The sequence below is a fragment of the Stenotrophomonas sp. Marseille-Q4652 genome, assembly GCF_916618915.1.
In the GTDB taxonomy this organism is placed as follows: Bacteria; Pseudomonadota; Gammaproteobacteria; order Xanthomonadales; family Xanthomonadaceae; genus Stenotrophomonas.
On sequence record NZ_CAKAKE010000001.1, the window covers coordinates 2,272,672 to 2,326,960 of the forward strand.

Genomic DNA, 54,289 nt, shown 5'->3' on the forward strand with positions numbered 1-54,289 from the left:
TTGCTTGAACGCAGCGCGGGTGAAGCGTGTTCCTGGATCAAGGCCTTCATCGACCGCTCGATGGCGGCAAGTGCCCGGGTCAGTGCGGCCACGGTCCGTGCAACCAGCTTGCGGACCTCCGGTGGGGCCATGGCCGCCTGTTGCTTCTGCGCCTGAAGCAGCACGACCACCTGGCCACGGCGCCGAAGCCAGTCGCGGAGCTCCCGCTGCCATGCGGGCGGTGCCACATGGCGGCGCAGGCGATCACCGAACATTCCGGCCATCAGCGCCAGGAGCCTGGCATCGATGGCGTCGGTCTTGGCCAGCTCACCGGTGGCCCGGGCGAAATCCCGCGCCTGACGCGGGTTGACCCGCGCAATCCAGAGCCCGGCATCGCAACAGGCCTCAAGTAGCGGCTCTTCGTAACCGCCGGTGGCCTCGACCACGATCCGCTGCACGTCCATTGCCTCCAGGCGCTTGATCAGCTTGGTGATCCCCGCCCGGTTGTTGGCGAAGCGGTCCACGCCCGGCTGCCCATCTACGGCCAGATCCAGATTGGCCTTGCCCACGTCGATCCCTGCTGCCCGCATGCCCGTTCTCCGCTAGAGTTGGCCGGTCGAGAGCATCGCGCCCGAGGCCCACGCTTATCAGTTCGAGGGCAACCTCGATCAACTGTTCGGGCGCAGGGCGCGAGATCCGGCGTGCGGCCCCTGCTGAATTACGGTGGTGCTGACACCGAGGCGTTATCGGGCGCGCACGCCGGGCTCTCGGCTCTTAGGCTAGGGGAAACTCAAGACATAAGGCGTTAGGCGTCACATGGAGACTTCAAATGACTGAAGGAACAACAGGCGCCAAGACAATTTGGCTGACGCTTTTGCACGTTGTCGTCGGGACTGCCCTTCTGTTTGGCACTCTCTGGCCGTACGAGTTCACCGCACTGCTGCCACACGCGTACCAATTCGCGAACTGGCCCTTCGCCTTCAAAGTTGCTGTGGGCGTAGCAGCTGCGATCTGCGTCATCGGTGATGTCTGGTTCTTTGCGTTGCGACCCAGCCTCGAAATGCCTCAAACGAGACATGGGCGCCGTAGCGGTGGCGCCTAACAAATCATTCAAGCCGAACCCGCTTCGCGGGTCGGCTTAATTCCGGTGTTAGATTGCACAGGGGGTTACGTGGCAACTGTTTGGATTAGCTATGCATGGGCCGATAATCAACATAACGATGTTGACTTTATTGCTCAGGAGCTCGAGAGAGCTGGTCTGACTGTAAAGCTTGATAGATGGAACATCTCTGCAGGACGTCGTCTGTGGGATCAGATCGAGGGCTTCATCACTGATCCGCAGCAGAGTGGCGCATGGGTTCTTATAGCCACAAACAATAGCTTGTCGAGTGAGCCGTGCAAAGAAGAGTTCGCCTACGCGCTTGACAGAGCACTGCGTAGTAGAAATGCAGCCTTTCCGGTAATGGCTCTTTTCTTAACACATACCGACGCATCGCTGATTCCTGCTGGGATCCGAACTCGGCTGCACGTAAGCATCACCGATCCTGATTGGAAAGAGAGAATCGTGGCGGCTGCAGAGGGACGGGAGCATGCCTCTTCAAAACAGGATGTTCTTCCCTTCCATCTGCGAGTTCACTTCAATCAGCCCGGCGAAAAGACCATTGCAATTGAGGTAAGGCCCAGGGCCGGAGTCTGGGCGCCTTTCATTGCAGGCATACCGGCACAGGATAAGGACCGGGTACAACCAAATATTATGATTGGCCCCAGGGATGTACCAACTGGTTCTGGCATGCTTTTCAACTGCGGGGAGCAGATGTCACAAGATGGCTCCACCTGGCTGATGGCCGCTGGCAACCAGAGCACTCCTACGGAAAGCTATTACATCTGGTGCAAAGCTATGCCATCTAAGCTTGTGTTTGGTGTAAATGGCGGCGCACAGCATACGGTGACCCTTAATACGTCGGGTGCAATCTAACAATTCATTCAAGCCGAAGCCACTTCGTGGCTCGGCTTAATTCTAGCGTTAGGCACCGCTCAGACATTTCGTCAATCCCAGCAAGGAGCACTTCATGAATCTCAGACAACTTTGCACATTAGCCCTGCTGATTGCCCCTCTCACCTCCTTTGCAAAAGGCCCAGTGGGTATTGGCCAGCTTGAAATTGGCATGCCGCGCGCCGCAGTGGAGGGGCTTAGGGTGGATGGTGGAGTCCATCTCAGCTCCCCATTGACGCCCTATCAAAACAAATACTATGAACCGAAACCTGGTGAAGACAGGTTTGATGCAATGCTAATGACTCCCTTCAGCAAGGAGCCGCTCAAGTCTGTTCTCACATTCTCAGACGGCAACCTTAAATCAATCTACATTGATCTCGGCGATTCGTCACGTATCGTCGATCAAGTCAAAGAGCTGATCACCGCAAAATATGGTGAACCCAAGATTGAGAACTCCATGAAGGAAGAGCAATGCATCTATAAAGGGGGCGCAAATTTTAAAGTAAGCTCCGGCTCTATTCGGAACCTGTGGAGTCAAGATCGAGCGAATGCAGAGCCTATTTCAACCAGCCTATCGGACACAATCATTGACACCTGCCCATCCAACCTTCGGTATGCGATGGGCGCAATAAAATCGCGGAGTCTAACCATTGGCGTTGCTCAGCCGGTAAAGCCTGTCGTCAATCCTTTCTGACGGGGCGGTGCCTAACAATTCATTCAAGCCGACGCCGCTTCGCCGCGCGGCTTAATTCAGCAACTGTCTTGAAGCGCGCCGCTCAAGCCAGCGCCAAGCCTTCCATCCTGAGCTCGTCACGTCGCTTGGCGTTGACGATGCCAAGCAGCTTGCGCATGCACGCCACCAACGCAACCTTGCCCAACTTCCCGCGTGCCCTGAGCTGCTGGTAGTGCGCCTTCATCAGCGGATCCCAACGCACCGCCGAGAGCGTGGCCATGTACAGCGCGACGCGGACCGGAGCGCGCCCACCCCGGATCCGGCGTTTGCCTTGTCCTTGGCCGCTGTCCCGGTTCATCGGCGCCACGCCGGTGAGTTTGGCGATCTGACGACGGTCGAGGTGGCCAAGCTCCGGCAGTAGCGCAAGGACGGTGGCCTGGAACACCGGCCCGAGACCTTTGCTTGAACGCAGCGCGGGTGAAGCGTGTTCCTGGATCAAGGCCTTCATCGACCGCTCGATGGCGGCAAGTTCCCGGGTCAGTGCGGCCACGGTCCGTGCAACCAGCTTGCGGACCTCCGGTGGGGCCATGGCCGCCTGTTGCTTCTGCGCCTGAAGCAGCACGACCACCTGGCCACGGCGCCGAAGCCAGTCGCGGAGCTCCCGCTGCCATGCGGGCGGTGCCACATGGCGGCGCAGGCGATCACCGAACATTCCGGCCATCAGCGCCAGGAGCCTGGCATCGATGGCGTCGGTCTTGGCCAGCTCACCGGTGGCCCGGGCGAAATCCCGCGCCTGACGCGGGTTGACCCGCGCAATCCAGAGCCCGGCATCGCAACAGGCCTCAAGTAGCGGCTCTTCGTAACCGCCGGTGGCCTCGACCACGATCCGCTGCACGTCCATTGCCTCCAGGCGCTTGATCAGCTTGGTGATCCCCGCCCGGTTGTTGGCGAAGCGGTCCACGCCCGGCTGCCCATCTACGGCCAGATCCAGATTGGCCTTGCCCACGTCGATCCCTGCTGCCCGCATGCCCGTTCTCCGCTAGAGTTGGCCGGTCGAGAGCATCGCGCCCGAGGCCCACGCTTATCAGTTCGAGGGCAACCTCGATCAACTGTTCGGGCGCAGGGCGCGAGATCCGGCGTGCGGCCCCTGCTGAATTACGGTGGTGCTGACACCGAGGCGTTATCGGGCGCGCACGCCGGGCTCTCGGCTCTTAGGCTAGGGGAAACTCAAGACATAAGGCGTTAGGCGGACGTGAGGCAAAGTATGTCGTTGAATTTGGATGCCGAAATTGCGAGGGACTACAAGAAGCAGGCTTTTTTACGCGATCAAGGATTTTGTAAGTATTGCGGACTGGACTTCATGCAATCGCTTTCACACTTCTGGTCGTACACGGTCGACCATGTCGAGGCCAGATCGGTTGGCGGAAAAAATGTCGCAACCAATGTGGTGCTTTGCTGCAAGGCCTGTAATGAGGCGCTTAGCCGCTCGGGACACCTTCGCACTTTCGAAGAGCGCAAGAGCTACATTCAGTCTCAAGAGGAAGGCCGCCTTCCTATCTACAAAGCTTGGCGCGAACGCCTGAGGCGCGGTGCATGACAACTCAATCTAACTGGGGAGAATGTTATTAATATCAAGAAATGCGGTGGGCTATTGGCACTGTTTCTGGTCTATGCACCATCGGGCGTCGCCGGGGAACTTCAACAAAGGCTGGCTAGCCACGTTGCCACCATCGTGAGCGCCGTTGGCGTTCCTACGAGGGGCTATACAACAGAGAAATGCGCCTCCATGAAGAGTTTGGTGGAGGCTTCTGTCGAACGGTATCAGGACCCGGTGTGCGGGGGTGTGCGTCCGTACACAAAGGAGTGTGACAATGTCAAATTTCTGAAGGCAAAGACTGGCGCTGACGGTTACTGGGCCGACATCGTCAATCGAGAGGTTGGTGTCTACCTGCTGCATGGAGGCAACATCATGGTCATGCCGAACCTCGTATATGCGGAGTGCGGGAAGAAGATTGGCGAAAGCAATATCACAACGCTCAAGTAGGACGAGTCAACAAACAGGGGTCAGAGTCGGGTTTCCCGGGCAGCAGCCACCTGTGCGTGCTGGAATCAGAAGCTGGTGGCTCTGTCGAAGGATCGCTTGAAGGACGCAAATGACGACGCCCGGGCCTTGCGTGCAAGGCTCCAGGGGTTGCGCGCAAGCCAGAAGACTCCGGGAGCCGGGCTGCGGAGCTTGCGTTCAAGCTCCTAGGCTCGCGCGCAAGGCTGAAAGGCTTGCCGGTGCAAGGCTGCGGGCTCCGTGTGCAAGGCTTTTTGCCTTGCGCACAAAGCAAAAAGGCTTGCGCGCAAGCTTCCGGGCTTGGCCGCAACGGTGAAAGGCTTGAAGTTGCAAGGCTCCGCGCCTTGCGCGCAAGCCAAAACGCCTTGCGGTTGGAGCTTTTTGCCTTGCGGGCAGACGCCGCCTGCCGGCAACAGGCGCCAGGACGAGCCTGATGGCCGGTTGCAGGGCTGGGCGGCACGCCCCCGGGATACCGGCCTGCCGTTAGCTGGCGCTGGAGGGACCTGGATCAGTGACGCTTGATCGCCGCGGTGCGGCTGGTGTCCTTCTCGCGGGCCACGGTCTTGCTGTCGTCGTTTTCGGCCGCTTCTTCCTTGCCGTGGATGTCGTGCTGGGCCTTGTCGTCGGCCTGGTTGCCGCCGGTCTCGCTGCCGCGGTCGGCCCGGTCCACCGCGTCCTTGTCGCGGGGGCTGGAAGGCTGGTCACCATGCTTGCCGGTGTTGTTGCTGGACATGGGGGTCTCCGTCGTTGCTGGTTGCCCCTTGGTACCGTCCTGCCCGTCCACACGGGGTGAGATCGGCCGCCTGCCATCGCTGTCGGGCCGGTGCCGTGGTCCTCACGGGGCCGTGTCGTCACCAGTTGCGCGGGCCAGCGGGATCATCCAGCCTCCCGTTACCGATCGGAGGACCCCCATGCAGATCAACAGCGCCGGGCTGAAGGAACCGCGCGGTGCCCGCGAGTGGTCGCAGGAACAGATGGCCAGCCTCAGCGGCCTGAACCAGCGCGAACGGCGCGGATACCTATTCCTGCCAGCTCGGCGAACCGGATAATCAGCAGTTGCCCACGGCAAGCTCCCTGCGACGAACCACGGACAGGCTATGCGCATCCTATCGATCTACCCGGCCATCGCGCTGTTTGCCTGCGGGCTGGCGGCTCCGACTGCGATGGCGCGCGCCCCGGAAACCTGCCTGGCGCCAACCGAGCGCGAGCGCCTGCTCGCCCTGGACAAAAACGCCTTCGACCTGCGCGGTGGCTGGCGCATGCTGGCCGATACGCCCGGCTGCGAGGCGGGCCGCCGACCTGATCCGTGACTGGCGCGACCGGCACCAGCGCACCGACACCATCCTGTTCTGGCACGAAGGCCAGATCCGCGCCCAACTGGAGGCCGCCGTCGCGCTCTTCAAACAGTCGCTCAAGCTGGACGCGCCCGGCAACCACGCCTGGAACCTCTACGCACAGGCGACCATCGCCTTCATCACGAAGGACAGGCCCGCCCCGCAGCGCGCGCATGAGGAACTGCTGCAGATCGCGCTCCCCGATCACATCGAAGTCATCGATGGTCACTACGACGCGGCATTCGTCGATGGCTCCAAGGCGCGGCTGCGCTGGCCACCGAACATCGACGTGGTCGAGGGGCTGGTCCACTCGGGGCGAGCTACCAGGAGGCCTACGGCAAGGCCTGCCGCGACGGGACGCAACCCGGCCCGTAGCCCGGCGCTGGTTCTGGATCGACACCGTAACCCGCGACGCATCGGCCGATGCGTCTTCCACCAAAGATGTTCTTGCTCAAGGAAGAAGAAACATGCGCGTTGAAGAACAGCAAAAGTTGCAGGCGACACCTTTAACCAGCTTGACCGGATCGCCCAGAGGATCGAGAGTGGCGAGCTGTCGGTCGACGAGGGCAGCCGCTTGGCTACGCATTGACGGAGGATTCCCGGCGCCGGGAGACGGAACTGCGTGAGGCCGGGCGCCTGGAGAAGCGCCGTATCAAGATGTTGGTCATCGGGATGTTCACCCTTGGCTTCGCCTGCGCCATTGCCTACCAGTTCCTGACGGCGGCCTGATTCACCCGTGAGAAAGCCGCTTGAAACGCGCTGCGTTGCCGACCGGCACCTATCGGTGCTCCGCCAGTACCGGCCACTGGAGCACAAGAGGGTAGGCCCGCTCGAGCAAGTGAGTGACTCATTCGCGGGCGGCGGTCATTGGCAGTCCATCTGCTGCCAATGACCGCGTGCCCACGCTAGATCCCGTGGCTTTGCGCGTGCTGTCGCTGCTGCGCCTCAACCTGCTGCTGGACCCCGGCATTGAGTCTTTCAGCCTCGCGTGTACTGTCTTCGACGGTGTGCGCCTGCGCTTGTCGGTGCTCAACGAATACGCGGTGAGCGGCGGGATTGCCTGGCGTTCCCTGCACCGCGAACACACCGGTGCCATCAAGACGTGCGACAACAGTGTCGACGCGCTGCAGGCCGGAAGACCTGCTTGCGACTACAAGCTGGGCCGCAACACGCTCGGCCAGCACCCCATCAGGGTAAAGCGGATCCATGCCCCCCTGTAGCCGCTGCTGCTCCAGCAGCTGCAGCTTTTCCATCGCCTGGGTGAAGCGCGCATTGTCGGGATGGCCTGCATCCCGCATGTCCGATGCCTTGCTCTCCGGCGTATTGGCCCGGCTTGCAGCTGCCTCGAGTTTTTCCAGCGTACGCGGACCGGCTTTGCCGTCCTCCTTGAGACCATGATGACGCTGGAACTCCCTCACGGCGTACTCGGTGTTGGCTCCGAAATACCGGTCCACGACCAAGGGCTGTCCGTTCCTGCCGTGATGGCCCAGCGCGGCCAGTTTTTCCTGGAGAGCGCCAACAGCAGCACCGCGCTCCCCGTGGGTGAGCATTCCATCGTCCATCGCCGTGCGCCCGGTGGCATTCCGGCTGGAAACGTCCTGTCCGCAGGTCGGGCCAGCGAGCGTGATCCGGTCATTGAGTATGTCGCCCATGTAGCGACGAAACTGCTCCGGCTCAAGCTCGATGTGGGCGTGTACCGCGCCAGGCGTTCCGGCATCGGACTGCCGGATCAGCGGCGCACCGTACTCGATGAAGTCCCCGCTGCGGTATGTCGTGGTCCCCCGCTTGCCATGCAGCACCTGCCCGATCAACTCACGCTCGGGGTGGCCTGCAGGATGGCTGTAGATGCTGATGGAATTCCACTTGTCCTGGTTCACCTGCACGTAGCCGGCTACGGGGTTGGGGATCATCAGGTCCCGGTCACCGCGCGAATTGGCCAGGATAAGGTCCTTGTGCACCAGCGGAATGCCGTTACGGTCCCCTCGGGTACGGACCGTTTCCAGCTCCCCCTTGATGAATGTGGACGGTCGATCCGCCTTGCTGGCATCGCCCGTGCGCACGGCCTCCGCGTTGGTGTTCGGGTGGTGGATCTTCAGCTCACGGTATGCGTCCTCTCCGGATGTGCCGTGCTCGATGGTCCGGTTGGACCGTCCGTTGCCAAACGGCTCCATCAAGACTATGCGTTGGCTGACGCCCGCGGCTGCCGCCGACGCTGGCGCTGCACGCTGAGCCTGTTGCACGTCAGAAACGGCCGAGGAGCCAGCGGCGCGTGCTTCTGCGATCCTCTCCAGTTGACTGAGGGTATGACGCCCCACCTTTCCATCGACAGCTAAGCCATTGGCCTGCTGAAATGCCCTCACGGCGTACTCCGTGTTGGGCCCAAAGTGCCGGTCAGCTATCAAGGGCTGACCATCCTTGCCGGTATAGCCTCCCCGGATAAGCTTTTTCTGCAAAGCTTCCACTTCGGCGCCACGCTCGCCGACAGTCAACATGCCGTCGGCCATTGGCGCAGGCATCGAAGGTGGGCGAGCCCGACGGATGGGCTCGGGCTCACCGAAGACCTGCGGGTAGGACAAGCCTTGGTAACGCTCCGGATGGCGATTTACCTGGTCGTACCGTGCCAAGCCGATCAACGCGTCCTTCTCCTCCAGAGTCCGGTTGCGCAACCACTCCCATTGTCTTGGCGAGCTTTCGAAATGCCTGTGGACCTTGGCATGCTTGTAGTCCTGCACCGCCCTCACGATCTGCTCGTCGGTCAGGTCGGATAGCCTGTAGTCCTTGCCATGGGCTTCTTCGAGCCCCTTCCGGAACACCGAACGGGTGAGGCCCCGGTACTGCACCGAAGTGCTCCATAGCGCGTCCTGCACTGCAGGCCCGCGACCAGAAAGATCGATCCCGACGTCCTTAAGGCGACCCAATTGGACGTCGTAATACTTAGCCTGGATGAAGTCGTGCTGGTCCTTGGCAAAGCCCTGAGGATCAGCGGCCGCCACTTCCCGCCACCGTTCGCTGAAAGCCGGGGTACCTGGCTCAAGGCCAGTAAACCGGGCGCCGTAGGCAGAGCGCGCGACATATTCCGAAGCGCCGCCCACATTGGTCGCGAACTGATAGGTCCCGTAAGAGACACCGCCATGGTCGCCACGCCCGGTCGACACCGTGCCCGGACCGCGACCGCCGGTTTCATGGTGTTCGGAGGTCTGGCCCCGGCGCCATTCTCCAATCCGTTGTTTCGCCTTGGTTACAACGTCCATTCCTGCACTCCTTTGCGGGAAGATTTACTTGAGCTCAAGTGCCTGCAGTGCTTCGACACGATTTGCGACGCGGTTGATACGGCAGGACAGGGCGTCAAGCAGTTGCCCCTGGCCATCCTGTTCGGGGTGCGGCGCGCAATGACGGTTGGTGTCATGCATGTACGCTGCCTGGGCATCCAGGAGCGCGTCCTTTTCCTCGCTGTCCGGCATTGCCAGCATCCTTGCGAAAGCTTCCTCGAGTCTCTTTTCCTGATACTCCAGTTCTTCCTGACCACAGACCAGCAACTCTGGGGTGACCGCATCTGCGGCCTCGATGCACCGATCGTATTCCGGGCGCAGATTGGCCATGCGGTACGAGTCGTCCGGCCGCTTCGGAACCAGGTCGTCCTCGTCCTCTTCGGCTTCCGCGACAGTAGTCCCGCCAATCGGGGATTCGGGTGCACTGGCAGTGGCCGCGGTGGCGTCTTCGGGTGAGGTCGCTGCCGCGCCAGTGCCCTGCCCGTCCGCCGGGGCATGGCATGCCAACAGCACGGCACTCAACAGCAGGGCTACCACACCCTTGCCCAAGGAAGCGCCTTTGTTCGCGCTGGTATCGATATACATTGCAGTCATTGCCTGTTTCTCCTTGCGTCCGTTCGTGCCGGCCAACAGCTTTACACTGATGGTTGAGCCTTGATGGTTGAGCCTTGCGATTCATTCGCCACACGCGGAGGAAATCCGCTGCCGGCATCGGCGTGATTGTAGGGATCCTGGAGCCAGAGCGCTGGGATCGCTTCACACCAGGAACAATGGCGACTGGTCCGGTTCCTGCCCTGCCTCGGCTTTGACCGTCCTGGTGCTGGCGGCCTTTGCGGTGCAGTGTGTTTCCGTAGGTTTTCCACGGTAGTTGCTTCCGGAGATAGCTCGATGAACCAGACCAGGCACGGGGACAACAGCTGGTTTTCGCTGGCGGCAATCCCTTGGGTGATTCTTGGCATCTTCCTCAACCCGATGTTCATTGGCGTTGCCGGGATGATGCTGGCGGCGTCACACCAACGGAACAGGTTGTTGAGCGGACTATTGGTGGGCTTCGGCGTGCTTTTCCTGCTGTTCGTGCTGGGCTACGGCATCGGCAAGGACCTGGCGTACCGGGATGCCGCCGTTGCAAAAGGCGCGGTGAGCGTCTCCCGCTGACAGCCGGCAGCTGAGGATCTGAAACCGGATTTCCCGGGAGGGCCGACGGCCCTCTTTCCTGGTGTCGCCGAAGGCCCGAACGCCATATACCCGCGAAGGACTGGCCCCGTTTATGGCAAAGTTGCGCACGGCGCGCCGAGGGAGCGCGCCCGGTTCAGGGATGCCTCGCGGCCAATGCCCTGTTTCCGCAGACTTCTTCCAGGGGGAAAACCAGTGGTAACCAACGTCATCGAACCCAGGCACTCGGGCCTGGGCATCTCCTCGTTTGTCCTGAGCGTCATCATCGGCGTGCTGATGTTCTGCCTGTTCGTCATCGCCGGGGTGATCGAGCAGACCACGCCCGGCGGCATGGACGAGGAAGCCGTCAGCACGATGCTGGTGGGGCTGTTCCTGATCGGCTTCATGGTGCTGGACGTGGTGGCGATCGGCCTCGGCATCGCCGGCCTGTTCCAGGCCAATCGCAGGAAGCTGTTTGCGATCCTGGGCGTGGTGTTCGCCTCGATCACGCTGCTGCTCACCGGCCTGCTGATGGTGATCGGCCTGATGGCGTGACGGCCTGATGGCGTGATCCACCACGCGGCGGTGGGCTGGACGTACTGATCCAACAGGGGGATGTGGTCGTGAACCTCAACCAGGTAACGCTTCCTGTGCTGGACGTGGAAGCTGCGGTTTCGTTCTACCAGGGCATCGGCCTGAACCTGATCGTGCACTCGCCGCACTACGCCCGCTTTGAATGTCCCGAAGGCGATGCCACGTTCTCGGTCCACATTGCCGACACGGCGCCTGCCACCGGCTGCGTCGTGTACTTCGAGTGTGAGGACCTGGACGAGCGCGTCGAGCAGTTGCGCGGCAAGGGCTTCGTGTTCTCCCGGCTGCCGACCGACGAACACTGGCTGTGGCGCGAGGCGCGGCTGCAGGATCCGTCGGGCAACGAGATCTGCCTGTTCCACGCCGGCAGCAACCGGAAGAACCCGCCGTGGCGCGTGGGCGGCCAGCGATGAGGCTGCGCCCGCTCCCCACGCGTGCCGCGAAGTGTGGCGTGCTGATTGCCCTGCTGTCGCTTGCCGGCATGGCGATGGCGCATCCGGGCGGACTCAACAAACAGGGCTGCCACAACAACCGCCAGACCGGGGACTACCACTGCCACCGCGCACCTGCCGCCCCGTCGGCACCGATGAGGCTGGCACCGCCATCCGGACCATCCAATCCCGCCGACCGGCCCGGCACGTCCTATCCCAACTGCGCTGCCGCGCGTGCGGCAGGCGCTGCACCGGTACGGCGTGGCGATCCGGGTTACGGTCCGCATCTGGACCGCGACGGTGACGGCATCGGCTGCGAATGACCATGATCGAAGTGCGTGACGAGCGTGCGGATGACGCCGCGACGATCTCGGACGTCACCCGCGAGGCATTTGCCAGCGCACCGCACAGCAGCGGTACCGAGCCGGCGATCGTCGAGGCACTGCGCTCAGCGGGCCAGTTGACGGTATCGCTCGTCGCCGTGATCGACGGCGGCATCGTCGGCCATGTGGCGGTATCGCCGGTATCGATCAGTGACGGCACGGCCGGCTGGCATGGCCTGGGCCCGGTCTCGGTGCTGCCTGCGCACCAGCGGCAGGGCATCGGCGCAACACTGGTCCGCGAAGCCCTGCGGCGCCTGCAGGCACTGGGCGCACGCGGCTGCGTGGTGCTGGGTGAGCCCGGCTACTACGGCCGCTTCGGTTTCGTCGTCGTGCCGGGGCTGGTGCTGCCGGGCGTGCCGCCAGCCTACTTCCAGACGCTGTACTTCGGCGGCCCCTGTCCCCGGGGCGAAGTGCGCTACGCCGCGGCCTTCGACGCCGCCGGCTGACGCCACCCACCAGTGACAGCTCCATCAACCGATGGAGCCGTCAGCCGGATGCTCACTCGTCAGTGGATGCAGCCGAATCCACCAGGCCCTGGGCCAGCCGCATAAGCTGCACGGCCTGTGCGCGTTCGCCGTTGGGATCGGTGCCGCGTGCGCCCTGCGCGGTGGCGATGACCTTGTCCCAGCTCCAGCCGGGCATGCGCTCGCCGCCCCGCAACTGGTCGGCAAAGCCGGCGATGGCGGCCGCCCAGCGCAGGGATTCGCCCGGCGACTTCCTTGCGTCACTGGCCAGCACCGGCCGGCTCAGCAGCTTGCTGGTGTCCTGCCCGGGCAGCTTGTAGCGCAGGCGCAGCTCGGCGATCTCGCCGGCCACGCTGGCTGGCACCTGCGGCTTGCTGCTGGCGTAGCGCCGCGCCGGCAGTTGTTCGGCACCGCTGCCGACCGGGGTGATCTCGTACAGCGCGGTGACCTCGTGGCCGACGCCGATGTCACCGGCATCGACCTTGTCGTTGGCGAAGTCCTGGTTGGCCAGCACGCGGTTCTCGTAGCCGATCAGGCGGTACTCGCTGACCTGGGCCGGGTTGAATTTGACCTGGATCTTCACGTCGTTGGCGATGGTGTGCAGCGTGCCGCCCATCTGCTCGACCAGCACCTTGCGCGCCTGGCTGAGGCTGTCGATGTAGGCGTGGTTGCCGTTGCCGATATTGGCCAGCTTCTCGGCCAGCGCATCGTTGTAGTTGCCACGGCCAAAGCCGAGCGTGGTCAGGGCAATGCCGCTGGCGCGCTGGTCGGCGACCAGGGTTTCCAGTGCGGCCTGGTCGACGGTGCCGACGTTGAAGTCGCCATCCGTGGCCAGGATCACGCGGTTGGCGCCGTTGCGGATGAAGGACTGTTTGGCCAGCGCATAGGCGAGCTGGATGCCGGCGCCGCCGTTGGTGCTGCCACCGGCCTCGAGCTTCTCCAGCGCAGCGAGGATGGCCGCGTGCCGGTCGCCCGGCGTGGGAGCCAGCACCTCGCCCGCACTTCCCGCGTAGGCAACGATGGCGACGCGGTCACGCGCGCGCAACTGCGGCACCAGCTGGGCGAAGGCTTTCTTCAGCAGCGGCAGCTTGTCGGGCGAATACATCGAGCCGGATGTGTCGACCAGGAACACCAGGTTCATCGGCGGCAATGCATCGCGCGGCAGCTCGTAACCCTTGATGCCGATCATGAGCAGTTGCCGGCGCGCATCCCACGGCGCCGGCGCCAGCTCGGTGTGGAACGCGAACGGCACCTTGCGGCTGGCTGGCGCCGGGTGGCCGTAGCGGAAGCTGTTGATGAACTCCTCGGTGCGCACCGCATCGCGTGGCGGACGCTTGCCCGCCTCCAGCAGCTTGCGCACGTTGCTCCAGCTGCCGGTGTCCACGTCCACCGAGAACGTGGAGACCGGCTCGTCGGCCGTGGCCTTGACCGGGTTGTCGTCCGGGCGCTGGTACTTTTCGCGATCCACTGCAGCCGGCTGCATCCACCCCGGCGGTGGCGGCGGAAGCAGAGATGGGCGCGGGCCGGGTGCAACGCGGGCCATCGCGGCTGCTTCGTACGCATGGCGTGCCTGCGGAGGTGCCGGCGGACTGGGCGGTGTGACGATTTCGGAGGGACGCGTCTCCGGCATGTCGACGCTCGGTCCGGCGACGGGCTGCGCGGCGCAGCCGGCCAGGGCGATCAATACGGCGGTAGTGAGTACGACGCGATTCGTGTACATCGGCACTTCCCCTGTGGCGGAAGTGCCGACACTACCTGCGCACGGCCGGTGGCAACAGCACCGGCCGGGTGCGGGTTCAGCGATCAGGCAGCCAGCGCGTCCAGCGAGGCCTGCTCGATGCCGGCGTACAGCGCAAAGCCATCGGCCACTGGCGCGCCGAGTGCCTGTTCGAACGCACGCTGGTTGGCCTGTGCGGCGTAGGCACGCTGCTCGGCCCCGCCGAGGTTGGACTGGAAGATGCCCGCCGCGCTGACCGGCAGGAAGTCCTCGTAGACGATCGGGCTGGCGCTGGCCAGGCCACGCTCGACCAGGACTTCGGCCGGCAGCTGGCGCTGGTCGGCCGGCAGCGCGCGACCAGCCTCGGTCAACTCGTAGCGGTAGTAGCCCAGCCCTTCGCGGCGCAGCGTGTCGTGGTCGTCCGGGAACGCGGCAAACGCGGCCTGCAGGCGCTGCATGTAGTCACCACCGGCGCTGCCCTCGGCGGCACGGGCCTGGGCCAGCAGCGTGTCGTACAGCGCACGGCCCTTGGGCGTCAGCGCAAGGCCGCGCTGCTCGATCTCGCCAAAGCGCGCGGTGTGGGTGCCGGCGGCGCTGTCGTCGCCATCGGGGAAGTGCACGTTCTCTTCCAGCGCCTTGAAGCTGGTCTGGCGCAGCAGGATCGGGCAGTGGCGGCGCGGCGGGCCTTCGATCACCGCCTTGGCGTCGATGCCGCGGCGCTGCATCTCGTCCTGCGCCGCATCGATGTCCAGCGTGCGCGGGGTGAGGTGGTTGATGTGCGGGCCGCGGAAGCTGACCACGTCGGCAACCAGGCGGTGCGCGTCATGCAGGGCGCGGTAGGTCGGCAGCGACACCGTGGCCTGGTTGTGCCAGCGGAAGGTCTCCAGCACCTCGACCACGAAACGCCACGCATCCTCCTCGCCCAGTCCGCCGTCGCGTTCGCACTGCTCGATCAATGCCAGCGCGCCCGGGGTGAAGATCTGGCGACGCGCGAGGATGGCCGCGGCCTGTTCGCGCAGCGCGGCATCCTCGATCAGCTCCAGCCGCAGCAGCGAGCAGAACACGCGGAACGGATTGCGGTTCAGCGCGTCGGCATCGAGCGGGCGGAACGCGGTGGAATGCACCGGCACGCCGGCCACCGACAGGTCGTAATAGCCGACCGGATGCATGCCCATCACCGCGAACACGCGGCGCAGCGTGGCCAGTTCCTGCGCGGTGCCGACGCGGATCGCGCCGTGGCGCTCGACGTCCAGCCGCTCGCGCTCGCCGCTGCGCGCCATCTGCGCGGCCAGATCGGGATCGGCGGCAAGGACCTGTTCGTTGATCGCCCCCACCAGCTCCACCAGCGTGCCGTACAGCGGCACTTCGGTGCGGTACATGTGCGACATGGCCTGCGAGAACAGGCTGCGGATGTGGTCGGGCGATACGTGGTCGGTCATCGTTCGAAGGAGCAACGCCGGAAGCCGTCCGGCACTGCCTCATTCTCGCCTGCCGGCCCTGCCCACGGCTATCTGCAGGGCAACAAGGTCAGCGTGCGTCGCGTTCTTCGGCCCGCATCTGGCGACGCTGTTCGCGGTCGCCAAGCTGGCTGCGCAGCAGGGCGTCCAGTTCGATCGGCCGCTCCCAGTGGTCGAAGCTGGCGACGATGGCATGGCGCAACGCGCGCCACTGCGTGTTCTGCGGCTTCTCCGGCAGGCTGGCCAGCACGTCGGCCCAGCTGCCCTGCGGCAGGCGGCTGCGTGCGCGCACCAGCTCGCGGCATCCCAGGCCGCTGACCTTGCCCCAGACGCAGGCGAAGTAGATGTCCCCCGCCGGCCACTGCTGCTCGTTGAGCAGGGCCGCGGCATAGGCACGACGCGCGCCGCCGTAGCGCATCAGCTCATCGAGGAAGGCATCGGGATACCGCTCGGCATAGCGGTTGATGTCGGCCAGCTGGCGGTCCACCCAGGCATCGCCGGTGGCCGGCGCGTAGACCGCTTCGGCCAGCGGCGCTTCAGGCGCGGCCGCGTCCTGCGCCAGCGCGCTGGGCGCGGCGCCGGACAGCAGGCAGGCGAGCAGCAGGCCAGCGATGGGCAGGTGCGATGACATGGGCCGATTCTGCCGCAGCCCTGCCCGGGTGTCAGGCACCGTGGGCGCTCCGCGCCAGCGCATCGAGCTCGCGCACAGCATGTGGCCAGCCGGCCGCGGTCGGCACCTCGCGCAGGCGCGGTTCGCCGGCGGCCACGTCATGCTCGGCCTCGTGTGCCCAAGTGACCTCGTACGGGGTGTGGATCCCCCATCCACCCAGCGCGATGACCGGCTCCACGTCCGAACGCAGCGAGTTGCCGACCATCACGAAGCGTTCGGCCGGCAGGTCGAACTCGGCCAGCACCCGCGCATAGGTGGCCGCATCCTTCTCGGAGACGACCTCGATGCGCGGAAACAGGTCCTGCAGGCCGGACAGCGCGATCTTCTGTTCCTGGTGGAACAGGTCGCCCTTGGTGATCAGCACGACCCCGAAGTCGCGGGCAATCTCCGCCACCGCCTCGCGTACGCCGGCAATCAACTCGACCGGGTGCTGCAGCGTGACGCGGCCGATCTCCAGCACCTGCTGCAGATGGCGGGCACTGATGCGTGCGTCGGTCAGTTCGATCGCCGCCTCGATCATCGACAGGGTCATGCCCTTTACGCCGTAGCCGAACACGGCGAGGTTGCGTCGCTCCACCGCCAGCAGGTGGCCGAGGGTGCCGGCGTCGCCCAGGTCCAGGTAATGGCCGAGGATCTGCTCGAACTGCTGCTCGGCGGCGCGGTAGTAGTCCTCGCTGCGCCAGAGCGTGTCATCGCCATCGAAGCCGACCAGGCCGATGGCGTGGGAAGAAAGGGTTTTCATCGGGCGAGGATAACAACCGTGGCCTGTGCCACACATGGAAGGGGCGGCTTGCGCCGCCCCTTCCATCACCGGTCAACAACCCCCGAAGGTCAGTTGCCGCTGGCCTGCTTCTGGACGAAGGCCTTGTACTCATCCGGCGTCAGCTGGCCATCGGAATCGGCATCGGCCTGGTCGAACACCTGGGCCAGGCCCGGGTTGACCTGCGCCTCGCTGCGGCTGATCGAGCCGTTGCCATCGGTATCGACGCTGGCCCAGGTCTGGCCGCCGCCGTTGGACTGCGCCTGTGTCTGTGCCTGTGCCGCGGCAGCGCCTGCATCGGTGGTGGCGTCCTGGCCGGCGCTCTGGGCAAAGGCCGGAAAGCCCAGCGCCGCGCTGGCGCTCACGATCAGGGCGAGCAGGGAATTGCGGTTACGAAGATTCTTCATGGAATACCTCTCTGACGTGGGTGGAAACGCACGGTGTCTCCGCACGGGGCCCACCTTGCCGCTGGAGGCCTGAATCGTTGTTGCCGGGGAATCAGCGGATTACAGGCATTTAACCTGCTCGCAGGCGAGAGGGTCTAGCGCAGTGATTAGCGCGGCGTCAGTGCTTGGTAAGCCGCCCATTCAATGGGCCGTGAAAGCGTGACCCGTGACCGGATCAGGCGGCCGGCTTGCCGCTTCCGTCTTCCGGCCGGTGGCTGAACAGCCAGTACGCGAGCGCTACACCGGCCAGCGCGCCGGAGACTTCCAGCACCACGCGGGTACCCAGTTCGTTGGGATCGTGGATGGTGGCCAGGAACAGCCGCGCGTACAGGGGCGACTCCAGCCGCATCATCCCCATGTAGAACAGCTTCCAGATATCGATGCCCGCGCCGATCACCACGGCGATCACGCACGACCAGCCCAGAGCGTGGCCGATCGACCAGCGCAGCCAGCCGCACAGCTTGTGCCACAGCAAGTACACCGCGAACCCGACCAGCAGGGCGATCAATCCGGCTTCCAGCGAGCCCAGCAGTCCAAAGTGCAGCGGCAGGTTCATCGTGCGTGTATCGAAACGAGGGAAGCGCACAGTCTAGCGGCTGCGCGCTACGCCTCGTCGCCCGAGGTCACGTGCAGCCGCACCTCGCCGTCGTCGTCGACCTGCACGAACACCTGCATCGGCCGGCAGCAGACCTGGCAGTCCTCGATGTACTGCTGGTCGTCGATGGAGGGATCGACCACCAGGTCGGTAGGCTCGCCGCAGTACGGGCAGTGCACGGTCAGCAGCTGGGTATCCATGTGATCGCTCCTTCTGGACACCCACCCTGCACCGGCCGTGCTTCGCCCCGCGTCAACGCACCGGGAAGCCGTAGGCGGTGGTCGGGTCCGGCTCCGGGCGGAAGGTGAAGTGCCACCACTCCTTGGGATAGTTGGCAAAGCCACGCCTGGCCATCGCATCGAGCAGCTGCTTGCGGTTTGCACGCTGGGCATCGGTCAGCCCGGGTGTGTGGGTATGCGCGATCGGATCGAAGAAGTCGAACGGCGTGCCCATGTCCAGCGGCTCGCAGCGACCGCTGCGGCAGTCCAGCAGGCCAAGGTCGACGGTGGCACCGCGGCTGTGGCCGGAGGTGGAGGCGATGTAGCCCTCGTCGATGAGCGTGTCCTTGGCGACGTTGGGATAGTGGCGCTGCCTCGCCTGCGGATCGTCCGGCTGGCCGACCCAGTCGACGAACGAATGCACGGCCGGCACCGGGCGGTAGCAGTCGTAGACCTGCAGTGAGTAGCCACCGGCGCGCAGGTCGTGCTGGACCCTGGCCAGCGCCTCGGCCACCGGCTGCAGCAGGTAGCAGGCGGCGGCCTCGTAGCCGGGAACGACGTTGCCGGTGAAGTTGTCGCGGCCGGCGTAGCGGATGTCCATGGCGATATCCGGCGCCAGCGTGCGGATCTCCACCATGCCGGCCTGCGCGGCATCGATGGCCGTGGACACCTTCACTTCATCGGCGGCGGCACTGGCGCAAGCCAGCAGTGCGGCAGCCAGCAGGCTGCAACGGAGGGTGGCACCAGGGCGGATGCGAAGCATGGCAACCTCGGTTGTCTGTCGTCTCAGGGGTGGGCACCGGACGCGGGACACGCGCCGGTGCGGACGAAATGCAGGTCCTGGTAGTCGTAGCTGAAATCGATGTCCGGGTCGATGGCGCGCATCTGCATGACCCTTTTCCCGTCCTCATGCGAGAACTGCAGCCATGCCTCGGCGTCCTCGCCCAGCCGCTCCCACTGCACCAGCCAGCGCGACTCCAGGCGCATGACCTGGCCATCGAGCCGCGGCGACTTGCGCGATACCCAGCGCACCATGCCTTCCTGCGGGCACAGCGTGACCTCACCGAACCACGGATCGCGGTACACGCCGGCCCACTGCGACAGCCCGGCCGGGGTTGCCGGCTGGCGTGCGGTGGTATCCGTGGCAACCCGGCCGGCACTCTGCGAGGCCTCGCGGTCGGCCTGCAGCCGGTCGCCGTAATCGCCGACGCTGAAGCGCACCTGCGGCTGCGTCCAGCGCTGGAGCAGCACCTGCATCAGCGCGATGCGGGCGTCCTCGGCCTCGCCGTTGATCAGGATCACCACGCCGTTCCTCCGGTCCGGCAGCAGGGCCAGCGAGGAGTACATGCCCGACAGCGTGCCGGTGTGGGCAACCTTCCACTGGCCCTCCATGTCCGAGATCCGCCAGCCATAGCCATAACCCAGGAAGTGCGTGCCCTCCCATTGGCGCATGCGCTCGCTGATTGGCATTGGCATGTGCGCGGTCCACAGCGCGCGGCGCTGCGTGGTGTCCAGCCAGCCGGGCACGAGCTCCGGATCGAGCAGCACCTGGCTCCAGCGCAGCATGTCCGTAAGCGAGCAGCGCACGCCGCCGGCGGCCATCGACGGGAAATCGGCCTCCCAGTCGCCATCGCGACCGCCGACCACGTTGCGGCCCTCGCGGCGCACGTGCGGCTGGGCGACGTTGCCGGTCCTGGCCGGCGACCAGTCACCGGCCCGGCAGCCCTCTAGGCCCAGCGGCGCGAACACTTCCTCGCGCAGCAACTGGTTGTACGGCTTGCCCCCGGCCGCGGCGGCGACCTCGCCGGCCACCACGTACAGCAGGTTGTCGTAGGCATAGCCGGCGCGGAAGCTGGTCACCGGCTTGAGGTGGGCCAGGCCGGCGATGATGTCGGCGCGGCTGAAATCATTGGGTTCTGGCCACAGCATCAGGTCACCGGCGCCGAGGCCGAGGCCGGAGTTGTGCAGCAGCAGGTCGCGCACCTGGATCTGCTGCGTGACCCATGGGTCGTGCATGCGGAACTGCGGCAGGTGCCTGATCACCGGGTCATCCCAGCGCAGCTTGCCGGCCTGCACCAGCCGCGCCAGCAGCGCACCGGTCATCGCCTTGGTGTTGGAGGCGATCTTGAACAGGCTGTCGGCATCGACCGCCGCGGGTTCGTCGACGGCCAGCCGGCCACGCGTGGCCACGTGGATCACCTCCCCGCCCTCGATTACGCCGACGGCAATGCCGGGCAGGTCATAGCGCGCGACCGTCTCGTCGACCAGACGGTCGATCTGGGCCTGCGCACTCGCATCGGCCTCGACGCAGGCCACCGCCAGCGGCGGTGCCAGCAGCAGCGCGCCGGCCAGCAGCCAGCGCGGCAGGATCTTGCGTTGTTGCATCTTTCGTCCCTCCAAACGGCAAACGGCCCGCATTGCGGGCCGTTGCCTTCCCACTCACTGGATCAGAAGCTCCAGCTCACGTCCAGCTGCGCGTAGCGCGGGGCCTGCCAGCGGCGGGCCTCGGCGAAGTGCGGCATCTGCACGCCCGGGGCGCTCTCGTAACGCGAGTGCACGTTGACCGCGGCCTGGCTGTTGAGCACGTTGTAGATGTTGAAGCGTGCCTTCAGGTCGCCCACCGGCACCGGGATGGTCCAGGTGACGTTGAGGCCCAGGTCCTTGACCCACGGCATGCGGCCGAAGGCACCACGCGGGCTGTACACCAGCTCGCGATCGATGCTCGAGCAGTTGGCCACGCACAGCCAGCCCGAACCGCCGCCGCTGTACTCGCCCGGACCACCGGCACTGCGGTTGTCGTTGGGCCAGCGCACGCCATAGGCGGTGATCGGGCCACCGGAGATCGCAGTAAAGGTGCCGCCGAAGGACAGCGCCTCGTTCAACTTGAAGCTGCCACGCAGCTTGATCTGGTGGCGGTGGTCGTTGAACAGGTAGCCGTAGCGCTCGTTGACCGCCGGGTGGTCGTAGTACTGCACCAGGTTGGTGTCGTTGTAGCCGGTATCCGAGTTCACCGGGCCTTCGATGTTGCCCTCGGACTTGGACCACAGGTAGCTGGCGTTGAACGCCCACCTGTCATCCCAGGCGCGGTCCAGCTGCAGCTCCACGCCCTTGTAGGTGCGCTTGGGCTTCTTGTAGCCCATGACGATGCCGCTGCCGGTGGTGATGTAGCCGTCCTTGGAGCTGTCGAAGCTGACCCAGTCGTTGGTGGTCGGGCACCACAGGGTGGTCTTCTCGCCCGGGTTGATGATCGGCCAGTCGCCCGAGTACCACGGGCAGCCGTCGACGTGGCGGATGGCCGCATCTTCCACCGCGCGGGTCATGCGGCGGTAGGTCACGTTCGCACCGTAGGACCAGGATTCGCTGATCGCCTGCTGGAAGCCCAGGATGTATTCGTCCTGGAACACCTGCTTGAGGTTCCTGGCCACGGCGGTGCGCATGTCATCCGGCGCCGGGGCGTTGCCATCGGTGTTCACCGGGCCGATCTGGCCGCCCGGCACCGGCACGTAGTAGGCCGCACCGCTGGAGTCGGTGCGCTGCTCCCAGCCGGCCAGCGCGTAGTAGGTGTGCTCGTCGGTGGTGCCGCCGCCGAAGTAGTCGGTCAGCTTGTTGGTCAGCGGGATGTAGTAGCGGCCGGCGTTGCCGAACAGCTTGGTGGTGCCGTCGCCGTTCATGTCCCAGCTGAAGCCCAGGCGCGGGGAGATCATGTCGCCGAAGTCGGCCCTGGCGAACAGCGCGCCGCTGGCCAGGGTGTTGGTGAACTTGTCGGCGCGCACGCCCAGGCTGAGCAGCAGGTTCGGGGTGACGTTCCAGTTGTCCTCGATGTAGAAGGCCTGGGTGTCGGTGGAGACCGGCGCGCCGGTTACGTAACGGCGGGCGTCGATCAGGCCGGTGACACCGGCCGGCACCGCCGCGCCGTTGGCCAGCACCGCGCCCGGACGGGTGTTTAGCACGCTGTAGGCCAGGCCGTCGCCCGGGTTGAAGACCGTGCTGTCCGAATCCATCACCTCGCGGTCATAGCCGAAACGGACCAGGTGGTCGCCCAGCGTCCACTCGAAGTCCACGCGGCTGGCTTCGCGCTCGTCATAGCGGGTGCTGACGCGGGCGTTGTTGGGGTGGCAACCGATGCGGTCCGGCTTGGGACCGTTGGTATAGGCGGTGTGCGCGTAGGTGCTGCACTCGGCATCCATGTTGCTGCCGGAGGTGGCGCTGCGCTCATTGACGCCGTACATGAGCTTGGCGGTGAAGTTCTCGGTCAGGTGGCCGGTGTAGGTCGCCGACCAGTTGTCGCCACCCGAACCGGATGCGGCACTGCCGATGTCCGGCTCGCCCCACTGCCTGGTATCCCAGACGTAGTCGTTGTACTTGGTGGTGTACGAGGTCGCCTTGTCGGAGAACGCGAGCAGCTCGACCAGGTGGTCGTCGCTGATGCGCCAGTCCAGCTTGGCGCCCCAGAAGTCGTTGCCGCTGTCGGTCTTCCAGGCCTCGCTTTCGTCGATGTCGCGCGAGTCTGCATCGCGCTTCTCGTACATCGCGAAGAAGAACAGCTTGTCCTGCACGATCGGGCCGGACGCCCAGGCGTTGTACTTGTAGAACGGACTGGCGTCGCGGCTGGTCCGGTTGAGGTCGGTGATGCTGCCGTCCCGGTAGAAGTGGTCGTCGCGGCTGGATTCCCAGGCCGCCGGCTCGGCGGTGACCTGCACGCCGCCGTGGAACTCGTTGGTGCCCGAACGGGTGACGGCATTGATCACGCCGCCGGTGCTGCGGCCGAATTCGGCCGAGTAGCCGCCGGTCTTGACCTGCACTTCCTTGTAGAAGGCGAACGGCACCGAGGAGAAGCCCTGGCGACGGTACGGGTCGGTGACGTTGAGGCCGTTGATGTAGGCCACGTTCTCGGCCACCGAGGAGCCGCCGAAGGTCAGGCCGCCGAAGGTGGCGCCACTGGCCACCACGCCCGGGGCGAGCAGCGCGACCGAACTCAGGCTCTGGTCCACCGGCAGCCGCGCCAGTTCCTCGCGGTTGATGTTGAACGAGCTTTCGGTGGAGTAGACGTCCACGCGGTTGACCACGCGCGAGCCGACCACGTGCACCGTGTCGAGGTTGCGCAGGCCACCTTCGGCATTGAGGTTGATGGTAGCGGTGCCGCCCAGCGGCACGGACACGGTCAGGTCCTGGCCGGCGCCCTGGCCCCCACGCGAAACCGACAGGGTGTAGTCGCCAACCGGCAGCTGGGACAGGCGGTAGGTGCCATCGGCGCCCACGGTGACCGTGCGGGTCAGGCCGGTGGCGGCATTGGTGATGGTGATCTGGTCACCTGCGCTTGCCCGGCCGGCCACCGCACCGGTCGCACTCTGTGCCATCGCAAGAGGCGCCATGGACCCCAGGCACGCACCCAGGGCAACGCATAGCGCCGCCCGCTTCATGATCTTCGCGTTCATCCCCTGCTCTCTCCTGCAGACGTTGATAAGAAATTGGAACCACTGCCCGGAGGACCTGGCCTCCGGTGGCAGCACCGGACGCCGGAAACTCCTGTTTGCTGGATCACCGCGGAGCTGCTCCCCAGCTGCTCCGCCCGCCGCACATCCCCTGAAGCCGTTACTGCTGCCCCGCTGCGCTGATCAAACAGGCGCGCGCACGGGCGTCCGGACCTGGGTCCGCTACCGCGTGTTGACCGATGAGCCGTCCTGGCGGGAAATCCTGGAAACGCGCAATTGTCCTGGGCCAGGCGCTCCCCGCCGGCCCGACCCCCGCACGCCCTGCAGCGGCGTCCATCGCCCTCGCGCCGCTGCATCGACTGCAGCACGGCAGGGCAACTACGCGACAACGCAGGCACGGCACGATCCACGACGACACTCCCCAACGCGCGGGTGGTACGAAGGGTGTGTAGCACGGGCTCGATTGCCGGGTCAATAATTTATTCTTGCAATCGCGCGTACAAGGAATAACTATTCCTGAAGCTACCGAGGAGCCTGTTCGATGAATCCGTTCCGCCTGTCTGCCGCCCTGCGGCCTTTGCCGTTGGGTGTCGCCGCCGCGGCCCTGCTGTGGTCATCGCTCGCGCTGGCTTCCTCGCCGGTGCCCCAGAGAACGGGCGACGGCCATGCCGGTGTCATCGGCCTGCAGGCTTCCTATCTGGGCGCCGACCACTGGGTCGGGCAGCTTCCCGATCCGGACCGCGTGATCCTGGACCGCGCCGGCATCGCCGCGCAGAACGCGCGCATGCGTGCCGAGGACAAGTCGATCCACGACCTCGCCGCGCTGCCGGCGACGCTGTCGCGCGAGGAGGTGGTTGCGAGGATCCAGGAGCTTTCGTCCCTGCCCAGCCGCACCCTGTATGACGTCAACGGGCGCGAGGTCGGCGCCTCGCAGCTGCGCTCGCTGGAGCGCAACCTGGCGCTGGGCAAGGTCGCGGCCACCACCGATGTCCGCTACGGGCTGGTGGTGCATCGCGCCGCGCTGCGCACCTTCCCGACCGCGCTGCGGGTGTTCAACAGCCGTGGCGATACCGACATCGACCGCTTCCAGGAGTCGGCGCTGTTCCCCGGCGATACGGTAGCAGTGCTGCACGAGAGCGCCGACGGCCAGTGGCTGTTCGTCACCAGCGAGCGCTACTCGGCGTGGATCGAGAAGCAGCATGTCGGCCTCGGCAGCCGCGCGCAGGTACTCGGCTATGGCAGCTCCGGCCCGTACCGGGTGGTGACCGGCGCCACCGCCTTCACCGCCTACACCCCGGAAGAGCCGCGCGTGTCGCGCCTGCAGCTGGACATGGGCGTACGCCTGCCGGTGCTGGCCGGCTGGCCGGCCAACGAACCGGTCAATGGCCAGCAGGCCCACGCCGGCCACGTGCTGCAGCTGCCGGTGCGCAACGCCGACGGCTCGCTGGCCCTGGTGCCGGCGCTGCTGCCGCGCTCGCAGGACACCGCCGACGAGTACCTGCCGCTGACCCCGCGCAACCTGCTGGTGCAGTCGTTCAAGTTCCTCGGCGAGCGCTACGGCTGGGGCCACTCGTACGACGCCCGCGACTGCAGCGGCTTCGTCTCGGAGATCTACCGCAGCTTCGGCGTGTTGCTGCCGCGCAATACCAGCGCGCAGGCGGTGAGCCCGGCGCTGGACCGCATCGCCTTCACTGCCGACGACGGCAAGGACCAGCGTGACCAGGCCGTGGCCGACCTGCAGGTCGGCGATCTGGTCTACATCCCGGGCCACGTGATGATGGCCATCGGCAAGGCCGACGGCCGTACCTGGCTGATCCACGACACCTCCGGCGGCAGCTGGTTCGGCGCGGATGGCAAGCGCGTGCAGGCCCACCTCAATGGCGTCTCGGTGACGCCGCTGGAGCCGATGATGGCCAGCGACACCGCCAGCTACGTCGACCGCATCACCAACATCCAACGCATCCGGCCACGGGCCCACGAATGAAGATCACCGCCATCGAGCTCGGCATGCTGCGCGTGCCGCTGAAGACCCCGTTCAAGACCGCCCTGCGCACCGTCGACACGGTCGAGGACATCGTGGTGCTGGTGCGCACCGACACCGGCCACACCGGTTACGGCGAGGCACCGGCCACGGCGGTGATCACCGGTGACACCCACGGCTCGATCATCGAGGCGATCCGCCACTTCATCGGCCCGCGCCTGATCGGCCAGGACGTGTCCAACCTCAACCGCATCTGCGGGCTGATCCAGGGCTCGATGGAACGCAACACCAGCGCCAAGGCCGCGGTGGAGATTGCCGTCTACGACCTGTGGGCGCAGCTGCACGGCGCGCCGCTGTACCAGATGCTGGGTGGCGGCGACCCGGTGATCACCACCGACATCACGATCAGCGTCGACTACATCGACAAGATGGTGGCCGACTCGCTGTCGGCGATCGAGCGCGGCTTCGAGTCGCTGAAGATCAAGGTCGGCAAGGACATCGGCCTGGACATCAAGCGGGTCAAGGCGATCCATGCCGCGGTCGAGGGCCGTGCCCTGCTGCGCCTGGACGCCAACCAGGGCTGGACCGCCAAGCAGGCGGTGCACGCGATGAAGGCGCTGGAGGACGCGGGCGTGGTGCTGGAGTTGCTGGAACAGCCGGTCAAGGCGGCCGACATCGCCGGCCTGAAGTACGTCACCGACCGGGTCAACACGCCGGTGATGGCCGACGAGAGCGTGTTCAGCCCCACCCAGGTGTTCGACCTGATCCAGCAGCGCGCCGCCGACATCATCAACATCAAGCTGATGAAGACCGGTGGCCTGTCCAACGCGATCCGCATCGCCGACATCGCCGCGATCTACGGCATGCCGTGCATGATCGGCTGCATGATCGAATCGAGCATCAGCGTGGCGGCCGCCGTGCACCTGGCAGTGGCCCGCGCCGACGTGATCACCAAGGTCGACCTCGATGGTCCGTCGCTGGGCCGCTTCAACCCGGTCGAGGGCGGGGTCACCTTCAACGAGTCGGAGATCAGCATCTCCGATGCGCCCGGCCTGGGCATCACCGAGGTGCGCGGGCTGGAAATGCTCCCCGCATGAGCACCTGGCAGCGCAGGGTCATCCGCACCGCGCTGCCGCATACCCCGGCGGTTTCCCGCACGGCACCTGTCCGCGCAGGTGCCGTTCGCATCTGCGTGCGCGTGCCTGCCGGCCCGCTGCGCCGGCGCCGGTCGCTGCCGTAAAGTCCTGCCACCCAACCGCCACCTCGCCCATGCCACCGCTGCTGAAGATCCGTTCCGAACGCGAGCAGATGTCGGCGATCGAGCGTCGCATCGCCGACTTCATCCTCGACAACGCCCACCTGCTGCGCGACTACTCCTCGCAGCAGCTAGCCAATGCGCTGGACATCAGCCAGTCCTCGGTCGTGAAGTTCAGCCAGAAGCTCGGCTTCAAGGGCTATCCCGACCTGAAGTACTCCATTGGCGAGGCGGTGGCCCGCGCCGGCAACGGCCAGGCCGAGGCCGCACCGGCGCCGCCGGCCGACAGCGACTACGCCCGCCACGCCACCGACCTGCACCGTGCCAAGCTCGAGGCCGAGGAGGAAACGCGGCTGGTGAATCCGCAGGAGACGGTGGAGGCCATCGTCGGCCTGCTCGATGCCGCACCGAAGGTGTTCGTCTACGGCCTGGGCGATGACGGCCTGTACGCACGCGAGTTCGCGATGCGGCTGTCGCTGCTGGGCATCCTCACCGTGCACCACGCCGATCCGGTGCTGATGATGGCCAACCTTTCCGCTGCGCGGCCGGGCGACGTGATGCTGGTGTTCTCCGAGTTCGGCCGGCTGCCCCAGCTGTGGCAGCTCTCGCGCCAGTTCCAGGAAGGCGGCGGCAGGGTGGTGTCGATCACCCGCCACACCTCCAATCCGCTGCGCGCGCATGCCGATGCGGCGCTGGCGATCTGCGCCCATGCGCAGGCACCGCACATGGCGCAACTGTTGTACCGTTCCTCGCTGCAGTACCTGCTCGATTTCGTGTTCGTGCTGCTGTGCCATGCCAACCCGGACCGGTACCGCCAGCTCGGCGTCAACCAGGAACGGATCCAGCACCTGATCGACAACTGACCGCCGGAGCCTGCCGACCCATGCCCAGTCCCACCCGCGCCGCCACCGGCGGCCTGCTGCCGCGCCTGGCCCTGCTGCTGTCACTGGCCGTGCCGGCTGCCGCCACCCTGGCAGCAAGCGGCCCGCTCGATGGCGCCAGGCAAGTGGTCGTGGTGACCAGCGAGGGCTGGGATGCGGGCAGCGGGCGCCTGCAGGCGTTCGAACGCGGCGACGATGGCTGGCAGCCGCATGGCGACTCCTTCGAGGTGGCCCTGGGCCGCAGTGGCAGCGCCTGGGGCGTGGGCCTGCATCCGGCGCCCGCCGGCGACGGTCCGCGCAAGCGCGAAGGCGATGGCCGCAGCCCGGCGGGCGTGTTCGCCATCGGCGAGGCCTTCGGCTACGCAGGCATGATCGACAGCGCGCTGCGCTACCGGCCGATGCTGCGTGACAGCTACTGCATCGACGTGCCCGAGTCGCCGCTGTACAACCGCATCGTCGAGGCCGACGAGGTCGGCGCCGAGGCGGTGGAAGGCTCGACCGAGCCGATGCGGCTGGACCTGCACAACAACGGCGACGTCCGCTACCGCGAAGGTTTCGTCATCGCCCACAACCCGGGCAACCAGCCCGGCCTGGGCAGCTGCATCTTCGCCCATCTGTGGCGCGCGCCCGGCGAGGCCACCGCCGGCTGCACCGCCATGGAACCGGCACGGATGAGCGCGCTGCTGGCCTGGCTGCAGCCGCAGGCCCGTTTCGTGCTGCTGCCCGCGGCTGAATACCGCCGGCTGCAGGCGCAGTGGCAGCTGCCGGCACTGGAGGCCGCACCGTGAGCGAAGCCGACAACAGCCAGCCGCAGCTGGTCCGCGCGGTCAGTCGCTGGCAGATCGTCGGCCTGTCGATCAATGACGTCATCGGCAGCGGCATCTACCTGCTGCCCGCGGCCACGGTCGCCCTGCTCGGCGGCTTCAGCCTGTGGGGCGTGGTGCTGGCCGGCGTCGTCGTCGCGCTGCTGGTGGCCTGCTACGCGCAGGCGGCCAGCTATTACGACGCGCCCGGCGGCAGCTACCTGTACGCACGCGAGGCCTTTGGCCCGTTCATCGGATTCCAGGTCGGCTGGATGATCTGGCTGACCCGCATCGCCTCGGCGGCGGCGCTGGCCAATGCCCTGGCCGACGCGCTGGCGCGGTTCTGGCCGGTGCTCGGCGAAGGCGGCGGGCGTGCGGCGGTGATCGTCGGCTCGCTCGGGCTGCTGACCTTCATCAACGTGATAGGCGTGCGTTCGGCCGCGCGCACCGGCGTGGCGCTGGTGATCGGCAAGCTGCTGCCGCTGGCGGTCTTCATCTTCGTCGGCCTGTTCTACGTGGACTGGTCGCTGGCCTTCCGCGGCGAGGCCATTGCCCTGCATGACCCGGCCAGGCTCGGCGAAGCGGCCTTGCTGCTGCTCTATGCCTATGCCGGTTTCGAGAACATTCCGGCCGCCGCCGGCGAATACCGCAACCCGCGCCGCGACCTGCCGTTCGCGCTGATGACGATGATCGTCACCGTGACCCTGGTCTATGCCGGCGTGCAGCTGGTCGCCCAAGGCACGCTGGCCGGGCTGGCCGGTTCGGCCACACCGCTGGCCGATTCGGCCGCCACCTTCGGCGGCGTCGGCATGGCGATGCTGCTGACCTTCGGCGCGGTGGTGTCGATCCTGGGCACCAACTCCAACACGATGATGATGGGCCCGCGCTTCCTGTACGCCCTGGCCCATGACGGCTACGGCCCGTCGATCCTGGCCCGGGTGCATGCCCGCTTCCGCACCCCGGCCGCGGCCATCATCACCCAGGGCGTGATCGCGCTTGGCCTGGCGCTGGCACCGATGCTGATCGAGGAACCCACCCACAATCCGTTCGTGCTGCTGGCCCTGCTGTCGATGGTGACCCGGCTGCTGTCCTACATCGGCACCGCCGCGGCGGTGCTGGTGCTGGAGCGCCGCTACGGCCACCGCGCCGAGGCCATGCAGCTGCCCGGCGGCCGGCTGATCCCGGTGCTGGCGCTGCTGCTGTGCCTGGCGCTGTTTGCCAGCGCCAGCTGGCAGAACATCCTTGCCGCGGCGGTGGCCTTCGCGATCGGCGCGGTGATCTACCTGTTCCCGCGCCGGGCTCACTGAGCGGCCACGTCCCGGTCACGGCTGGCTAACTGGAGTGCGGCGATCGTGCGGCGTCTCCCCCACAGGAACGCGCCGATGAAGACCCGCCGTGTCTACAGCACCCACGACGTCGAGGCCGCCCAGCACGCCCTGCAGGCAGCGCGCCAGCATGGGGTCGAGAACGATGACCTGTCGCTGGTGGCCCGTGGCGACATCGAGCTGCAGCAGATTCCCGACGACCGCAAGGAAGCGCGCACCGACATGCTGCCGGCCGTTGCGCGTGGCGCGCTGGGCGGCGGTGCCGCCGGCCTGCTGGCCGGGCTGGTGGCCATCGCGGTGCCGCCGCTGGGCATCACCCTGGCCGGTGCCGGCGCACTGACCGCCGCCGGCGCCCTGGTCGGCAGCTGGTCGTCGGCGCTGATGGGCTCGACCGTGCCCGACCCGGTGCGCCGCACCTTCGAGGAGCAGATCGAGAGCGGCCGCATCCTGCTGGTGGTCGACGCCGAACCGGAGGTGCTGGACCGCGCCGAAACCGCGATCACCGCCGCCGGTGCTACGCCGCTGCCCTACGACGCCCCGTCATTGCCGGCCTGAGCGCAGTCCTTGATCCGGCGCTCACGCCGTGGCGCACCGGCCTTAATGCCGGTGCGGTTAGGGTCATGCGTCCCCGAGAAAGGAAACGCCAATGAGTACCGACTACCAGATCCCCGGCCGCGTACCCAATGACGGCGTGCAGCGCACCGCGGTTTCCACGTTCTGGCGCGAGCGCTTCACCGCAGAGCCGTACTACACCGAAGGCGACCGTTTCGAGGATTTCGAATCGGCCTACTACGCCGGCCACGAGGCCCGCGTGCGCGAATACACCCGCGCCTATGAGGAAGTGGAAGCCGAACTGCAGCAGCGCTGGGAACACGACCATCGCGACAAGCCCGGGCTGGGCTGGGACCGTGCGCGCCACGCGATCCGCCGCGCCTGGGACGAGGCCGGCAAGCTGGTGTCCGGCACTTCGCGGGACCGCTGATCGGGCGCAGTCGCTCGTGAAACGTGCAGTCGCGCGGCCAGCGGGGGGGCGTGGTGACGCCGGTTTCGCTATCGATGGTGTAAAACACCCGGCAATACCCAGCTGCAACAGGAGACCCGCATGACGCCCCGACTGCTGCTCACCCTCGCCTGCGCGCTGACGCCCGGCCTGGTCACCACGGCCTGCGCGCAGGACAACGAAGCCCAGCCGGCGGCGGTGGAACGCGCGCAATGGCCGTTCACCGCCACCGAGTTCGGCAGGTTCGACGAGCCGTGGGCAATGACCTTCCTGCCTGATGGCGGCCTGCTGGTCACCGAGAAGGGCGGCAAGCTGCGCCATTTCGACGTCACCTCGCGCAAGAGCACGGAGATCACCGGCGTGCCGGCAGTGGCCTACGGTGGCCAGGGCGGCCTGGGCGACGTGGTGCTGCATCCGCAGTTCGCCAGCAACCAGCTGGTCTACATCAGCTATGCCGAGGCCGGCGACGGCGATACCCGCGGCGCGGCCGTGGCGCGGGCGAAGCTGCAGCTGGACAAGGCCGGTGGCGGCAAGCTGGCCGACCTGCAGGTGATCTGGCGGCAGACGCCCAAGGTCACCGGTAGCGGCCACTACGGCCACCGCATTGCCTTCGACCAGGACGGCAAGCTGTGGATCAGCTCCAGCGAGCGCCAGAAGTTCGATCCGGCGCAGGACATGAAGGCCAACCTCGGCAAGCTGATCCGGCTCAATGACGATGGTTCCGTGCCGGCCGACAACCCCTTCGTCGACCAGGGCAGTCCCGCCGACCAGGTGTGGTCGCTGGGCCACCGCAATATCCTCGGCATCGCCTTCGATGCGCAGCAGCGGTTGTGGGCGCACGAGATGGGCCCCAAGGGCGGCGACGAGCTCAACCTGATCCAGCGCGGCGGCAACTACGGCTATCCGCTGGTTTCAAACGGCAACCACTACGACGGCCGCGAGATCCCCAACCACGACACCCGTCCGGACTTCATCGCACCGAAGGTGACCTGGTGGGAAGTGATTTCCCCGGCCGGCCTGATCATCTACAGCGGCAGCCAGTTCCCGCAGTGGCAGGGCAGCGGCTTCATCGGTGGCCTGTCGTCCAAGTCGCTGGTTCGCGTCGCCTTCGAGGGCGAGAACGCCAGCGAGGCCGAGCGCTTTGACATGGGCGAGCGCATCCGCGAAGTCGAACAGGGTCCGGACGGCGCCATCTGGCTGCTGGAAGACGGCAAGGGCGGGCGCCTGCTCAAGCTGACCCCGCGCAACTGACGCCCATCAAAAGGCTCGGAGAACAGCCCGTCACCGTGCGGTGGCGGGCTTTTTCCGTTTTGCGAATCAAAGAGCGAGCAGCTCGAACGACACCGGCTCGCCGTCCTGCGCCGAGGCGCAGACCCACAGGTCGAACAGGCCCGGTTCGGCGCGCAGCACGCCATCGCGGCCGGTGAACTGCAGCTGCGAGCGGTGCAGCTGGAACTCCACCTCGACACTTTCGCCGGGAGCCAGCGCCACCTTGCGGAAGTCCTTGAGCTCGCGCACCGGACGCACGCGCGAGGCGACGCGGTCGTTGATGTACAGCTGCACCACTTCCTCGCCCGCGACCTTGCCGGTGTTCGTCAGCGTGGTGGTGATGGTGAGCGTGTCGTCCCAGCCAAGCCGCGCGGTCGACAGCCGCGGCTGGCCGTAGGCAAACGTGGTGTAGCCGATGCCATGGCCGAACGGGTACAGCGGCGCATTGGGGATCTCGCGCCAGCGCGCCTTGAACTCGGACATGTCCGGCAGCTCGGGACGGCCGGTGCGCGGATGGTTGTAGTAATACGGCTGCTGCCCGGACACCTGCGGGAAACTCACCGGCAGGCGGCCGGACGGGTTGTAGTCGCCGAACAGCACATCGGCCACCGCGTTCCCGGTCTGGGTGCCCAGGTACCAGGTCACCGCGATCGCCTGGGCATTGCGCACCGCGCCCTGCAGGGCCAGTGCGCGGCCATTGCGCAACAGCACCACCAGCGGCTTGCCGGTCATCGCCACCGCTGCGGCCAGCGCCTGCTGCGCGGCCGGCAGCACGATCTCCACGCGCGACTGCGCCTCGCCGCTGTAGCGCTGCGGCTCACCCAGCGCCAGCACCACCACGTCGGCGCGCTGCGCGGCGGCCATTGCCTGTTCGGTGCCGTCCTGCAGCGCGGTTTCCAGCCCGCAGCCATCGAGGATTTCCAGCAATGAGTCATCCTCGAGCGCGGCGCGCATGCCCTGCTCCAGGCTCACGTAGCGCGCCTTGTCGCCAAACAGTGTCCAGCAGCCTTCGATGTTGTCGCGGTCGCGCGCGAACGGGCCGATCAGCGCGATCTTCTGCCCGCGCCTGCGCAGCGGCAGCACCGCGTCCTCGTTCTTCAGCAGCACGATGGAACGGCGCGCCACCTCGCGCGACAGCGCATCGTGCGCGGGGATATGCGAGGTGTCGGCCTCGCGCGCCGGGTCCAGCGAGCGGTAGGGATCATCGAGCAGGCCGATGGACTGCTTGAGCCGCAGCATGCGCCGCACCGCCTCGTCGAGCATCGCCATTGGCACCTGCCCACTTTCGACCAGACCCGGCAGGTGTTCGGCGTAAAAGCCGCTCTGCATGCTCAGGTCCAGTCCGGCGGTGAAGGCCTTGAGCGTGGCGTCGCGCTCGTCGGCGGCATAGCCGTGCGCGACCAGCTCCATGTCGGCGGTGTAGTCGGAGACCACGACGCCGGGGAACTTCCATTCGCCGCGCAGGATGTCGGTCAGCAGTTCCTCGCTGGCACTGGCCGGCACGCCGTTGATGTCGTTGAAGGCGCTCATCACCGCCAGCGCGCCGGCGTCGAGCGCGGCCTTGAACGGCGGCAGGTGCACGTCGCGCAGGGTCTGCGGCGAGATGTCGACCTGGGCGTATTCCATGCCGGCGGCGACCGCGCCATAAGCGGCGAAATGCTTGGGCGTGGCCAGCAGCGCGTCCGGCGCGGTGAGATCGTCGCCCTGGAAACCACGCACGCGCGCGGCGGCGAACGCGCAGCCCAGCACCACGTCCTCGCCGGCACCTTCGGCACCGCGGCCCCAGCGCTGGTCGCGGGCGATGTCCACGGCCGGGGCGTAGGTCCAGTGGATGCCGGCGGCGGTCGCCTCGATCGCGGTGGCGCGTGCGGTGCGCCGGGCCAGTTCCGGCTCGAAGCTGGCGGCCTCGCCGAGCGGGATCGGGAACACCGTGCGCATGCCGTGGATCACGTCGGCCGCCAGGATCACCGGGATACCGAGCCGGCTTTCCTCCACCGCCACCTGCTGGATGCGGCGCCCGGCTTCGGCACCGACCCCGTTGAACAGCGAGCCCACGCGCCCGGCACGTACCTGCTCGAGCACCTGCTCGGCGTTGCGCACGTTGGTTTCCGGGTTCACGTCGGGCGCGAACGGCCGCACCATGTCGGCGAACACCCCCAGCTGGCCCACCTTCTCCTCCACGGTCATGCGGGAGATCAGCGATTCGATGCGGTCATCGGCCATGGGAACTTCCTCGGAACGTGGGTCTTGCCGGCAACGCACTCAGCGCGCGCGTGCCTGGTCGTGCAGCTGCATGAACATCGCATCGCTGGACTGCTGGAACACGCGTAGCCCGAAGGCCGGCAGGATCGCCAGCAGGTGGTCGAACACATCCGACTGGATCGCCTCGTACTCGGCCCACGCGGTGCTGGCGGTGAAGCAGTAGATCTCCAGCGGCAGCCCATGCTCGGTCGGCTGCAGCTGCCGGACCAGCTGGGTCATTTCCTGGTGGATGCGCGGATTGTGCTTCAGGTACTGCTCCACGTAGGCGCGGAACGTCCCCAGGTTGGTGACCCGGCGCGCGTTGACCGGCGCCATGCCCTTGGCCGCCAGTCCGGCATTCCAGGCCTGCAGCTCGCGCTGCTTCCCGTCCAGGTAGTCATGCAGCAGCGCAAAGCGCGACAGCTCGGCCACCTGCCCGTCGTCAAGGAACTGCACGCTGTGCTGGTCCAGGTACAGCGAGCGCTTGATCCGGCGCCCGCCCGATTCCTGCATGCCGCGCCAGTTCTTGAACGACTCGGTGACCAGCTTCTTGGTCGGGATGGTGGTGACGGTCTTGTCCCAGTTCTGCACGGTGACCGTGTGCAGGGCGATGTCGATCACGTCGCCATCGGCGTTCTGGCTGGGCATTTCGATCCAGTCGCCGATGCGGATGCGGCCATCGCCACTGATCTGCACGCTGGCCACCAGCGACAGGATGGTGTCCTGGAAGATCAGCATCAGCACCGCGGTTGCTGCACCCAGGCCGGTCAGCACGTGCAGCAGCTTGACCCCGGCCAGGGTCGCCACCACCGACAGGCCGGCCAGCACGAACACCACGATCTTGGCGACCTGCAGGTAGCCCTTGATCGGCTTGTTGCGCGCATCCGGACGGCGCTCGTAGAAGTCGTTGAACACGTCCAGCGCATGCGAGGCCGCCAGCGCGATGGTCAGCATCGTCCACACGTGGCAGGCGCCCTGCAGCACCCGCACCAGGTCCGGGGGCAGGTCCGGCACCAGGTTCAGTCCGGCGGCGATCACCACCGAGGGCACCACGTTGGCCAGGCGCGAGATCACCCGCAGCGGGCGGCGGCCTTCCTCGCCATGGCCGGACACCCGCTGGATCACGCTGTGCAGGCCGCGCAGCAGGATGCGCTTGGTGACGAAATTGGCCAGCCATGCCACCGCCACCAGGGCGGCCAGCACGGTGGCTGGCCACGCCATCGGATACGGTTCCAGGGACTGCTGGAGCGACTCCAGCCACGGCAGGACGAGTGCCGGTTGCTGCATGGGGAATCCTTTTTCTACTGCGGGGAATCAGCCGGCGTCGCGGCTGCGTTCGATGATCACGCCAACGGCGCGGGCGCCACGCACGGCACCGGGCTTGGACAGCTTCAGCCGCAGCCACTGCACGTTGAATTCGTCCAGCACGATCTGCGCGCAACGCTCGGCCAGGGTCTCCACCAAGCCAAAGCCGGACTGGCGGACGTACTCCTCCAGCCGTTTGCTCACCGCCTTGTAGTTCAGGGTGTCGGCGATGTCGTCGGTGGCCGCGGGCCTGCGGTTGTCAAAGCCCATTTCCAGATCGAACACCAGGGTCTGCCGGATGCGCCGTTCCCAGTCGTAGATGCCGATCAGCGCCTCGATTTCCAGGCCCTCGATGAATACCTTGTCCATTGGATGCTGCGACAATACGGGCTCAGGATTCTAGCCCAAGGGCGACGGCACCGAATGAAACTGGCCTATTTCCTCAAGGATGCGACCGCTTCCGGCGGCATGGAGCGCGTGCTCTCCAACAAGTGCGCCTGGTGGTGCGCGCAGGGACACGAGGTGCATGTGGTGTCGCTGGTCGATCCGCAGGGACGCGAGCCGTTCTTCCCGTTTCCCGCGCAGGTGCGCCACCACAACCTCGGCCTGCAGCGGATCTACCGCAAGGGCCTGGCGAACAAGCTGCGCAAGGGACGCAACGTCGAAGCGTTCGTCGCCGCCGCCGACCGCTGGCTCACGCAGTTCCAGCCGGACATCGCGATCTCGATGTTCGACGAGTACTCGCGCCACCTGCCGCGTACCCGCCATGCGTGCCGCAAGGTCGGCGAGCTGCATTTCGCCAAGCACAAGAGCGCGCAGCACATGTACCGGCTGGAGCGGACCGCCGCCGGACGCGCCCTGTGCCGGCTCTACAAGCACGCCGACTACCGCCTGATCGGCGGCTACGACGCCTTCGTGACCCTGACCGCGCAGGATGCCGAGGCCTGGGGCCGGCTCCCCAACATCACCTCCATCCCCAACGCCGCCAGCTTCGCCTGCCCCACGCGCGCACCGCTGGATTCGAAGCAGGTCATCGCGCTTGGCCGCAATACCCGGCAGAAGCGCTTCGACCGCCTGCTGGAAGCGTGGTCGCGGGTGGCGCCACGCCATCCGGATGCGACCCTGCGCATCGTCGGCCCGGGCGGCAAGGACGACCTGCGCCGGCTCGCGCACAGGCTGGGGATCGAGTCGCAGGTCACCCTGGACGACGCCGTGCGCGACGTGCCCGGCGCGCTGATGCAGGCAAGCGTGCTGGCGTTGTCCTCGCAGTACGAGGGATTCGCGATGGTACTGCTGGAGGCGATGAGCTGCGGCCTGCCGGTGGTGGCCAACGACTGCCGCAGCGGCCCGGCGGAAATCGTCACCCACGGCGAGGACGGCTTCCTGGTCGCGCCGGGCGACATCGAAGGCATGGCCGCGGCGCTGGACCGGCTGCTGTCGGATCCGTCGCTGCGCGACGCGATGGGCGCCGCCGCCCACCGCAACATCGCGCGTTTCTCCGGGCAGGCGGTGATGGCCCGCTGGCAGGCGCTGTTCGAAGGGCTGTTACGCGCCTGAGGCGGCCAGCGCCGGCAGGGCGGCCATGTCCCAGCGCGGGGTGACGCGCACCGAAGTGTCCTCGTGCTGGCCGGCCTGCAGGCGCAGCGCGCCGGCGAAGGCGATCATCGCGCCGTTGTCGGTGCACAGCGATGGACGCGGGAAGCAGGCGCGTCCGCCGCGCTGCGCGCACATCTCCTGCAGCTTCGCGCGCAGGCGCCTGTTGGCGCCGACGCCGCCGGCGATCACCAGGGTGTCGCTGCCGGCCGCCTCCAGCGCGCGCCCGCACTTGATCGCCAGGGTGTCCACCACCGCGTCCTCGAAGCCACGGGCGATGTCGGCGCGGGTCTGCTCGCCCTGGTCGCTGTCGCGCCAGGCCAGCAGCACCTGGGTCTTCAGGCCGGAGAAACTGAAATCCAGCCCCGGGCGGTCGGTCATCGGCCGCGCGAACCTGTACTTGCCCGGCGTGCCCTGCTCGGCCAGCCGCGCCAGCTGCGGGCCACCGGGATACGGCAGGCCCATCAGCTTGGCGGTCTTGTCGAAGGCCTCGCCGGCGGCATCGTCCAGGGTTTCGCCCAGCAGGCGGTAGGAACCGATGCGGTCCACCGCCACCAGCTGGGTGTGCCCGCCGGACACCAGCAGGGCCACGAACGGCGGCTGCGGCGGGTCGTCCTCCATCAGCGGTGCCAGCAGGTGGCCTTCCATGTGGTGCACGCCGACAGCCGGCACATCCAGCGCCCAGGCCAGCGAGCGGGCCACGCCGGCGCCGACCAGCAGCGCGCCGACCAGGCCCGGCCCGGCGGTGTAGGCGACGCCGTCGATGTCCGACGGCTTCAGCCCGGCTTCGGCCAGGGTCTGCCGTATCAGCGGCAGGGTCTTGCGCACATGGTCGCGGCTGGCCAGTTCCGGTACCACGCCGCCATACTCTGCATGCAGGGCGATCTGGCTGTAGACGGCGTGCGCACGCAGCGCGTCGGGGCCGGAGAGGTCGGTGTCATACACCGCCACGCCGGTCTCATCGCACGATGATTCAATGCCAAGGACTTTCATGGCACGCATTGTGGACCCGATTCGGACGGGTGCAAGTGCAAAGTGCTTGCACAGCCGGATCAAGCCGCTATAATGCGCGGCTCACCTACCGGGCCTGCCCGGTCTACTTGTGTCCGGAGATTCCATGCCCAGCGTCAAAGTCCGCGAGAACGAACCTTTCGAGTTTGCGCTCCGCCGCTTCAAGCGCACCTGCGAAAAGGCCGGCGTGCTGGCCGAGACCCGCAAGCGCGAGTTCTACGAAAAGCCGACCCAGGAGCGTAAGCGCAAGGCTGCCGCCGCCGTCAAGCGCCAGCTGCGTCGCTCGTCGCGCGACGTCACCAAGCGTCAGCGCCTGTACTGATCGGTCGCAGCTCCTGAATGGGGCTTGCGCCTGGCGCACAGTCCCATGAAGGGGGTAAAAGCCGGCACGCGCGAGCGTGGCCGGCTTTTTGCGTTCCTGCGTTTCCCGGCAGGCCGGCCCTGCCCTCCTCCTGATGACGAGGTTTCCCATGAGCCTGAAACTGCAGCTCAGCAACGACATGAAGGCCGCGATGAAGGGCGGCGACAAGCACAGCCTGGGCGTGATCCGCCTGATCAACGCCGCGATCAAGCAGCGCGAGGTCGACGAGCGCATCGAGCTGGACGACGCCGCCGTCATCGCCGTGCTCGACAAGATGGTCAAGCAGCGCAAGGACTCGGTCACCCAGTACGAAGCCGCCGGCCGCGAGGACCTGGCCTCGGTGGAGCGCGAGGAGATCGTGGTGATCGAGCGCTACCTGCCGGCCAAGATGGGCGAGACCGAGATCCTGGCCGCGGTGCAGGCCGCGATCGCCGAAACCGGCGCCAGCAGCGCAGCCGACATGGGCAAGCTGATGGGCGTGCTCAAGCCCAAGCTGGCCGGCCAGGCCGACATGGGCCTGGTCTCCAGGCTGGTGAAGCAGGCACTGGCCGGCTGATCCCGGCCGCTCCTGCGGTGCGAAAGGCCCGCCACCCGGCGGGCCTTTTCGTTTGCGGCCTGCGCTGCCGCCCTTTCATCCCACCTTGCGCGCGCAGTTGCTAGAACACGGGCGACTTCCGCCTTGACTGGTCGCATGGCCCCTCGCCTTTCGCCCCGCCTGCAACGCTTCAGTGATCGCGCCCAGCACAGCCTGCCGGTGGCGCTGGTGCGGCGTTTCGTCGAGATCGACCTGATGACCCAGGCCGCCTCGCTGTCGTTCTACGCGCTGCTGTCGCTGGCACCGCTGCTGGTGCTGCTGCTGTGGCTGACCGCCTCGCTGTATCCACCGGCGCAGCAGTCGCTGATCGACCAGATCGCGCAGATGGCCGGACACAACGCCGCGGCCGTGGCCGATACCGTGATCGAGAACGCCACCGACCAGCCCAGCGTCGGCTCGCTGGCCGGGCTGTGGAGCACGGCGCTGCTGTTCATTGGCGCCACCGTGGTGTTCGCCCAGCTGCAGGGCGCGCTGAACCTGATCTTCCGTACCGACGCACAGCGCCTCAACGGCCTGCTGGCGTGGCTGAAGAAACGCGTGTTCTCGCTGGGCGTGGTGCTGGCGCTGGGCTTCCTGCTGATCATCTCGATGATCGCCACCACCGCGCTGCAGGTGGCCTTCGCGCGGATGCCCTCGATCCTGCCGGCGATCGGCTACCTCACCACCCTGCTGCTGTATGCGGCCGCGTTCGCCTTCCTCTACCACTACCTGCCCGACCGCCGGGTGGAATGGAAGCAGGCCATCCTTGGCGGGATCATCACCGCGGTGCTGTTCGCGCTGGGCCGCTACCTGATCGGCCTGTACCTGGCGCAGGCCGCGCCGGGCAGCGCCTACGGCTCGATGGGCGCGCTGGTGCTGCTGCTGATCTGGCTGTACTACGCGATCCTGGTGTTCTTCGCCGGGGCGCTGATCACCGCAGTGATCGACGAGCGCGCCGATGCCCGGCACCTGGCTGCGGCCGAAGCCAGCGGATCAGGCCCGGAAGCCGTGGACGCGCCTCCGGATCCGCCGAGTACGCCGTAAGACGCAGTGCCTGCATCCGGCCACGCGCTTGACGTCCATGGCATCCTATCGGCCTGCCATGCCCCGCCTGCTTCCCGCCCCCGTTCCCGCCTGCGCTGCCGTGATTGCTGGCGGTCGGCGCGCGTGCGCGCATCGAGACGGGGGACGCTGAGCATGGCCAGGATCCCCGACGCCTTCATCGACGACCTGCTGGCCCGCACCGACATCGTCGAGGTGGTCGGCTCGCGCGTGCCGCTCAAGCGCCAGGGCAAGGAATACTCGGCGCGCTGCCCGTTCCATGACGAGCGTTCGGCCTCGTTCACCGTGTCGCCGACCAAGCAGTTCTACCACTGCTTCGGCTGCGGGGCGCATGGCACCGCGATCAGCTTCCTGATGAATTACGACCGCCTCGAATTCCTCGATGCGGTGGACGAACTGGCCAAGCGCGTGGGCATGGAAGTGCCACGCGCGGAGAACCCGCGCAGCGCCCAGCAGCAGGACGACAGCCGCGACCTGTACGCGGCGGTGGAGGCGGCCAGCCGCTTCTTCGTCAAGCAGCTGGAGGGCAGCGACAAGGCCCGCGCCTACCTCGACCAGCGTGGCGTGGATGCAGACAACCGCGCGCGCTTTGCCATCGGCTACGCGCCCGACGGCTACAGCGCGCTGAAGGATGCGCTGGGCAAGGACGAGCGGCGGATGAAGCTGCTCGAACGCGCCGGCCTGTTCTCCAAGAACGACCGCGGCCACGTCTACGACAAGTTCCGCGACCGGGTGATGTTCCCGATCTTCGACCGCCGCGGCCGCGTGATCGCCTTTGGCGGCCGCGTGCTCGACAAGGACGACGGTCCCAAGTACCTCAACTCGCCGGAGACGGCGTTGTTCCACAAGGGCCGCGAGCTGTACGGCCTGTGGCAGGTGCGCCAGGCCAACCAGAAGATCGAGCGGCTGATCGTCGTCGAGGGCTACATGGACGTGGTCAGCCTGTTCCAGTTCGGCGTCACCCAGGCGGTGGCCACGCTGGGCACGGCCACCACGCCGGACCATGCCGAACTTCTGTTCCGCAACGCGCCGGACGTTTACTTCTGCTTTGACGGCGACAACGCCGGGCGCAAGGCCGGCTGGCGTGCGCTCGAATCGGTGCTGCCGCGCATGAAGGATGGCCGCCAGGCCTTCTTCCTGTTCCTGCCCGATGGCGAGGACCCGGACACCATCGTGCGCAAGGAAGGCGCCGAGGCCTTCAATGCGCGCCTGAAGCAGGCCACGCCGCTGTCACAGTTCTTCTTCGACGAGCTCACCCGCGAGATCAACCTGGCCACGCTCGACGGCAAGGCGCGCCTGGCCGAGCGGGCAAAGCCGATGCTGGCGCAGATCCCCGACGGCGCCTTCGGCGACCTGATGAAGCAGGAGCTCGCCCGGCTCACCGGCGTCGGTGCCGCACAGCCGGCACAGCCGCAGTCGCGCCCCCGACCGGGCCGCCAGGTCGCCCCGGTGCAGAAGCGCAGCCTGGTGCGCGCGGCCATCGCCATCCTGCTGCAGCAGCCTTCGCTGGCGCTGGGCATCGATGGCCATCGCGCCCTGTCCGGCCTGCGCCTGCCCGGGATCGAGCTGCTGATCGAGCTGCTGGAGCTGGTGCAGCAGCGTCCGGAAATCACCACCGGCGCCGTGCTCGAGCATTTCACCGGCCGCGAGGAACAGGCCGCGCTGCACAAGCTGGCGGCGATCGAACTGCCCGGCGACGAACAGGCCTGGGCCCAGGAACTGCACGACGCGATGCTGCAGATGGAAAAGCAGCTGTTGCAGCAGCGCCTGGAGGAGCTGCAGGCCAAGCAGCTGCAGCAGGGCCTGGATGACACCGACAAGTACGAACTGCGCGAGCTGCTGAAGGCGCGCGCGTCCCTGGGTTGAGCCCGCACATGATCCGCATCCTGCTTGCCCTGTCCCTGTTGCTGACGACCGCGTTGGCCCACGCCAGCGGCGCACTGCCCTTCGCCCAGCCGCGCCCCGGCCTGCACACCGGCGGCCAGCCCAGCCGCGAACAGCTCGCCAGCGCGGCGGCCAGCGGCGTGCGTACCGTGATCGACCTGCGCGGCGCCGACGAGGCACGCGGCTATGACGAGGCGGCCGAAGCCCGCCGCCTGGGCCTGGCCTACGTCACCCTGCCAGTGGCCGGCGGCGAGGACATCACCCTGGCCAGGGCGCGGGCGCTGCAGCAGCTGCTGGCCAATGCCGAGGGCCCGGTGCTGCTGCATTGCGCCTCCGGCAACCGCGTCGGCGCCCTGCTCGCCCTGGCCGCCGCCGAGGACGGCGCCAGCGATGACGCCGCAATGGAGCTGGGCCGCAAGGCCGGGCTCGGCTCGCTGGCCCCGACGGTCGAACAGGTCCTGCAGTCGCGGGGACAGGCGTGATGGCGCGGCGCCTGCCGCGTCCGGACAACTTCACCCTCGCCCTGCTGGCGACCATCGCCCTGGCCTCGCTGCTGCCGGCACGCGGCGGTGCGGCGGTGGCGCTGGACCAGGTCAGCGACATCGCCATCGCCCTGCTGTTCTTCCTGCACGGCGCCCGCCTGCCGCGCCAGGCCATCGTCGCCGGACTGCTGCACTGGCGCCTGCACCTGGTCATCCTTGCCTGCACCTTCGTGCTGTACCCGCTGCTCGGCCTGCTGGCGCAGCCACTGGCCAACGCGCTGCTCACCCCGGAACTGGCGCTGGGCATGCTGTTCCTGTGCGCCCTGCCGTCGACCGTGCAGTCGTCGATCGCGTTCACCTCGATGGCCGGCGGCAATGTCGCCGCGGCGGTGTGCAGCGCCTCGCTGTCCTCGCTGCTGGGCGTGTTCCTGACGCCGTGGCTGATGACGTTGCTGGCCGGCAGCAGCGGCGCGATGGCCAACCCGCTGCAGGCGGTGGGCAAGATCATGTTGCTGCTGCTGGCCCCGTTCGTGCTCGGCCACCTGCTGCGGCCGCTGATCGGCACCGCGGTCGAACGCGCCCGCCCGCTGCTGCGCTGGACCGACCAGGGCACGATCCTGCTGGTGGTCTACGCCGCCTTCGGCGCGGCGGTGGTCGAAGGCCTGTGGCGACAGACGCCCCTGCCGGCGCTGGCCGGTACCGCCGTGCTGTGCGCAGTGCTGCTAGGCGTGGCGATGCCACTGGTGGCGCTGGTCGCGCGACGGGCAGGCTTCAGCCGCGGGGACCGCATCGCGGTGTTGTTTTGCGGCACCAAGAAGAGCCTGGCCACCGGCGTGCCGATCGCCAAGGTGCTGTTCGCCGGCGGCAGCCTCGGCGCGATCGTGCTGCCGATCATGATCTACCACCAGCTCCAGCTCATCGTCTGCGCGATGGTGGCGCAGCGCTACGCGCGCAAACCGTAGGAGGGCACCCTGGTGCGCGATGAAGCTTTGCCCGGCAAAGCCTCACCCGACTCCCCACATTACACATGGTGAATTCAACTCTCGATCGCAATACCCAAGGTTGTGAACCAGTGACCTGATGCCATGAAAAGGGCGGCATGAGCCGCCCCTTCTGACCACGTGATTCCATTCAAACAATCATTGCAACGGACAATCTTCGACAAGGAAAATAACCTGAACTTCATTACCCCCCTTCCCGCCACAAGTGATTAGCATTTTACCGTGGCATGCAGAATTCCCTTCAACTGGCACGCCATCCGCCTCCAGCTTCCCGTTACTACAGGTATATTCAACTATGGATTTTGCTCCGACCAAATTGGCCACGGAGACAGCAGTAGCCGTCAGGGCAGATATTTGGGGGTAAAGTGTCGCCGCATCCGCCAAAACGAGTTGCCCATCTGCCGTCACTCGAACATTTCCCTTCAGATCAACGACACGTGGATCACCGTTCTTTTCGGCCCGGTACTCCGCCAATTCGGCAGACGCTTTCAGCCTGTCCGAAGCGTTGATCGTTGCTGCAGTCATGACTACCTGCCCACTGTGTTCGTCAAACGAAACACGTGTCCCAGAGGCAAACTCCCCAGCCTGCATGGATCCTGAAAAAATCATTGCTGCTACAAAAACAACTGCCCTCATGTTTTCGTTCATTTCATCAGCCTCCAATCTTGCTCGTGCGGTTTTATTTCCACTTACCAGCTCACATGCAACCCGTCAAGTCAAGCCACGCTACACCCAGGGCAGCAGCCAGTGGTCCACCAGCAGGAAGGCAAACAGCGCCATCAGGTAGACCACCGAGTAATTGAACATCTTCATGTTGAACAGCTCGTCCGGCGGATCGAGCATGCGCCAGGCGTACCAGAGGAAGATCGCGTTGAGCACCGCGGCGCTGCCCAGGTAGAACCAGCCGCTCATGCCCACCACGGTCGGCATCAGGCTCACCACCGCCAGCGCGATGGAATAGAACAGGATCTGCCGGCGGGTATGCGGCACGCCGTGGGTCACCGGCAACATCGGGATGTCGGCCTTGGCGTAGTCGGCGCGACGGAAGATCGCCAGCGCCCAGAAGTGCGGGGGCGTCCAGATGAAGATGATCAGCACCAGCAGCGAGGCGTAGGCCCAGTCCGAGGGACCCTGCATGCCGGTGATCGCCGCCCAGCCGAGCAGCGGCGGGGTGGCACCGGCCAGGCCGCCGATGACGATGTTCTGCGAGGTGGCACGCTTGAGGTAGACGGTGTAGATCACCGCGTAGCCGATCAGCGAGGCGAAGGTCAGCACCGCGGTCAGCACGTTGACCCACAGCACCAGGATGGTCATCGACAGCGCGGTCAGCACGCCGGCGAACACCAGCACCTGGCGCGGCGTCACCGCACCGACCACCAGCGGGCGCCACGAGGTACGCGCCATCTGCGCGTCGATGCGGGCATCGAGCAGCTGGTTGATCGCGGCCGCGGCCGAGGCCGACAGCCAGATGCCGATGAAGCCCAGCACGCCGGCCTTCACCTGCTCGGCGGTCGGCAGGCCGGGCACGGCCAGGAACATGCCCACCAGCGCGGTGAACACGATCAGGGCCACGACCCGCGGCTTGGTCAGGTCCCAGTACTGGCGCACGCCGGGCGACACGGCGTTCATTCCGGAGCCCGCAGGCGCGCCAGCAGCGACACCAGCACGAACAGCAGGGCCACCGCGCAGCCGGCGTGGGCCACGGCCACACCCAGCGGCAGCGCCAGCTTGACGTTGAGGATGCCCAGGGTGACCTGCACCGCGACCAGCAGGCCCAGCGCGCTGGCCCAGCCACGCAGGCCGGGCACGCGCAGCATGCGCGCCGACACCACCCACAGGTACAGCGCCACCACCACCGCGAACATGCGGTGCGCCATCTGGATGGCGATGCGCGAGGCGCCGTCAAGCACGCCACCTTCGTAGTCCACGCCGATGCCACGCCACAGGGTGAAGCCCTCGGCGTAGTTCTGCATCGGCCACCACTGGCCCACGCAGCGCGGGAAGTTGTTGGCCGACCACGAACTGCCGCCGCAGGCGAGCGCCGCGTAGTTGGCACTGACCCAACCGCCGAGCGCGATCTGGGTGACCAGCAGCACCACCCCAGCCAGCAGCCAGCGCCGCATCACCGGTGCCTGCACCAGGGTGATCGGCATGTTGGTGGCCTTCCACGCCATCCACGCCAGGCAGCCGAACATCGCCATGCCGCCGAGCAGGTGGCCCATGACCACGGCCGGCTTGAGCAGCCAGGTCACCGTCCACATGCCGAGCAGGGCCTGGAACACGACCACCGCCAGGGTCAGCACCGCCACCCGCGACAGGTCGCTGTTGGACCAGCGCCAGGCTGCGACCAGCAGGATCCCCTCGCCCACCACCGCCAGCACGCTGGCTTCCACGTGCTTGCCGAGCATGTACATCGGGATTGCCGCGGCCACCAGGCTGCAGGCAGCCACCACCTGGGCCACGCCATGGCGACGGCGGCGCGCGGCCATCAGCGACAGCAGCAGCACCTCCACGCCAAGCGCGCCAGCCAGAAAGCGGTGCACCTGCTCACGCCAGGCCTTGTGGGTCTCCAGCGGACGGATCTCGCTGGCCACGTGCTGCAGGGCTTCGGCCTGGGTCTGCGGCCAGGTGACGCGGCCATAGCAGGTCGGCCAGTCCGGGCAGCTGAGGCCCGCATCGGACAGGCGCACGAACGAGCCGAACATGATCGTCGAGGCGGTCATGATCAGGGCGAACCATGCCAGGCGATGGAAATTGCGGTGCGGCGCCGGGCGCGCGTGGGAATTCATCAGGCGACTCACTTCAGTTTCAGCAGCTTGGCCAGGTCCGCACGCAGGCCGGCCGGATCGAATCCGGGCGCGTAACGCAGGATCACGAAGCCATTGGGATCGACCACGTACACCGGCAGGCCGGCAGGGTCGTCGACACCGGGCAGGCTCGCCCGCAGTGCCGGCTGTGGCGACAGGGGCCGCAGCGCCGGCATGCCGGCGGCGGAAGCGGGCACAGTGCCCAGCCACAGGATGTCGACATTATCGGCGTTGTGGCCCAGCAGCTGCCAGACCTTGTGCAGATCCTGCGACAAAGTGACGCACGCCGCAGCGCACTCGCCGGCCGGTGCCACCAGCACGCGCCAGCGCCGTTCGGCCGGTTCCCACGCATACGCGCTGCCGTCGGCCAGGGTCGGCGCGAGCTGGCGCAGGTCGGCCGGCGGCGCGAGCATCTGGCCGTGGTTGCGCTGCCCCTGCGGCTGCCAGCCGGAGAAACGCAGCAACCCGGCCAGCGCCATCGAGCCGAAGAACAGCGCGAACAGGGCGACCAGGGTCCAGCGCCCGCGATTTCGCCCCTGGGGCGCTTGGGAGACGGCATTCATGTGCGGCATTTTCTCATGGGTGGCGGCTCAGCGCCGACGCCGCTGTCGCCACTCCAGCAGCACCGCGATCACCAGCACCGCGATGGCCAGCCCGAACCACTGCACCGCATAGCCGAGATGGCGCGCGGGCGGCAGGGTGTTGGGCAGCATTGCCAGGTCGCGGGCATGGCCCAGCGCGATGTCCGGATCCAGCCGCAACACCTGCCCGGACATCGGACCGGGAACCTGCAGCTCGCGTGCGATGCGCGGGAAATCCAGCCGCACCGCCAGCCAGGTATCCGCACCGGTGGCCTGCATCGATTCGCCCATCGCCACTCCGGCCGCGGGCGCCGGTGCCAGCAGCCCCGACAGTTCGTGTTCGCCACTGACCGGAGCCACTGCCGGAACGCGGCGATCGGCCGGCATCGGCAGCCAGCCCAGGTCGACCAGCACCCAGTGGTTGCCGCCTTCGGCGAGGAACGGCTGGTACACACGGATGCCGGCGCGGCCCTCGCGCAGCTGGTTGTCCAGCAGCACCTGCGCGGCGAGGAAGCGCCCATGGCCCTGCACCCGCTGCAGGCGCGGTGGCCCGTCCAGCGCAGCGGCCAATCCCACGGGGGCACTGGCCATGGCGCTGCCGGCCTGCGCCAGCAGCGCCTCCTTGCCCAGCTTGCGCTGCAGTTGCCAGGTGCCGAGGGTGCAGAACAGGGCGATGGCGAGCATGGCCAGCGACCAGCCGACCAGCCGCGTGTGCTGGCGCATCATGACAAGCACGCGCAAACGCGGTCAGATGGCGTGGCCCACCCCGCCTTCGAGCCGCGCATGAATGATTCGCTGAAGACCCTGCTGGTAATCGCGTTCTTGATCGTCATCGTCTGGAATCTGGGAGCAGGGCTGTACTACCTGCTGGTCGACCGTGGCCAGACCAAGCGCACGGTCAACGCCCTGACCCGGCGCATCGCCCTGTCGGTGGCGCTGATCCTGCTGGTGATCGTGGGCATCTACAGCGGCTGGATCAAGCCGCACGGCGTCGGCGGCTGACGTCCCTGCCCGCCCGGCGCGTGTGCCGGGCGGTCCGGCGTGCGCTTACAGGACGTAAACGAACAGGAACAGCATCAGCCACACCACGTCGACGAAGTGCCAGTACCACGCCGCGGCCTCGAAGCCGAAGTGGTTGTCGCGGGTGAAGTGCCCGCGCAGTGCCCGGAACCACATCACCAGCAGCATGATCGTGCCCAGCAGCACGTGCGCGCCATGGAAGCCGGTGAGCATGAAAAAGGTTGAGCCGTAGATGCCCGAGCCCAGGGTCAGGTTGAGCTCGCGGTAGGCGTGGATGTATTCCTCGGCCTGGAAGAACAGGAACACCGCGCCCAGCGCGATGGTGGCGCCCAGCCAGACCAGCAGCCCGCGGCGGTTGCCGGCCTTCAGGGCATGGTGGGCAATGGTCAGGGTGATGCCCGAGGTCAGCAGGATCAGCGTGTTGAGCAGCGGCAGGCCCCACGCCGGGATGGTCTGGAAGCTGCCACCGATCGCCCCCGGGCCGTTGGTCGGCCACGCGGCGGAGTAGCCCGACCACAGCAGCTCGTTGGTCATCACGCCGTCGCCAGTGCCGCCCAGCCATGGCAGGCCGAGATTGCGGGTGTAGAACAGCGCGCCGAAGAAGGCGCCGAAGAACATCACCTCGGAGAAGATGAACCACACCATCCCCATCCGGAACGAGACGTCGACCTGGCGGTTGTAGTGGCCGGCCTCGGACTCGCGGATCACATCGCCAAACCACAGGAACAGGGTGAACACCAGCATCGCCACGCCGATGGCGAAGGCCCACGGGGCCCAGCGGGCATCGTTGAGCCAGCTGGCGACGCCGACCATCAGCACCAGCATCGATATCGAACCCAGGAATGGCCATTTGCTGTGGCTGGGCACGAAATAGACATTGGCGTCGGGCGAGTTCTGGGCCATGGCGTTGGTTCCGGGTCCGTGATCAGGGAGCGGCGTGGCCGGCGTTGGTGGCCGCGGAAGCCGGCGCCAGCTGCAGCGACAGCGCATCGTTCTTGTAGAAGGTGTAGGACAGGGTGATCGTGTTCACGTCGGCCGGCAGGTCCGGATCGACGATGAAGCGCACAGGCATCTCGCGTGTCTCCCCTGCCTGCAGGGTCTGCGCGGTGAAGCAGAAGCATTCGGTCTTGCTGAAGTAGCCCGAGGCCCGCGCCGGCGCCACCGACGGTACCGCGCTGCCGACCAGCGCGCGCTGGCTGTCGTTGCGGGCGTAGTACAGCGCCTCGTTGAGCTCGCCGGGCACCACGTCCATGGTCAGCTGTTCGGGGTGGAACGCCCACGGAAGTTTCGAGTTCACCCCGCCATCGAACTCCACCCGCACCGTGCGCTTGCCGCTTGCCACGGCCGCTGCGGCCTGCGCCGGCCCGCGCTCCAGGCGGATGCCGAACACCTTCTCGCAGGCGATGCGGTACAGCGGCACCAGCGAGAAGGTCAGCAGGAACACGCCCACCACCACCGCGGCCATGCGACCGAGGCCGGCCGTACGTCGCGCGGTGCCTGCCGGCGTGCTCATCGGCCGATCACCCCGGACAGGATGAAACCGAGGTAGACCACCAGCGCGATCGCGCCGGCCACCAGCGCGGTGCGCGAGGCGCGGCGGCGGCGCAGGGCCATGTCATCGAAGGGCGGGCGCGGTCCGGTCATGCGCGGCGCCTCAGTGGGTGATGTCGTCATGGGCCAGGTCGCCCGGGCGGATCACCGGCGGCACGGTGAAGGTATGGGCCGGGGCAGGCGACGGGATGGTCCACTCCAGACCCCTGGCGCCTTCCCAGGCGCGGTCCGGTGCATCGGCGGGTTTGCGCAGCGAGGCCAGCAGCACCGCGGCCATCATGAACGGCGTGGCGAACATGCCGAACGCGCCAATCGAGCTGATCAGGTTCCAGTCGGCAAACACCGGGTTGTAGTCCGGGATACGGCGCGGCATGCCGGCCAGGCCGAGGAAGTGCTGCGGGAAGAACAGCAGGTTGACGAACACCATCGTCCACCAGAAGTGGAACTTGGCCCAGAACTCGTTGTACATGCGCCCGGTGAACTTGGGCCACCAGTAGTAGACCGCCGCGATCAGCGCCAGCACCGCGCCGGTGACCAGCACGTAGTGGAAGTGCGCCACCACGAAGTAGGTGTCGTGGTACTGGAAGTCGGCCGGCACGATGGCCAGCATCAGGCCGGAGAAGCCGCCGATGGTGAACAGGATGACGAAGGCGATCGAGAAGAGCATCGGAGCCTCGAACGTCAGCGAGCCGCGCCACATCGTCGATACCCAGTTGAACACCTTCACCCCGGTCGGGATCGAGATCAGCATCGTGGCGAACATGAAGTAGATCTCGCCGCCCAGCGGCATGCCCACGGTGAACATGTGGTGGGCCCAGACGATGAAGCTCAGGAAGGCGATCGCCGCGGTCGCGTAGACCATGGCCTGGTAGCCGAACAGCGGCTTGCGGCTGAAGGTCGGGATGATCTCGCTGACCACGCCGAAGGCGGGCAGGATCATGATGTAGACCTCGGGATGGCCGAAGAACCAGAAGATGTGCTGGTACATCACCGGGTCGCCGCCACCGGCGGCATTGAAGAAGCTGGTGGCGAAGAACTTGTCGGTCAGCAGCATCGTCACCGCACCGGCCAGCACCGGCATCACCGCGATCAGCAGGAAGGCGGTGATCAGCCAGGTCCAGCAGAAGATCGGCATCTTCAGCAGGTCGATGCCCGGGGCGCGCATGTTGAGCACGGTGGCGATGATGTTGATCGCGCCCATGATCGAGCTGATGCCGGCCACATGGATGGCGAAGATGGTGAAGGCCACGTTGTAGCCGCCCTGCAGCGACAGCGGCGGATACAGCGTCCAGCCGCCGGCCGGTGCGCCGCCGGGCAGGAACAGGGTCAGCAGCAGCATGGTGAAGGCCACCGGCAGCAGCCAGAACGACCAGTTGTTCATGCGCGGCAGGGCCATGTCCGGCGCGCCGATCTGCAGCGGGATCATCCAGTTGGCCAGGCCGACGAAGGCCGGCATCACGCCGCCGAAGATCATCACCAGCGCGTGCACGGTGGTCATCTGGTTGAAGAATTCGGGACTGACGAACTGCAGGCCCGGCTGTGCCAGCTCGGCACGGATGACCACGCTCATCGCCGCGCCGATGATGAACATCACGAAGGAGAACAGCAGGTACAGCGTGCCGATGTCCTTGTGGTTGGTCGAGAAGAACCAACGCTCGACGAAGCCCTGCTTGTGGCCGTGATGATCGGAGTGTTCGACTGCGGAATGGGACATCGCAACTACACCTCTTTATCGATTTTTCGTGCCGCACCATCCGGTGCGGATGCACATCAGGCGTCGGTCGAGCCGGCGGCAGCGCCGGCCCCGGGGGCAGGTTCGGCGTCGGGGCTGGGTTCCGCTGCCGGTTCGGCCGCGGGCTCGGCCGATGCCGGCTTGCGCGCGGCCAGCCAGCGCTGGAATTCGTCCTTGGGCAGGGCCTCGACCACGATCGGCATGAAGGCGTGGTCCTTGCCGCACAGCTCGGCGCACTGGCCGCGGTAGACGCCCGGGACCTCGATGCTGGTCCAGGCCTCGTTGATGATCCCGGGGATGGCGTCCTGCTTCCAGCCCAGCGCCGGCACCCACCAGGCGTGGATCACGTCATCGGAGGTGATGACGAAACGCACCTTGGTATCGACCGGCAGCACCAGGCGGTTGTCCACGTCGAGCAGGTAATGCGGATGGGAATCCAGCGTCGGCCGCTCGCCACTCTGGCGCATGCGGTCGGACTCGCGGTCCAGGCGACTGGTGAACTGAACGCCCTCGCCCAGGTACTCGTACTTCCACATCCACTGGTAGCCGGTGACCTTGATGGTCATCTCCGCATCGCGGGTGTCGTACATGGCGATCAGCTTGGCCGTGGCCGGCCACGCCATCACGATCAGGATCAGCACCGGGATCACGGTCCAGATCACTTCGGCCTTGGTGTTGTGGCTGAAGGTGGCGGCGACCGCGCCCTTGGACTTGCGGAACTTCACGACCGCCACCGCGATCGCGCCGAACACCAGCAGGCCGATCACCACGCAGACCCACAGCGCGACCATGTGTGCTTCCCAGGCCATGCGTGCGGTCTGGGTGACGCCGCGCCCCATGTTCAACTGCCATGCCTTGGGATCAGCCGCCTGGGCCCACGCCATCGGCGTTGCCAACATGGTCGATACCAGCATCCCCAACGAACCGAACTTCCTACCCCAGCTGCTGCTTTGCTTCATTTCCTAGACCCTTGGCGTCATCGGTGGCAGCCATTGCTGGCTGCAAGCAAGCTTTCCAGAGTCCGCGCCAGTTGCTGGCGTTCGGCTGGCGCGAGGAAGCTCCCCACCTCCACCTGCCGCCCGCTGGATACCAGTCGGACCGTCTCGTCCCCGGTGACCAGGCGCACCCAGTAAGGGTGTGCGCGGAACGCCGGGGGCTGGCCGTGTGCGAGGGTGACTTCCACGCAGTCGGGCCCTACCCGGATCTCTTCCCTGCGTTCGCCGCTGCGCCAGGTACAGCGCAGCGCGGCGGCCACAAGAAAGCTGTGCAGCAGCGCGAAGAGCGGAGCGAAGACGTTTCCGGAAAGCCACCCCAGGCCAGCCGTGAACCACATCGCACCCGCCAGTGCGGCGAACAACAGGACGAACTGCCGGGCTGACAGCGCCCGTGGGGGACGCAGCCGCAGCCGCGCACCTGACCCATCCGGAAACAACCGAAGCATCTCGATCATGTCGCAACCGCGTTCATGCCGCGGGAAACGCGATCGATGGTAGCCCCGGTCACCGACCCCGGCAAGCTCCGGTTCATGCAGAAAAAATGCTGCGATGCACCAAGCGGTTCGCTGCTTTCTTCAATCATCATGACGAATCCGGCACAAAGTCACGGCGCAACCGAAATGGCTGGGTTCTGCGCTGCTTTCCAGTGGTTTTGACCGCCCAGAAAGACCAGGAAAATCGCTTTCGGAGCCAGCGATCCGACTAAAATGGCCAAGTTTCCATCCGGCCCTGCGCATGAACGCACATCCTTCTCCAGCCCCTGCCACGCATGTGTCAGGCAACGACACTGCCGCGTTGCTTGCGCGTGATCTTCCGCCTGTTCCAGGCGCATTCCGCCAGGCCATCACCGATGCCTGGCTGAAGGACGAAACCAACCACGTGCGCGAACTGCTCGAGCAGGCGCGCCTGCCAGCCGACCAGCAGGCGCAGGTGCAGGCCACTGCCGCCGACCTGGTGCAGCGGGTGCGCGCCCGCGCGAAGAACCAGGGCGCGATCGAGGCGTTCATGCGCCAGTACGACCTTGGCAGCGAGGAAGGCGTGCTGCTGATGTGCGTGGCCGAGGCGCTGCTGCGCATTCCCGACCAGGAAACTGCCGACAAGCTGATCCGGGACAAGCTCGGCGACGCCGACTGGAAGAAGCACATGGGCCAGTCCGAATCGGTGCTGGTCAACGCCTCGACCTGGGGCCTGATGCTGACCGGCCACCTGGTCGACCTGGCCGATGCCACCAAGCGCGACGTGCATGGCGCGTTCAAACGCCTGATCGGCCGCGTCGGCGAGCCGGTGGTGCGCCTGGCCGTACGCCAGGCGATGAAGATCATGGGCCACCAGTTCGTCATGGGCCGCACCATCGACGAGGCGCTGGCACGCTCGCACAAGGGCGACAACGCCAACTACCGCTATTCGTTCGACATGCTCGGCGAAGGCGCGCTGACGATGAAGGACGCGCAACGCTACCTGGAGGATTACCGGCGCGCGATCCGCACCATTGGCAAGGACAACCTTGCCCATGGCGGCGGCGAAGGCGGCGACGTCACCACCGCGCACGGCATCTCGATCAAGCTGTCGGCGCTGTACCCGCGCTACGAGCACGCCCAGCGCAAGCGCGTGATGCGCGACCTGGTGCCCGGCGTGCTCGAGCTGGCGCAGCTGGCAAAGTCCTATGGCATCGGCTGCACCGTCGACGCCGAGGAAGCCGATCGCCTGGAACTGTCGCTGGACATCATCGAGGCGGTGGTGACCGATCCTTCGCTTGAGGGCTGGGAAGGCTTCGGCGTGGTCGTGCAGGCCTACCAGAAGCGTACCCCGTACACGATCGACTACCTGGCCGACCTGGCCCGCCGCATCGGCCGCAAGCTGCAGGTGCGCCTGGTCAAGGGCGCGTACTGGGACGCGGAGATCAAGCGCGCGCAGATCGAGGGCCTGCCGGGCTACCCGGTGTTCACCCGCAA

Annotated in this window: 62 protein-coding genes (2 of these 62 running past the window's edge); 32 read left to right on the forward strand and 30 right to left on the reverse strand. The window is 66.8% G+C overall.

Features of this window, described 5'->3' with window-relative positions; translation table 11 throughout:
- On the reverse strand, positions 1 to 569 hold the 5' portion of the coding sequence (locus LG380_RS10760) for an IS110 family transposase (RefSeq protein WP_225765076.1). Its footprint begins 355 nt before the window's first position; only the first 569 of its 924 coding nucleotides appear in the window; the start codon lies at positions 567 to 569; its stop codon lies off the left edge, out of view.
- A 239-nt stretch (positions 570 to 808) separates the two neighbouring features.
- Here LG380_RS10760 and LG380_RS10765 point away from each other — a divergent pair, with 239 nt between their 5' ends.
- From LG380_RS10765 to LG380_RS10775, 3 genes are all read left to right on the forward strand, one after another.
- Positions 809 to 1,081 (forward strand): hypothetical protein, encoded by a 273-nt coding sequence (locus LG380_RS10765; protein WP_057667761.1) that lies wholly within the window; start codon positions 809 to 811, stop codon positions 1,079 to 1,081.
- A gap of 69 nt (positions 1,082 to 1,150) precedes the next feature.
- Positions 1,151 to 1,954 carry a toll/interleukin-1 receptor domain-containing protein gene (locus tag LG380_RS10770; RefSeq protein ID WP_225765077.1) on the forward strand — a complete coding sequence of 268 codons (804 nt, stop codon included), beginning with the start codon at positions 1,151 to 1,153 and terminating at the stop codon, positions 1,952 to 1,954.
- A gap of 94 nt (positions 1,955 to 2,048) precedes the next feature.
- A complete protein-coding gene (locus LG380_RS10775; RefSeq protein WP_225765078.1) occupies positions 2,049 to 2,666 on the forward strand; it encodes a hypothetical protein in 618 nt (205 codons plus the stop codon).
- An 82-nt stretch (positions 2,667 to 2,748) separates the two neighbouring features.
- On the opposite strand, the gene LG380_RS10780 is transcribed toward LG380_RS10775, so the two are convergent.
- Positions 2,749 to 3,672, reverse strand: a complete 924-nt coding sequence (locus LG380_RS10780; protein ID WP_225765080.1) for an IS110 family transposase — start codon at positions 3,670 to 3,672, stop codon at positions 2,749 to 2,751.
- Between the two features lie 237 nt (positions 3,673 to 3,909).
- Between LG380_RS10780 and LG380_RS10785 the strand changes: the two genes are divergently transcribed.
- Together LG380_RS10785 and LG380_RS10790 are read left to right on the forward strand one after the other, a co-directional pair.
- On the forward strand, positions 3,910 to 4,242 hold the full coding sequence (locus tag LG380_RS10785; RefSeq protein WP_225765082.1) for an HNH endonuclease signature motif containing protein: 333 nt from the start codon (positions 3,910 to 3,912) through the stop codon (positions 4,240 to 4,242).
- A 189-nt stretch (positions 4,243 to 4,431) separates the two neighbouring features.
- Positions 4,432 to 4,689, forward strand: a complete 258-nt coding sequence (locus LG380_RS10790) for a hypothetical protein (RefSeq protein ID WP_225765083.1) — start codon at positions 4,432 to 4,434, stop codon at positions 4,687 to 4,689.
- Between the two features lie 523 nt (positions 4,690 to 5,212).
- Here the strand turns inward: LG380_RS10790 and LG380_RS10795 are convergent.
- Positions 5,213 to 5,437, reverse strand: a complete 225-nt coding sequence (locus tag LG380_RS10795; RefSeq protein WP_225765085.1) for a hypothetical protein — start codon at positions 5,435 to 5,437, stop codon at positions 5,213 to 5,215.
- 178 nt (positions 5,438 to 5,615) lie between these two features.
- Here LG380_RS10795 and LG380_RS10800 point away from each other — a divergent pair, with 178 nt between their 5' ends.
- The 4 genes from LG380_RS10800 to LG380_RS10815 all read left to right on the forward strand — a co-directional run bounded on the left by LG380_RS10800 (position 5,616) and on the right by LG380_RS10815 (position 6,767).
- Positions 5,616 to 5,753, forward strand: coding sequence for a hypothetical protein (locus tag LG380_RS10800; protein ID WP_225765086.1), 138 nt, complete (start codon positions 5,616 to 5,618; stop codon positions 5,751 to 5,753).
- Between the two features lie 48 nt (positions 5,754 to 5,801).
- Positions 5,802 to 6,014, forward strand: a complete 213-nt coding sequence (locus LG380_RS10805; RefSeq protein WP_225765087.1) for a hypothetical protein — start codon at positions 5,802 to 5,804, stop codon at positions 6,012 to 6,014.
- Positions 5,953 to 6,516: a hypothetical protein gene (locus tag LG380_RS10810; RefSeq protein ID WP_225765088.1), complete on the forward strand. Its 564-nt coding sequence runs from the start codon at positions 5,953 to 5,955 to the stop codon at positions 6,514 to 6,516. The genes LG380_RS10805 and LG380_RS10810 overlap by 62 nt, the downstream gene beginning before the upstream one ends.
- Positions 6,517 to 6,623: 107 nt before the next feature.
- Positions 6,624 to 6,767 (forward strand): hypothetical protein, encoded by a 144-nt coding sequence (locus tag LG380_RS10815; RefSeq protein ID WP_225765089.1) that lies wholly within the window; start codon positions 6,624 to 6,626, stop codon positions 6,765 to 6,767.
- A 176-nt stretch (positions 6,768 to 6,943) separates the two neighbouring features.
- Here the strand turns inward: LG380_RS10815 and LG380_RS10820 are convergent, their stop codons facing one another.
- Together LG380_RS10820 and LG380_RS10825 are read right to left on the reverse strand one after the other, a co-directional pair.
- Positions 6,944 to 9,289, reverse strand: a complete 2,346-nt coding sequence (locus LG380_RS10820) for a peptidoglycan-binding domain-containing protein (RefSeq protein ID WP_225765090.1) — start codon at positions 9,287 to 9,289, stop codon at positions 6,944 to 6,946.
- Positions 9,290 to 9,313: 24 nt separating this feature from the next.
- Positions 9,314 to 9,901, reverse strand: a complete 588-nt coding sequence (locus LG380_RS10825; RefSeq protein WP_225765091.1) for a lysozyme inhibitor LprI family protein — start codon at positions 9,899 to 9,901, stop codon at positions 9,314 to 9,316.
- 294 nt (positions 9,902 to 10,195) lie between these two features.
- Between LG380_RS10825 and LG380_RS10830 the strand changes: the two genes are divergently transcribed.
- The 5 genes from LG380_RS10830 (at position 10,196) to LG380_RS10850 (ending at position 12,310) form a co-directional block, all read left to right on the forward strand.
- The gene (locus LG380_RS10830) at positions 10,196 to 10,462 is read left to right on the forward strand and encodes a hypothetical protein (protein ID WP_225765092.1); all 267 of its coding nucleotides are present in this window, start codon (positions 10,196 to 10,198) and stop codon (positions 10,460 to 10,462) included.
- Positions 10,463 to 10,675: 213 nt separating this feature from the next.
- Positions 10,676 to 11,014 (forward strand): hypothetical protein, encoded by a 339-nt coding sequence (locus LG380_RS10835; RefSeq protein WP_225765093.1) that lies wholly within the window; start codon positions 10,676 to 10,678, stop codon positions 11,012 to 11,014.
- 68 nt (positions 11,015 to 11,082) lie between these two features.
- Entirely contained in the window at positions 11,083 to 11,463 is a 381-nt protein-coding gene (locus LG380_RS10840; protein ID WP_225765095.1) for a VOC family protein, read from the forward strand.
- Between the two features lie 38 nt (positions 11,464 to 11,501).
- Complete coding sequence (locus tag LG380_RS10845) at positions 11,502 to 11,804, forward strand: excalibur calcium-binding domain-containing protein (RefSeq protein WP_225765097.1); 303 nt, start codon at positions 11,502 to 11,504, stop codon at positions 11,802 to 11,804.
- Entirely contained in the window at positions 11,801 to 12,310 is a 510-nt protein-coding gene (locus LG380_RS10850) for an N-acetyltransferase (protein ID WP_225765099.1), read from the forward strand. The genes LG380_RS10845 and LG380_RS10850 overlap by 4 nt, the downstream gene beginning before the upstream one ends.
- A 52-nt stretch (positions 12,311 to 12,362) precedes the next feature.
- On the opposite strand, the gene LG380_RS10855 is transcribed toward LG380_RS10850, so the two are convergent.
- From LG380_RS10855 to LG380_RS10900, 10 genes are all read right to left on the reverse strand, one after another.
- Positions 12,363 to 13,796 (reverse strand): VWA domain-containing protein, encoded by a 1,434-nt coding sequence (locus tag LG380_RS10855; protein ID WP_225765102.1) that lies wholly within the window; start codon positions 13,794 to 13,796, stop codon positions 12,363 to 12,365.
- Positions 13,797 to 14,131: 335 nt separating this feature from the next.
- Positions 14,132 to 15,484: a VOC family protein gene (locus LG380_RS10860; protein ID WP_225765103.1), complete on the reverse strand. Its 1,353-nt coding sequence runs from the start codon at positions 15,482 to 15,484 to the stop codon at positions 14,132 to 14,134.
- Positions 15,485 to 15,572: 88 nt separating this feature from the next.
- Positions 15,573 to 16,133 carry a hypothetical protein gene (locus LG380_RS10865; RefSeq protein WP_225765104.1) on the reverse strand — a complete coding sequence of 187 codons (561 nt, stop codon included), beginning with the start codon at positions 16,131 to 16,133 and terminating at the stop codon, positions 15,573 to 15,575.
- 31 nt (positions 16,134 to 16,164) lie between these two features.
- Positions 16,165 to 16,914, reverse strand: a complete 750-nt coding sequence (locus LG380_RS10870) for an HAD family hydrolase (RefSeq protein ID WP_225765105.1) — start codon at positions 16,912 to 16,914, stop codon at positions 16,165 to 16,167.
- Between the two features lie 89 nt (positions 16,915 to 17,003).
- On the reverse strand, positions 17,004 to 17,339 hold the full coding sequence (locus LG380_RS10875; RefSeq protein WP_225765106.1) for an EF-hand domain-containing protein: 336 nt from the start codon (positions 17,337 to 17,339) through the stop codon (positions 17,004 to 17,006).
- A 214-nt stretch (positions 17,340 to 17,553) separates the two neighbouring features.
- On the reverse strand, positions 17,554 to 17,934 hold the full coding sequence (locus LG380_RS10880; RefSeq protein WP_225765107.1) for a hypothetical protein: 381 nt from the start codon (positions 17,932 to 17,934) through the stop codon (positions 17,554 to 17,556).
- 47 nt (positions 17,935 to 17,981) lie between these two features.
- Positions 17,982 to 18,173: a CPXCG motif-containing cysteine-rich protein gene (locus tag LG380_RS10885; protein ID WP_225765108.1), complete on the reverse strand. Its 192-nt coding sequence runs from the start codon at positions 18,171 to 18,173 to the stop codon at positions 17,982 to 17,984.
- Between the two features lie 52 nt (positions 18,174 to 18,225).
- Positions 18,226 to 18,954, reverse strand: coding sequence for a M15 family metallopeptidase (locus tag LG380_RS10890; RefSeq protein WP_225765109.1), 729 nt, complete (start codon positions 18,952 to 18,954; stop codon positions 18,226 to 18,228).
- 23 nt (positions 18,955 to 18,977) lie between these two features.
- Entirely contained in the window at positions 18,978 to 20,576 is a 1,599-nt protein-coding gene (locus LG380_RS10895) for a serine hydrolase (RefSeq protein WP_225765110.1), read from the reverse strand.
- 62 nt (positions 20,577 to 20,638) lie between these two features.
- On the reverse strand, positions 20,639 to 23,548 hold the full coding sequence (locus LG380_RS10900; protein WP_225765111.1) for a TonB-dependent receptor: 2,910 nt from the start codon (positions 23,546 to 23,548) through the stop codon (positions 20,639 to 20,641).
- Between the two features lie 616 nt (positions 23,549 to 24,164).
- Between LG380_RS10900 and LG380_RS10905 the strand changes: the two genes are divergently transcribed.
- From LG380_RS10905 to LG380_RS10940, 8 genes are all read left to right on the forward strand, one after another.
- Entirely contained in the window at positions 24,165 to 25,607 is a 1,443-nt protein-coding gene (locus LG380_RS10905; RefSeq protein WP_225765113.1) for an SH3 domain-containing protein, read from the forward strand.
- Positions 25,604 to 26,701, forward strand: a complete 1,098-nt coding sequence (locus tag LG380_RS10910; protein ID WP_225765115.1) for a dipeptide epimerase — start codon at positions 25,604 to 25,606, stop codon at positions 26,699 to 26,701. Before LG380_RS10905 ends, LG380_RS10910 begins: the two co-directional genes overlap by 4 nt.
- A gap of 172 nt (positions 26,702 to 26,873) precedes the next feature.
- Positions 26,874 to 27,722, forward strand: a complete 849-nt coding sequence (locus LG380_RS10915; protein WP_225765117.1) for a MurR/RpiR family transcriptional regulator — start codon at positions 26,874 to 26,876, stop codon at positions 27,720 to 27,722.
- 20 nt (positions 27,723 to 27,742) lie between these two features.
- Positions 27,743 to 28,528 (forward strand): hypothetical protein, encoded by a 786-nt coding sequence (locus LG380_RS10920; RefSeq protein ID WP_225765119.1) that lies wholly within the window; start codon positions 27,743 to 27,745, stop codon positions 28,526 to 28,528.
- A complete protein-coding gene (locus tag LG380_RS10925; RefSeq protein ID WP_225765121.1) occupies positions 28,525 to 29,850 on the forward strand; it encodes an APC family permease in 1,326 nt (441 codons plus the stop codon). Before LG380_RS10920 ends, LG380_RS10925 begins: the two co-directional genes overlap by 4 nt.
- Positions 29,851 to 29,925: 75 nt before the next feature.
- Positions 29,926 to 30,423: a hypothetical protein gene (locus LG380_RS10930; RefSeq protein ID WP_225765123.1), complete on the forward strand. Its 498-nt coding sequence runs from the start codon at positions 29,926 to 29,928 to the stop codon at positions 30,421 to 30,423.
- A 91-nt stretch (positions 30,424 to 30,514) separates the two neighbouring features.
- On the forward strand, positions 30,515 to 30,850 hold the full coding sequence (locus LG380_RS10935) for a hypothetical protein (RefSeq protein ID WP_225765125.1): 336 nt from the start codon (positions 30,515 to 30,517) through the stop codon (positions 30,848 to 30,850).
- A 120-nt stretch (positions 30,851 to 30,970) separates the two neighbouring features.
- A complete protein-coding gene (locus LG380_RS10940) occupies positions 30,971 to 32,119 on the forward strand; it encodes a PQQ-dependent sugar dehydrogenase (protein ID WP_225765126.1) in 1,149 nt (382 codons plus the stop codon).
- 66 nt (positions 32,120 to 32,185) lie between these two features.
- On the opposite strand, the gene bglX is transcribed toward LG380_RS10940, so the two are convergent.
- From bglX to folB, 3 genes are read right to left on the reverse strand one after another with little or no spacing between them, the layout of a single operon-like run.
- The gene (bglX, locus tag LG380_RS10945) at positions 32,186 to 34,360 is read right to left on the reverse strand and encodes a beta-glucosidase BglX (protein ID WP_225765127.1); all 2,175 of its coding nucleotides are present in this window, start codon (positions 34,358 to 34,360) and stop codon (positions 32,186 to 32,188) included.
- 39 nt (positions 34,361 to 34,399) lie between these two features.
- A complete protein-coding gene (locus LG380_RS10950) occupies positions 34,400 to 35,665 on the reverse strand; it encodes a mechanosensitive ion channel domain-containing protein (protein WP_225765128.1) in 1,266 nt (421 codons plus the stop codon).
- Between the two features lie 27 nt (positions 35,666 to 35,692).
- Entirely contained in the window at positions 35,693 to 36,052 is a 360-nt protein-coding gene (folB, locus tag LG380_RS10955) for a dihydroneopterin aldolase (RefSeq protein ID WP_225766575.1), read from the reverse strand.
- Positions 36,053 to 36,106: 54 nt separating this feature from the next.
- Between folB and LG380_RS10960 the strand changes: the two genes are divergently transcribed.
- Complete coding sequence (locus LG380_RS10960) at positions 36,107 to 37,240, forward strand: glycosyltransferase family 4 protein (RefSeq protein ID WP_225765130.1); 1,134 nt, start codon at positions 36,107 to 36,109, stop codon at positions 37,238 to 37,240.
- Here the strand turns inward: LG380_RS10960 and tsaD are convergent.
- Positions 37,229 to 38,269, reverse strand: coding sequence for a tRNA (adenosine(37)-N6)-threonylcarbamoyltransferase complex transferase subunit TsaD (gene tsaD / locus LG380_RS10965; RefSeq protein ID WP_225765132.1), 1,041 nt, complete (start codon positions 38,267 to 38,269; stop codon positions 37,229 to 37,231). The two genes, LG380_RS10960 and tsaD, sit on opposite strands and share 12 nt — an antisense overlap.
- Before the next feature lie 124 nt (positions 38,270 to 38,393).
- Between tsaD and rpsU the strand changes: the two genes are divergently transcribed.
- The 6 genes from rpsU (at position 38,394) to LG380_RS10995 (ending at position 43,612) form a co-directional block, all read left to right on the forward strand.
- On the forward strand, positions 38,394 to 38,609 hold the full coding sequence (rpsU, locus tag LG380_RS10970) for a 30S ribosomal protein S21 (protein ID WP_002808376.1): 216 nt from the start codon (positions 38,394 to 38,396) through the stop codon (positions 38,607 to 38,609).
- 148 nt (positions 38,610 to 38,757) lie between these two features.
- Positions 38,758 to 39,204, forward strand: coding sequence for a GatB/YqeY domain-containing protein (locus tag LG380_RS10975; protein WP_225765134.1), 447 nt, complete (start codon positions 38,758 to 38,760; stop codon positions 39,202 to 39,204).
- A 135-nt stretch (positions 39,205 to 39,339) separates the two neighbouring features.
- A complete protein-coding gene (locus tag LG380_RS10980) occupies positions 39,340 to 40,266 on the forward strand; it encodes a YihY/virulence factor BrkB family protein (RefSeq protein ID WP_225765135.1) in 927 nt (308 codons plus the stop codon).
- Between the two features lie 153 nt (positions 40,267 to 40,419).
- Positions 40,420 to 42,150, forward strand: a complete 1,731-nt coding sequence (dnaG, locus tag LG380_RS10985) for a DNA primase (RefSeq protein WP_225765136.1) — start codon at positions 40,420 to 40,422, stop codon at positions 42,148 to 42,150.
- An 8-nt stretch (positions 42,151 to 42,158) separates the two neighbouring features.
- The gene (locus tag LG380_RS10990; RefSeq protein WP_225765137.1) at positions 42,159 to 42,650 is read left to right on the forward strand and encodes a sulfur transferase domain-containing protein; all 492 of its coding nucleotides are present in this window, start codon (positions 42,159 to 42,161) and stop codon (positions 42,648 to 42,650) included.
- Positions 42,650 to 43,612 carry a bile acid:sodium symporter family protein gene (locus LG380_RS10995; RefSeq protein WP_225765138.1) on the forward strand — a complete coding sequence of 321 codons (963 nt, stop codon included), beginning with the start codon at positions 42,650 to 42,652 and terminating at the stop codon, positions 43,610 to 43,612. Before LG380_RS10990 ends, LG380_RS10995 begins: the two co-directional genes overlap by 1 nt.
- Before the next feature lie 177 nt (positions 43,613 to 43,789).
- Here the strand turns inward: LG380_RS10995 and LG380_RS11000 are convergent, their stop codons facing one another.
- The 5 genes from LG380_RS11000 to LG380_RS11020 all read right to left on the reverse strand — a co-directional run bounded on the left by LG380_RS11000 (position 43,790) and on the right by LG380_RS11020 (position 47,765).
- Entirely contained in the window at positions 43,790 to 44,299 is a 510-nt protein-coding gene (locus LG380_RS11000; RefSeq protein WP_225765139.1) for a hypothetical protein, read from the reverse strand.
- Positions 44,300 to 44,377: 78 nt separating this feature from the next.
- Positions 44,378 to 45,280, reverse strand: coding sequence for a heme o synthase (cyoE, locus tag LG380_RS11005; RefSeq protein WP_225765140.1), 903 nt, complete (start codon positions 45,278 to 45,280; stop codon positions 44,378 to 44,380).
- Complete coding sequence (locus tag LG380_RS11010) at positions 45,277 to 46,440, reverse strand: COX15/CtaA family protein (protein ID WP_225765141.1); 1,164 nt, start codon at positions 46,438 to 46,440, stop codon at positions 45,277 to 45,279. The genes cyoE and LG380_RS11010 overlap by 4 nt, the downstream gene beginning before the upstream one ends.
- Before the next feature lie 8 nt (positions 46,441 to 46,448).
- The gene (locus tag LG380_RS11015; RefSeq protein WP_225765142.1) at positions 46,449 to 47,021 is read right to left on the reverse strand and encodes a hypothetical protein; all 573 of its coding nucleotides are present in this window, start codon (positions 47,019 to 47,021) and stop codon (positions 46,449 to 46,451) included.
- Positions 47,022 to 47,048: 27 nt separating this feature from the next.
- Positions 47,049 to 47,765: an SURF1 family protein gene (locus LG380_RS11020; RefSeq protein ID WP_225766577.1), complete on the reverse strand. Its 717-nt coding sequence runs from the start codon at positions 47,763 to 47,765 to the stop codon at positions 47,049 to 47,051.
- A 57-nt stretch (positions 47,766 to 47,822) separates the two neighbouring features.
- Here LG380_RS11020 and LG380_RS11025 point away from each other — a divergent pair, with 57 nt between their 5' ends.
- Positions 47,823 to 48,041: a twin transmembrane helix small protein gene (locus LG380_RS11025; RefSeq protein ID WP_225765144.1), complete on the forward strand. Its 219-nt coding sequence runs from the start codon at positions 47,823 to 47,825 to the stop codon at positions 48,039 to 48,041.
- Positions 48,042 to 48,086: 45 nt separating this feature from the next.
- On the opposite strand, the gene LG380_RS11030 is transcribed toward LG380_RS11025, so the two are convergent.
- Genes LG380_RS11030 through LG380_RS11050 form a run of 6 tightly spaced genes read right to left on the reverse strand, consistent with a single transcriptional unit; the run spans position 48,087 to position 52,792 of the window.
- Complete coding sequence (locus tag LG380_RS11030) at positions 48,087 to 48,962, reverse strand: cytochrome c oxidase subunit 3 (protein WP_225765145.1); 876 nt, start codon at positions 48,960 to 48,962, stop codon at positions 48,087 to 48,089.
- Positions 48,963 to 48,984: 22 nt separating this feature from the next.
- Positions 48,985 to 49,572 carry a cytochrome c oxidase assembly protein gene (locus tag LG380_RS11035; RefSeq protein WP_225765147.1) on the reverse strand — a complete coding sequence of 196 codons (588 nt, stop codon included), beginning with the start codon at positions 49,570 to 49,572 and terminating at the stop codon, positions 48,985 to 48,987.
- Positions 49,569 to 49,703: a hypothetical protein gene (locus LG380_RS15850; RefSeq protein WP_263973780.1), complete on the reverse strand. Its 135-nt coding sequence runs from the start codon at positions 49,701 to 49,703 to the stop codon at positions 49,569 to 49,571. Before LG380_RS15850 ends, LG380_RS11035 begins: the two co-directional genes overlap by 4 nt.
- 10 nt (positions 49,704 to 49,713) lie before the next feature.
- On the reverse strand, positions 49,714 to 51,324 hold the full coding sequence (gene ctaD / locus LG380_RS11040; protein ID WP_225765148.1) for a cytochrome c oxidase subunit I: 1,611 nt from the start codon (positions 51,322 to 51,324) through the stop codon (positions 49,714 to 49,716).
- Positions 51,325 to 51,380: 56 nt separating this feature from the next.
- Positions 51,381 to 52,301, reverse strand: a complete 921-nt coding sequence (gene coxB / locus LG380_RS11045) for a cytochrome c oxidase subunit II (RefSeq protein WP_225765149.1) — start codon at positions 52,299 to 52,301, stop codon at positions 51,381 to 51,383.
- Positions 52,302 to 52,318: 17 nt separating this feature from the next.
- Positions 52,319 to 52,792, reverse strand: coding sequence for a DUF2244 domain-containing protein (locus LG380_RS11050; RefSeq protein WP_225765150.1), 474 nt, complete (start codon positions 52,790 to 52,792; stop codon positions 52,319 to 52,321).
- Between the two features lie 36 nt (positions 52,793 to 52,828).
- On the opposite strand from LG380_RS11050, the gene LG380_RS11055 reads away from it, so the two are divergent.
- Together LG380_RS11055 and putA are read left to right on the forward strand one after the other, a co-directional pair.
- Positions 52,829 to 52,993 carry a hypothetical protein gene (locus LG380_RS11055; protein ID WP_225765151.1) on the forward strand — a complete coding sequence of 55 codons (165 nt, stop codon included), beginning with the start codon at positions 52,829 to 52,831 and terminating at the stop codon, positions 52,991 to 52,993.
- Between the two features lie 79 nt (positions 52,994 to 53,072).
- Positions 53,073 to 54,289: the beginning of a bifunctional proline dehydrogenase/L-glutamate gamma-semialdehyde dehydrogenase PutA gene (putA, locus tag LG380_RS11060; RefSeq protein ID WP_225765152.1), read on the forward strand. It continues 2,023 nt past the right edge of the window; only the first 1,217 of its 3,240 coding nucleotides appear in the window; the start codon lies at positions 53,073 to 53,075; its stop codon lies beyond the right edge, outside the window.

Coding starts and splice junctions, on each gene's coding strand:
- LG380_RS10765 (WP_057667761.1), top strand. CDS start 809: ATGACTGAAGGAACAACAGGCGCCAAGACAATTTGGCTGACGCTTTTG.
- LG380_RS10775 (WP_225765078.1), top strand. CDS start 2,049: ATGAATCTCAGACAACTTTGCACATTAGCCCTGCTGATTGCCCCTCTC.
- LG380_RS10780 (WP_225765080.1), bottom strand. CDS start 3,672: ATGCGGGCAGCAGGGATCGACGTGGGCAAGGCCAATCTGGATCTGGCC.
- LG380_RS10785 (WP_225765082.1), top strand. CDS start 3,910: ATGTCGTTGAATTTGGATGCCGAAATTGCGAGGGACTACAAGAAGCAG.
- LG380_RS10790 (WP_225765083.1), top strand. CDS start 4,432: ATGAAGAGTTTGGTGGAGGCTTCTGTCGAACGGTATCAGGACCCGGTG.
- LG380_RS10795 (WP_225765085.1), bottom strand. CDS start 5,437: ATGTCCAGCAACAACACCGGCAAGCATGGTGACCAGCCTTCCAGCCCC.
- LG380_RS10800 (WP_225765086.1), top strand. CDS start 5,616: ATGCAGATCAACAGCGCCGGGCTGAAGGAACCGCGCGGTGCCCGCGAG.
- LG380_RS10805 (WP_225765087.1), top strand. CDS start 5,802: ATGCGCATCCTATCGATCTACCCGGCCATCGCGCTGTTTGCCTGCGGG.
- LG380_RS10820 (WP_225765090.1), bottom strand. CDS start 9,289: ATGGACGTTGTAACCAAGGCGAAACAACGGATTGGAGAATGGCGCCGG.
- LG380_RS10825 (WP_225765091.1), bottom strand. CDS start 9,901: ATGACTGCAATGTATATCGATACCAGCGCGAACAAAGGCGCTTCCTTG.
- LG380_RS10830 (WP_225765092.1), top strand. CDS start 10,196: ATGAACCAGACCAGGCACGGGGACAACAGCTGGTTTTCGCTGGCGGCA.
- LG380_RS10850 (WP_225765099.1), top strand. CDS start 11,801: ATGACCATGATCGAAGTGCGTGACGAGCGTGCGGATGACGCCGCGACG.
- LG380_RS10860 (WP_225765103.1), bottom strand. CDS start 15,484: ATGACCGACCACGTATCGCCCGACCACATCCGCAGCCTGTTCTCGCAG.
- LG380_RS10865 (WP_225765104.1), bottom strand. CDS start 16,133: ATGTCATCGCACCTGCCCATCGCTGGCCTGCTGCTCGCCTGCCTGCTG.
- LG380_RS10870 (WP_225765105.1), bottom strand. CDS start 16,914: ATGAAAACCCTTTCTTCCCACGCCATCGGCCTGGTCGGCTTCGATGGC.
- LG380_RS10875 (WP_225765106.1), bottom strand. CDS start 17,339: ATGAAGAATCTTCGTAACCGCAATTCCCTGCTCGCCCTGATCGTGAGC.
- LG380_RS10880 (WP_225765107.1), bottom strand. CDS start 17,934: ATGAACCTGCCGCTGCACTTTGGACTGCTGGGCTCGCTGGAAGCCGGA.
- LG380_RS10885 (WP_225765108.1), bottom strand. CDS start 18,173: ATGGATACCCAGCTGCTGACCGTGCACTGCCCGTACTGCGGCGAGCCT.
- LG380_RS10890 (WP_225765109.1), bottom strand. CDS start 18,954: ATGCTTCGCATCCGCCCTGGTGCCACCCTCCGTTGCAGCCTGCTGGCT.
- LG380_RS10895 (WP_225765110.1), bottom strand. CDS start 20,576: ATGCAACAACGCAAGATCCTGCCGCGCTGGCTGCTGGCCGGCGCGCTG.
- LG380_RS10900 (WP_225765111.1), bottom strand. CDS start 23,548: ATGGCACAGAGTGCGACCGGTGCGGTGGCCGGCCGGGCAAGCGCAGGT.
- LG380_RS10905 (WP_225765113.1), top strand. CDS start 24,165: ATGAATCCGTTCCGCCTGTCTGCCGCCCTGCGGCCTTTGCCGTTGGGT.
- LG380_RS10910 (WP_225765115.1), top strand. CDS start 25,604: ATGAAGATCACCGCCATCGAGCTCGGCATGCTGCGCGTGCCGCTGAAG.
- LG380_RS10915 (WP_225765117.1), top strand. CDS start 26,874: ATGCCACCGCTGCTGAAGATCCGTTCCGAACGCGAGCAGATGTCGGCG.
- LG380_RS10920 (WP_225765119.1), top strand. CDS start 27,743: ATGCCCAGTCCCACCCGCGCCGCCACCGGCGGCCTGCTGCCGCGCCTG.
- LG380_RS10930 (WP_225765123.1), top strand. CDS start 29,926: ATGAAGACCCGCCGTGTCTACAGCACCCACGACGTCGAGGCCGCCCAG.
- LG380_RS10935 (WP_225765125.1), top strand. CDS start 30,515: ATGAGTACCGACTACCAGATCCCCGGCCGCGTACCCAATGACGGCGTG.
- LG380_RS10940 (WP_225765126.1), top strand. CDS start 30,971: ATGACGCCCCGACTGCTGCTCACCCTCGCCTGCGCGCTGACGCCCGGC.
- bglX (WP_225765127.1), bottom strand. CDS start 34,360: ATGGCCGATGACCGCATCGAATCGCTGATCTCCCGCATGACCGTGGAG.
- LG380_RS10950 (WP_225765128.1), bottom strand. CDS start 35,665: ATGCAGCAACCGGCACTCGTCCTGCCGTGGCTGGAGTCGCTCCAGCAG.
- folB (WP_225766575.1), bottom strand. CDS start 36,052: ATGGACAAGGTATTCATCGAGGGCCTGGAAATCGAGGCGCTGATCGGC.
- LG380_RS10960 (WP_225765130.1), top strand. CDS start 36,107: ATGAAACTGGCCTATTTCCTCAAGGATGCGACCGCTTCCGGCGGCATG.
- tsaD (WP_225765132.1), bottom strand. CDS start 38,269: ATGAAAGTCCTTGGCATTGAATCATCGTGCGATGAGACCGGCGTGGCG.
- rpsU (WP_002808376.1), top strand. CDS start 38,394: ATGCCCAGCGTCAAAGTCCGCGAGAACGAACCTTTCGAGTTTGCGCTC.
- LG380_RS10975 (WP_225765134.1), top strand. CDS start 38,758: ATGAGCCTGAAACTGCAGCTCAGCAACGACATGAAGGCCGCGATGAAG.
- LG380_RS10980 (WP_225765135.1), top strand. CDS start 39,340: ATGGCCCCTCGCCTTTCGCCCCGCCTGCAACGCTTCAGTGATCGCGCC.
- dnaG (WP_225765136.1), top strand. CDS start 40,420: ATGGCCAGGATCCCCGACGCCTTCATCGACGACCTGCTGGCCCGCACC.
- LG380_RS10990 (WP_225765137.1), top strand. CDS start 42,159: ATGATCCGCATCCTGCTTGCCCTGTCCCTGTTGCTGACGACCGCGTTG.
- LG380_RS10995 (WP_225765138.1), top strand. CDS start 42,650: ATGGCGCGGCGCCTGCCGCGTCCGGACAACTTCACCCTCGCCCTGCTG.
- LG380_RS11000 (WP_225765139.1), bottom strand. CDS start 44,299: ATGAACGAAAACATGAGGGCAGTTGTTTTTGTAGCAGCAATGATTTTT.
- cyoE (WP_225765140.1), bottom strand. CDS start 45,280: ATGAACGCCGTGTCGCCCGGCGTGCGCCAGTACTGGGACCTGACCAAG.
- LG380_RS11010 (WP_225765141.1), bottom strand. CDS start 46,440: ATGAATTCCCACGCGCGCCCGGCGCCGCACCGCAATTTCCATCGCCTG.
- LG380_RS11015 (WP_225765142.1), bottom strand. CDS start 47,021: ATGAATGCCGTCTCCCAAGCGCCCCAGGGGCGAAATCGCGGGCGCTGG.
- LG380_RS11020 (WP_225766577.1), bottom strand. CDS start 47,765: ATGATGCGCCAGCACACGCGGCTGGTCGGCTGGTCGCTGGCCATGCTC.
- LG380_RS11025 (WP_225765144.1), top strand. CDS start 47,823: ATGAATGATTCGCTGAAGACCCTGCTGGTAATCGCGTTCTTGATCGTC.
- LG380_RS11030 (WP_225765145.1), bottom strand. CDS start 48,962: ATGGCCCAGAACTCGCCCGACGCCAATGTCTATTTCGTGCCCAGCCAC.
- LG380_RS11035 (WP_225765147.1), bottom strand. CDS start 49,572: ATGAGCACGCCGGCAGGCACCGCGCGACGTACGGCCGGCCTCGGTCGC.
- LG380_RS15850 (WP_263973780.1), bottom strand. CDS start 49,703: ATGACCGGACCGCGCCCGCCCTTCGATGACATGGCCCTGCGCCGCCGC.
- ctaD (WP_225765148.1), bottom strand. CDS start 51,324: ATGTCCCATTCCGCAGTCGAACACTCCGATCATCACGGCCACAAGCAG.
- coxB (WP_225765149.1), bottom strand. CDS start 52,301: ATGAAGCAAAGCAGCAGCTGGGGTAGGAAGTTCGGTTCGTTGGGGATG.
- LG380_RS11050 (WP_225765150.1), bottom strand. CDS start 52,792: ATGATCGAGATGCTTCGGTTGTTTCCGGATGGGTCAGGTGCGCGGCTG.
- LG380_RS11055 (WP_225765151.1), top strand. CDS start 52,829: ATGGTAGCCCCGGTCACCGACCCCGGCAAGCTCCGGTTCATGCAGAAA.